General features: G+C 45.6%; 35 protein-coding genes, 3 tRNA genes and 1 pseudogene. 24 read left to right on the top strand and 15 right to left on the bottom strand.

Annotation, left to right across the window (positions count from 1 at the left end; all coding sequences use genetic code 11):
- Nucleotides 1-544 (bottom strand): hypothetical protein (locus J7K41_04470; protein MCD6549927.1); only part of this gene is annotated, 544 nt, incomplete at its 3' end.
- A gap of 83 nt (nt 545-627) precedes the next feature.
- On the opposite strand from J7K41_04470, the gene J7K41_04465 reads away from it, so the two are divergent.
- Entirely contained in the window at nt 628-1,947 is a 1,320-nt protein-coding gene (locus J7K41_04465; protein ID MCD6549926.1) for a DUF530 family protein, read from the top strand.
- 20 nt (nt 1,948-1,967) lie between these two features.
- Entirely contained in the window at nt 1,968-2,351 is a 384-nt protein-coding gene (locus J7K41_04460; GenBank protein MCD6549925.1) for a helix-turn-helix domain-containing protein, read from the top strand.
- Here J7K41_04460 and J7K41_04455 read toward each other — a convergent pair.
- From J7K41_04455 to J7K41_04445, 3 genes are read right to left on the bottom strand one after another with little or no spacing between them, the layout of a single operon-like run.
- Nucleotides 2,331-3,368, bottom strand: coding sequence for a type 2 isopentenyl-diphosphate Delta-isomerase (locus J7K41_04455; protein MCD6549924.1), 1,038 nt, complete (start codon nt 3,366-3,368; stop codon nt 2,331-2,333). The two genes, J7K41_04460 and J7K41_04455, sit on opposite strands and share 21 nt — an antisense overlap.
- Nucleotides 3,369-3,371: 3 nt before the next feature.
- Complete coding sequence (locus tag J7K41_04450) at nt 3,372-4,184, bottom strand: MEMO1 family protein (protein MCD6549923.1); 813 nt, start codon at nt 4,182-4,184, stop codon at nt 3,372-3,374.
- A gap of 12 nt (nt 4,185-4,196) precedes the next feature.
- A complete protein-coding gene (locus J7K41_04445) occupies nt 4,197-4,919 on the bottom strand; it encodes a hypothetical protein (GenBank protein MCD6549922.1) in 723 nt (240 codons plus the stop codon).
- A gap of 78 nt (nt 4,920-4,997) precedes the next feature.
- On the opposite strand from J7K41_04445, the gene J7K41_04440 reads away from it, so the two are divergent.
- The 3 genes from J7K41_04440 (at nt 4,998) to J7K41_04430 (ending at nt 7,107) form a co-directional block, all read left to right on the top strand.
- Nucleotides 4,998-5,183 carry a uracil-DNA glycosylase gene (locus tag J7K41_04440; protein MCD6549921.1) on the top strand — a complete coding sequence of 62 codons (186 nt, stop codon included), beginning with the start codon at nt 4,998-5,000 and terminating at the stop codon, nt 5,181-5,183.
- 476 nt (nt 5,184-5,659) lie between these two features.
- Nucleotides 5,660-5,761 (top strand) — tRNA-Phe (locus J7K41_04435).
- 44 nt (nt 5,762-5,805) lie between these two features.
- Nucleotides 5,806-7,107, top strand: a complete 1,302-nt coding sequence (locus tag J7K41_04430; protein MCD6549920.1) for a transglutaminase domain-containing protein — start codon at nt 5,806-5,808, stop codon at nt 7,105-7,107.
- Here the strand turns inward: J7K41_04430 and J7K41_04425 are convergent.
- Complete coding sequence (locus tag J7K41_04425) at nt 7,080-9,533, bottom strand: hypothetical protein (GenBank protein ID MCD6549919.1); 2,454 nt, start codon at nt 9,531-9,533, stop codon at nt 7,080-7,082. The genes J7K41_04430 and J7K41_04425 overlap by 28 nt on opposite strands.
- 57 nt (nt 9,534-9,590) lie before the next feature.
- Nucleotides 9,591-11,351: a glutamate--tRNA ligase gene (gene gltX, locus J7K41_04420; protein MCD6549918.1), complete on the bottom strand. Its 1,761-nt coding sequence runs from the start codon at nt 11,349-11,351 to the stop codon at nt 9,591-9,593.
- Between the two features lie 121 nt (nt 11,352-11,472).
- On the opposite strand from gltX, the gene J7K41_04415 reads away from it, so the two are divergent.
- From J7K41_04415 to J7K41_04400, 4 genes are all read left to right on the top strand, one after another.
- Nucleotides 11,473-14,667, top strand: coding sequence for a hypothetical protein (locus tag J7K41_04415; protein MCD6549917.1), 3,195 nt, complete (start codon nt 11,473-11,475; stop codon nt 14,665-14,667).
- Between the two features lie 14 nt (nt 14,668-14,681).
- A complete protein-coding gene (locus J7K41_04410) occupies nt 14,682-17,294 on the top strand; it encodes a hypothetical protein (protein ID MCD6549916.1) in 2,613 nt (870 codons plus the stop codon).
- A 65-nt stretch (nt 17,295-17,359) separates the two neighbouring features.
- Nucleotides 17,360-20,245, top strand: coding sequence for a hypothetical protein (locus J7K41_04405; protein ID MCD6549915.1), 2,886 nt, complete (start codon nt 17,360-17,362; stop codon nt 20,243-20,245).
- Between the two features lie 4 nt (nt 20,246-20,249).
- Nucleotides 20,250-21,914 carry a hypothetical protein gene (locus J7K41_04400; GenBank protein MCD6549914.1) on the top strand — a complete coding sequence of 555 codons (1,665 nt, stop codon included), beginning with the start codon at nt 20,250-20,252 and terminating at the stop codon, nt 21,912-21,914.
- Nucleotides 21,915-21,932: 18 nt separating this feature from the next.
- Here the strand turns inward: J7K41_04400 and J7K41_04395 are convergent.
- Together J7K41_04395 and J7K41_04390 are read right to left on the bottom strand one after the other, a co-directional pair.
- Nucleotides 21,933-22,005: transfer RNA gene (locus J7K41_04395), tRNA-Val, on the bottom strand.
- Nucleotides 22,006-22,111: 106 nt separating this feature from the next.
- A complete protein-coding gene (locus J7K41_04390) occupies nt 22,112-22,429 on the bottom strand; it encodes a hypothetical protein (protein MCD6549913.1) in 318 nt (105 codons plus the stop codon).
- A gap of 52 nt (nt 22,430-22,481) precedes the next feature.
- On the opposite strand from J7K41_04390, the gene J7K41_04385 reads away from it, so the two are divergent.
- From J7K41_04385 to J7K41_04375, 3 genes are all read left to right on the top strand, one after another.
- Nucleotides 22,482-23,135 (top strand): endonuclease III domain-containing protein, encoded by a 654-nt coding sequence (locus tag J7K41_04385; protein MCD6549912.1) that lies wholly within the window; start codon nt 22,482-22,484, stop codon nt 23,133-23,135.
- Complete coding sequence (locus J7K41_04380; GenBank protein MCD6549911.1) at nt 23,093-23,437, top strand: DUF424 family protein; 345 nt, start codon at nt 23,093-23,095, stop codon at nt 23,435-23,437. The genes J7K41_04385 and J7K41_04380 overlap by 43 nt, the downstream gene beginning before the upstream one ends.
- Nucleotides 23,438-23,616: 179 nt before the next feature.
- Nucleotides 23,617-27,900 (top strand): hypothetical protein, encoded by a 4,284-nt coding sequence (locus J7K41_04375; GenBank protein MCD6549910.1) that lies wholly within the window; start codon nt 23,617-23,619, stop codon nt 27,898-27,900.
- A 52-nt stretch (nt 27,901-27,952) separates the two neighbouring features.
- Here the strand turns inward: J7K41_04375 and J7K41_04370 are convergent, their stop codons facing one another.
- The 4 genes from J7K41_04370 to J7K41_04355 form a co-directional block, all read right to left on the bottom strand.
- Nucleotides 27,953-28,411, bottom strand: coding sequence for a transcription elongation factor Spt5 (locus tag J7K41_04370; GenBank protein ID MCD6549909.1), 459 nt, complete (start codon nt 28,409-28,411; stop codon nt 27,953-27,955).
- Between the two features lie 11 nt (nt 28,412-28,422).
- Complete coding sequence (locus tag J7K41_04365; GenBank protein ID MCD6549908.1) at nt 28,423-28,605, bottom strand: protein translocase SEC61 complex subunit gamma; 183 nt, start codon at nt 28,603-28,605, stop codon at nt 28,423-28,425.
- A gap of 1 nt (nt 28,606) precedes the next feature.
- Nucleotides 28,607-29,722 carry a cell division protein FtsZ gene (ftsZ, locus tag J7K41_04360; GenBank protein ID MCD6549907.1) on the bottom strand — a complete coding sequence of 372 codons (1,116 nt, stop codon included), beginning with the start codon at nt 29,720-29,722 and terminating at the stop codon, nt 28,607-28,609.
- A gap of 353 nt (nt 29,723-30,075) precedes the next feature.
- Nucleotides 30,076-30,603 carry a hypothetical protein gene (locus J7K41_04355; GenBank protein MCD6549906.1) on the bottom strand — a complete coding sequence of 176 codons (528 nt, stop codon included), beginning with the start codon at nt 30,601-30,603 and terminating at the stop codon, nt 30,076-30,078.
- 276 nt (nt 30,604-30,879) lie between these two features.
- Between J7K41_04355 and J7K41_04350 the strand changes: the two genes are divergently transcribed.
- From J7K41_04350 to J7K41_04335, 4 genes are read left to right on the top strand one after another with little or no spacing between them, the layout of a single operon-like run.
- Nucleotides 30,880-31,830 carry an S-methyl-5-thioribose-1-phosphate isomerase gene (locus tag J7K41_04350; protein MCD6549905.1) on the top strand — a complete coding sequence of 317 codons (951 nt, stop codon included), beginning with the start codon at nt 30,880-30,882 and terminating at the stop codon, nt 31,828-31,830.
- Nucleotides 31,821-33,356: an AMP phosphorylase gene (locus tag J7K41_04345; GenBank protein ID MCD6549904.1), complete on the top strand. Its 1,536-nt coding sequence runs from the start codon at nt 31,821-31,823 to the stop codon at nt 33,354-33,356. Before J7K41_04350 ends, J7K41_04345 begins: the two co-directional genes overlap by 10 nt.
- 19 nt (nt 33,357-33,375) lie before the next feature.
- Nucleotides 33,376-34,830 carry a CCA tRNA nucleotidyltransferase gene (cca, locus tag J7K41_04340; GenBank protein MCD6549903.1) on the top strand — a complete coding sequence of 485 codons (1,455 nt, stop codon included), beginning with the start codon at nt 33,376-33,378 and terminating at the stop codon, nt 34,828-34,830.
- A gap of 9 nt (nt 34,831-34,839) precedes the next feature.
- On the top strand, nt 34,840-35,442 hold the full coding sequence (locus J7K41_04335; protein ID MCD6549902.1) for a hypothetical protein: 603 nt from the start codon (nt 34,840-34,842) through the stop codon (nt 35,440-35,442).
- Between the two features lie 294 nt (nt 35,443-35,736).
- On the opposite strand, the gene queA is transcribed toward J7K41_04335, so the two are convergent.
- Both queA and J7K41_04325 read right to left on the bottom strand, forming a co-directional pair.
- Nucleotides 35,737-36,759, bottom strand: a complete 1,023-nt coding sequence (gene queA / locus J7K41_04330) for a tRNA preQ1(34) S-adenosylmethionine ribosyltransferase-isomerase QueA (GenBank protein MCD6549901.1) — start codon at nt 36,757-36,759, stop codon at nt 35,737-35,739.
- Nucleotides 36,760-36,863: 104 nt separating this feature from the next.
- Nucleotides 36,864-36,935 (bottom strand) — tRNA-Asp (locus tag J7K41_04325).
- A gap of 226 nt (nt 36,936-37,161) precedes the next feature.
- On the opposite strand from J7K41_04325, the gene rpoH reads away from it, so the two are divergent.
- From rpoH to J7K41_04285, 8 genes and pseudogenes are all read left to right on the top strand, one after another.
- The gene (gene rpoH, locus J7K41_04320; GenBank protein ID MCD6549900.1) at nt 37,162-37,389 is read left to right on the top strand and encodes a DNA-directed RNA polymerase subunit H; all 228 of its coding nucleotides are present in this window, start codon (nt 37,162-37,164) and stop codon (nt 37,387-37,389) included.
- 70 nt (nt 37,390-37,459) lie between these two features.
- Nucleotides 37,460-40,735: pseudogene (locus tag J7K41_04315) on the top strand (DNA-directed RNA polymerase subunit B).
- Between the two features lie 10 nt (nt 40,736-40,745).
- Nucleotides 40,746-43,310: a DNA-directed RNA polymerase subunit A' gene (locus J7K41_04310; GenBank protein ID MCD6549899.1), complete on the top strand. Its 2,565-nt coding sequence runs from the start codon at nt 40,746-40,748 to the stop codon at nt 43,308-43,310.
- Nucleotides 43,311-43,331: 21 nt separating this feature from the next.
- The gene (locus J7K41_04305; GenBank protein ID MCD6549898.1) at nt 43,332-44,360 is read left to right on the top strand and encodes a DNA-directed RNA polymerase subunit A''; all 1,029 of its coding nucleotides are present in this window, start codon (nt 43,332-43,334) and stop codon (nt 44,358-44,360) included.
- Nucleotides 44,361-44,441: 81 nt separating this feature from the next.
- Nucleotides 44,442-44,738 carry a 50S ribosomal protein L30e gene (locus J7K41_04300; GenBank protein MCD6549897.1) on the top strand — a complete coding sequence of 99 codons (297 nt, stop codon included), beginning with the start codon at nt 44,442-44,444 and terminating at the stop codon, nt 44,736-44,738.
- Between the two features lie 18 nt (nt 44,739-44,756).
- Nucleotides 44,757-45,188: a NusA-like transcription termination signal-binding factor gene (locus tag J7K41_04295; protein MCD6549896.1), complete on the top strand. Its 432-nt coding sequence runs from the start codon at nt 44,757-44,759 to the stop codon at nt 45,186-45,188.
- A 100-nt stretch (nt 45,189-45,288) separates the two neighbouring features.
- Entirely contained in the window at nt 45,289-45,717 is a 429-nt protein-coding gene (locus tag J7K41_04290) for a 30S ribosomal protein S12 (protein ID MCD6549895.1), read from the top strand.
- 9 nt (nt 45,718-45,726) lie between these two features.
- A complete protein-coding gene (locus J7K41_04285) occupies nt 45,727-46,344 on the top strand; it encodes a 30S ribosomal protein S7 (GenBank protein MCD6549894.1) in 618 nt (205 codons plus the stop codon).
- A gap of 42 nt (nt 46,345-46,386) precedes the next feature.
- On the opposite strand, the gene thpR is transcribed toward J7K41_04285, so the two are convergent.
- Nucleotides 46,387-46,932: an RNA 2',3'-cyclic phosphodiesterase gene (thpR, locus tag J7K41_04280; GenBank protein ID MCD6549893.1), complete on the bottom strand. Its 546-nt coding sequence runs from the start codon at nt 46,930-46,932 to the stop codon at nt 46,387-46,389.
- Nucleotides 46,933-47,647 lie beyond the last annotated feature (715 nt).

The raw sequence follows: 47,647 nt of genomic DNA, 5'->3' as shown, positions 1-47,647 counted from the left end.
TTAGTTCCTGAGAGATGTTAAAATCTAATTTTTCAGACAATTCAGAAACAAGTTTGTTTATGAGTTTAATCTCATCTCTATTAAATCTTTTCTTCAAACTCTTTATCCTCTTTCTTAATCTATAGATCTCTATCTCTTCCCTTACTATCCTATCTATCTTGGTCTCTCCTTCCTCCTTGTATTTTAAGAATTCGGTCTTGGCTCCTCCCCTTTTCTCTTTTTTTGTCTCTCTTATCTCAGTTTTCTTTTCTTCATCCTTAGTCTTTTGCTTAGTAGTCCTTTCAACAGCCATGAATATAAGCAGTTCTCCTTTTTTCCTATGTTCGCTCTTAGGTTCCATTCTCTTAACCATCTTGCCGAAAACATAAAGCGTTTTATACTTGCCTTTAATCATTTTTGTAGATTCAGGATATAACCTGTCATCCAATGTCTCACAATAAGAGTACAGTCTCTCTTTTATCTCATCATCCAAATCGTCAAGTTTTATCTTTTTTAGTTTGCTGAGTGATGGAATTTCTTGCGATTTCATAGTTCTACAAGACATATATAGTATGTTCTATTTTTAAAACTTCTTTCTCAGCAGTATATGAAAAGTGTTATAAACAAGTTCTGACATTATCTATCATTATGTATTCTAACAGGTTGATCGCACAGGCCAACGAATTCATGGACGGCATAACTATCGATTCTGCAAAAGAGAACCTGGATGCTCACATCCGTCAACTTAACGAGTTTAAAGAGAAGATGGTTCGTTACGGGTTTGACGTACCTTATCTGCCGATGATCTCTTTACGTAAACTTGCATCGGAACTGGAACGCGACGACCTTCTGGATATCAAGAAACAGTTCGGTATCCTCAAATACGAAGCGTTCTTAAAGAAGATGACCCTGAGGAGGACACGTGTTGCGTTGGCTTCCCATTATCTACTCAACAGCATTTTCGATGACGAACTTAAACAGCATCTTCCCGTCGATGGGAACTATGTATCGCAACTCCTCAGGTTACCTCTATCTGCAGTGGATGCGTATTACACCGTCAACAAATGGTTGAAAGGCAGAAGACAACCGTATGTTCTGCTCACCTTTGAACAGCGTACGGATCAGGGGGTGAGAAGGGAAACGGTGCGACTGAACATGTTGGGTGAAGACGCCGTCAACCGTGCTAAGACGCAGTACGGTGACAACATTCGGATAATATCCACGAGAAAAGTAGTACCTAAACCTTTGATCACCGACGCATCGGTCCGTGTAGCGTTGGCAACCGCTGTTACATCTTTTGCGTACAACAAAGTCGACCTGCCTGATCCGTCGGAACGTTTGTCCATGTACAACCGGATACTTAGGGAGCACGGATTCGTAGAAGATGTAGTTGTAACCGATGATGAACTTTTCGGGCATGTAGTACCGGTTTTGGTCGAGGAAGGATTTCTTAGAGAGGACCCTGTCGATATGCCTGCTGACAACCCGTTCAGAGAGGACCCTGGAAGATACCGGCTCGACCCGGCAATCGTTCGCGAGATTAATCTCAGGAACCGAATGCGTAAGACGTCTGCAACAGGAACCGCTCTTCGTGCGTTGTCCCTGCCGTTGCTCAAACATTATATTCTTAAGACAGGGTCGGCAAGGGAATCGGACAACGGCGGTATACCTTCGTTAGCCATCAACCCCACCGCCGACCAACTGATCATGTTGGACGAGTACGGTAGGATGGTACATCTCCAAGACCTCGGTAAAACCGTTGCTGAGAAGGTCGCCCATGAAAGTAAGATGCGTGTGCCGGGTTCGTTCGGTCCAGGTTACTTAGGATTACGTTATCCTGAGAAGATCGATTTACTGGCATCACTGTTGGATGTGTCGGTAGACGATATAATGTCCGGTATGGACGTGGTTCACAGTGTGATCGAGGGACGCGGTTCAGAGTTTATTAAACGGTTGAAAGAATCGTAGGCACGCGCAGGGTGTTGGACATGCTCATTCTGAAAGGTGATAGAAAGACGATCATGAACCTGATACGCAGACATCCTCACGAGAGAGAGGTTTTTCTCAAGATTAAACCGAGTGTCTATCTGTTGGCATTCCTACTGAACAACACATCGCTGCGTACGTTGTACGTTACGGAAGGGGTCATGAGAACTATACCGCGATCCGTTGTTAGGTCGCTCAAGAGTATGAATGTCAGGGTTGTAGTTAAAAAGGTACCCCGCGGTCGCCCTTACAAATATCCGACAGAAGTGATACGTCAGGCACTTAAACTCCGGAAGAAGGGTGTCCCAGTAACACAGATAGCGGAGAGGTTGGGTGTCAGTAAACGTACTTTGTACTACTGGTTTTCACATGATAGCGTATCTTAACAATTCAGCCGTTCTTCCGTAAACCATTATCTTGGATTTATCGAGTTGTTTAAGCGTTGCACTACCTGTAAGTAGCATGACGGTTCTGAGCTGTGATTTCCATATCTCGACAAGTTTACCTGGGTCCTTTGCACGGACGAACGGTAACGCCGCACCCGCATACCTTGCACCTAGTGCGATGGCCTTTGCAACATCTATCCCTGAACGTACCCCACCGCTGGCGATCGTGGGAAGGTACCGTGAACACATCAGCACGCTTAACACTGTCGGTATCCCCCATTCTTCAAAACCAGGTACAGAGGCGCGGTTTCTATAGTATTCGATCTTGGTCCAGGACGTACCTCCTGCGCCTCCGGTATCCAGCATCTTAACACCTAACCGTTTAACCCTCTTAGCCACATCATCGCTCAACCCGCTACCCACCTCTTTCACGATAACGGGTACGCTGAGTTCTTTTGCAAGACGTTCTATCGCTTCCTCACCGCCCCTGAATTCTCTGTCACCTTCCGGTTGTATGACCTCCTGTGCAGGGTTGAGATGGATAGCCAACGCATCTGCATCGACCTCTTTCAATGCATCGTCGACCCTCTCGCTCTCCATAGTTATGGCCTGTGCAATACCTATGTTGCCTATCAACGGGATGTCGGGTGCAACATCTCTCACCTTGAACGTGTAACCGAGGTCCGGTTTTTCTATCATTGCACGCATCGACCCGAGACCCATGGCTATCCCATGTTCTTGAGCCGCCTTTGCCAATCTTTTGTTTATGTCCTTTGCACGGTCAAACCCGCCAGTGATCGCTTCGATGATGATCGGTGCTTCCATACGTTTACCGAACATTTCGGTGTGCATGTCGACATCTTCGAGGTTCAGTTCCGGTAACGCGTTATGGATAAAATCTATGTCTTCGAACCCGGTCCTTTTAACATCGAACTCAACGTTCTTTGTCCTAACAAGTTTGATATGGGCATATTTTCTCTTCTCTATCAGACTTCTCCTACCTCTTCTTCCGACCATCCTCTATCCCTCCTTAGGCATGGTTACTGAGGCGTATCCGACAACACTCGAATAATCGCCCGTTACATCACCGGAGTTTGAATGATGCAAAACTATTCCTTTCCCGCAACCGTACACCTTCGCGTACTTCATCAGAACCGCTATCGGACCGTAACCGCATGCCGAAACGTTTTCCCTTCTGAGTGTTTGATACATGCCTTCAATATCTAAAGATGTGATCTTTTCCAAGAATTTTGTATCCTTTTCTTTTTCGACCGGGCCGGGCACGTAATGGGACAGGTCCGAACTCGCTATCACCATGTATCTGTCGTGCTCTTTGCCGACCGTGTTCACGATGCGTTCCGCAAGATGCAATGCTATCGGCATCGTTTGATCCATCATAACGATCGGTACGATCCGAACGTCCGGATTGAACCTCTGGAGAAACGGGAGTTGCACCTCTATTGAATGTTCGTACCTGTGCGCCGTTTCATCAATCCTTATTGTATCATCTACAATCTCTTTGATAAACGCTGTGTCCGGGTCGAGTTTTCCTAACGGTGTGACCCATGTATCCGATGAAACGGCAACCGGCCAACCCATCCCAGTGTGATTCGGGCCTATCAGGATAACCGTTTCCACATCTTCGATGTTTACGGCTGATTTGTATCCGTAGGCAGCGGTCCACCCGGAGTATATGTAACCCGCATGCGGTGAAACGAAACCGAACGTCGGATACTGTCTAACGGTCGCCCTATCTATCATCCTGTCTATCATCCGTAAAAGGTCCTCCCTGTCGAACGGGTAGAACGTTCCTGCGACCGCCGGTTGTCTCATTGAAACGCACCTTTAACTCAGTATAGGATATTTGGCAAGGTACATCTGTGTCTGCATGACTATCATGAAGGGCAGTATTATTACCGAATTGATGAATATTGAGACGTACGCGTTCATAGGTGATCCGAAGATTGTGTCGCAGCACACCTCTGCCAACGAAACCAGTAGCAGACCCAACACCGTCCACAAACCGAAGAACTCGGGTTTTTTGATAACCTGCGATACTGATTCCTTGAGTGCACGTTCCACGGGTAACTCGTCTATGACCATTGCTGCGGGAGCGTAGAAGAAAGGTATCGAGACCAACATGTTCAGTACAGAGGCGATCAGTTCCCTGTGCGGAACCGTGTATGTGATCAGTTGAATGAGAAGAAGTGACAATGTGAACAGTATGTAGAGGAGGAATACGTTCAACGCGGTCGATGAGATACTCTTTAAAACCTCTTTTCTGATGTTCAGAGTTGTACGCTGGGATTTTATGACTATGTTGATGTTAACAATAGCAAAGGATACCAGGTAAAGGGCTGCCAAATAGGCAAGTATCATTATCCCAGCATCGAGCATGGTGATTGCCGGTAAACTGCCTGTCCGAAGGTATATCCCTCCGACAGCCGGATAGGTGGGCAGAGGTATCAGTATCGGTATCATGAATGCTACGAGAAAGGGTAACGAGAACAGCAGGATGAGTCTGAAGTTGCTCTTGTACGAATCTACTGAATATTTCAACAGTTTCATGGTTTAAAAGAAAGAGGTTGATGTTTTAAAAGTTTTGGTCGGTTACAATGGAACTGGAACGATAGACAGGTGAATGCGATGAGATGCAAATGGTTCGATGTGTGTCCTTTGAGAAGGTTCGAAGCAGAGGGTAAAATATCTCTGGAGTGGCGGAGGAGGTATTGCGAAGGAGATTTTACCAGATGTAGACGGTACCAGTTGGAGGAAAAGGGTATCCCGCATTCGGATTATCTTATGCCCGACGGCACCTATCTCAAACGTTGAACCTTTTCTTTCCCGGTCCAAACGAATTTTTGCAGAGATCGTTCAATATCTATCGGAAAATTCGATCTACGCACATCCTATCAGTCGGGTCTTCGTATATCTTCTGCCTAGAGATTTCCTTAACCTCTCCTGTGCGAGTGACAAGATAATCGACCGCATAAACAGGGTATGGACCGCATCCGCAAATAGTGTGGTGGAAGAGATGTGCCATATGTTTACGTATGATATTCTTTAGTTTAGATTACGATTACTCTAAAATCAATACTATACCGATAAGAAATACAAAATACAATTATGATTTTATTCATGCAGTCCTACGGGATACGAGAATAATAAGATGGGGTTCGTAGATAGTTCGGCAGAAAACATAATTCTTCTACATCGAGTTAATCTGAGTTATTTACAGAATTGCACTTTCCGAAAAGATGCACAGAAACTTTTTAATATCTGTTGTTGGGTTAAATATAGAAACTGGTGCCGCGGTAGCTCAGTCTGGGAGAGCACTCGGCTGAAGACCGAGGTGTCGCCGGTTCAAAACGTCCGTTGAATGGCGAAACGTGAAAATCCGGCCCGCGGCATCCGTTTTTCTGTTCTTTCGACTGCGAGCGATGAGGTATGATGGATGGGTTCGGTACCGAAACAGTTTACCCTCACAACGGTCATCCTGATTCTAATCATGACTGTTTCTTACGGAGAACTACTGCCTTCAGAACCTTCAGAGGTAGGATTCGTACGCGCAAGGGTTACCCAAACCTGGACGGTTTCCACCAACACTACATATCCGCCGGACACGCGGATCATACTCACCGTGTACCCGTTGTCTAACACGCTCTCTCAACATGTTTTGAACACGACCTCGAATTATCCGTATAAAGAATCTTTAGACGATTTCGGTAACGTGGTCTACACGTTTAACATCACCCCTCTGGAGAACTCAACGAACGTTACGGTCAGGTTGGTCAGCGATGTGGTGATAAACTATTCGGTGTACAAAATCTACCGCGACCCGTCCCTGTATTACCTTGGTTCGCAACCGTGTGTTTCGAACGGCACCTGTTTCACTAAACCGGGTTCGGAACTCTATCGCATCGCAGACGACATCCGCGGTAACGGTCTGATATCCACTCTGGTAAACTATTCAAATTTTGTGTATTCGAGGATGACCTATGTCAGCAATCATGACCCGCCGGTCAACGCATCGCAGGTCTACGAACGCGGTTACGGCACATGTAGAGATTATGCAGTGCTGTTGATGGCTCTGTTGAACGCCGAAGGGTTGAGAAACAGAATGGTTATCGGTTACGTGTATTCGGAGGATAGATGGATGCCGCATGCATGGGTTGAAGTGTACGATAAAGAGAGCGGTATGTGGATACCCGTTGACCCGACCACGAACGAGGTGTTGTACCTGTCCGCCTATCATATTCGGATAGCGCATCAGCCCGAGCCGGACAGTTTGGCAGATACGGTAATCGTCAAGACAGATACTCCTATGAACGAATCGTTCAACACGAGTTTTCATGTCGATGTGTTTGAGGTTAAGAATTTCGATATCCGTCCAGAGGTTAACCTGAGTTTGGTTCGTCCTAACACGTTGTACCTCACTGTCAGGAACGGTCAGAGTTCGGTCGTCCCACTGTCAATACAAGTAGTACTTCCTTTGGATACGAAGTGGAGCAAAAGACGTATCGTGTTGCTTGAACCGTACTCAACCTTTTATGACAACGCGAGTATCCCCATCGACGGATCCGTTTACGGGATAATCAGTTATAAGATAATATGCACCGGGCTGTCAAAAGAAGGAGTCCTCGTTCTCAGGGCTTCGCGTAACCGTCCTAATTACCTGCCCGTGCTGACCTACGGTGTCATTGTACTGGTTCTGGGTTCGCTGATATACTATACCTTCACAAGGAGGACGTCGTAGAGCCCGATCTCCTTTTTCCTGCTCTGTACGTTTTCTAACACCGTGTCCGAGTAATCCGCGTTGGTCAATGTTTCGAGCCCGACCGTCTTCAGAACCTCTACATTGGAATGTTCGAGTCCGTATTTCTTGGCCAGTAGTTCAAGTTCTCTGTTTATCCATTTACTCCCGGACGGTGGATGAATGCTCCCGGTAGCGATGTAAACATTGCGTCCCCAGGCGCGTTTAAGTTTCATAGCAAACTTGATGATGTATTCCGCCAGGTATTTGGATAGATGGAGGAACCTCGATTCTCCGTAGACAGGTTCGATTATCAGTAAGGGTGATTCGTTGTTGTACGTTTCAAGACGTACCACCACTCTGAAAAGTATCGTGCCGGCGGAGTTTTTGACGGCTATGATACGTTTGTTGTTATCGGCAATGTACGAGAATATACCCTGTGATAGTGACGTCGGAACCTTCCAGTTCTGACATGTGAAAACCGGTTTGACTCCGATATGTATGATCTCTAACGGGTCGGTAAGTGTGACAATTCTGATCTGCGTGGGGATATGTATAATCCTTCTCTGCATCCTCTTCCAAACTTCGGTCAGTTCCTCATAGACTATTCTGTCGAGATGGTTTTTCAATTTACCCCGTTCAATCATTCTCGTTATCTTTTTGTAATCTCCTTCCAAACACGCTCTAACGAACTCCCGCACGCGTTCGGATTGTTCCTGTATGAGAACCGTGACAACACCTTTCATCATGTTCGTGACCGCCCTTCTTTTCTCAGCTTCCAAATATACCGTTTCTTCGTTCCATCCCTCGTTCCAAACCTTGAACCCGTATTTTCCCAACACCTTTCTAACTTCTGCCGAATTCTTATGTTTCACTTTCCATTCATCGAACCTGCCGTTCACAACCTCTTTTACAACCTTCCTCCAATAGACCCGTAGGTCCTGGTCAAAACTGTGGTTCAGTAATAGGAATGCTACAACGGTGTTCCTGTCGAGCCATCTTTCCTTTTGTTTGTAGAATTTGCTCCGTTCGCTGTTGTTCAATCTGAACACCTTCACGAACAGTTCTAACACATGTTTGGCAATGTATTCGTCAAACCGGCTACTTTTCAACGTCTGTCGGTTTATCTTCACACCGTACAACGATAGAACACCTACCCTTTCCAGGAAGGTTATATCTTTGCCTTTCATACTCATGATATCGAAGAACAGATGTTTGTTGGTCTTCAGTATCGCTTTCATTATGAACATGTATTCCTTAATCAGTGAGTAGTTGGTCAGGTTGCGTTTGCTGAGTAGGTTGTCCAAAAGTGTCAGGTCTTCATTCATCACCCCGTATCTGTTCAGTACGAGAAACCAAGGTAACGGTATCCGTTTGTATCTCTTGATCACTTCTCCGTGTCTTTTGCACAACAACATCAGTCTCCCGACCTGCGACTCCCTCACAACCTCGAGTGCCTGTCTGATTCGTTTTATCGTTTCCCTGTCCAATACGTCTGGATGCGCTTCGATGGCTTTTTCGAACTGAGTTACGCTGTTTATCAACAGGAATTCTTTACCAGAATCGATAAACCTTTCCAGAATATCTTCCGGCGGAATACCCGGATTATCAAAGTACACCATCTTTAAACTCGGTCCAATGTATGCTTTGTCGTAGATCAGGTCTAACATCTTCTGCTTGTCTTTGGCCATTCTCATAAGGTCCATGAAACTTATGCAATCATAGATGCCCGGTAGTGTTTCGGATACCCTTATGAGTTTTTTCAGGTTATCGATGGAGAAAGGTATATCCCTGAATACAGAGAGCACGTCTCCGATATACTTATGTCTATCGGAGTCGAGTGCGGATATGATGTCGTAGGCCTTCTCCACCTCTTCCATGTCTGACGTCTTCAACATCTGCGTAACTGTTTGCGCAGCCGCAAATTCGTTACCGAACTTTTTCAGTTCTGCAAGGAACGATGAAGCGTAGAACAGTCCGAGACCGTTCCTTCTCTGAAACTTTAACACTGCTTCGAGTAGCTCGGATAACCATCCGTCCTTTTCAGGAAGTTCGTGGATGTACGAAAGACTCGCCAACCCGTTCTCGAATTTTCTTTCGCTTTCGTTGCGTAGTACCCTTAGCAGGTTGATAAAGGTGCTGGACCTGATATCCTTTCTCTTCTCCAAGAAATAGGTGACCTCTTCAACAGCGCGGAGGAAGTCCGTGTCGTTAAAAACCGACCTAAAACCGTTGATGAGATGCTCTAAACTTTCCTGTTCCATTCTTGTTCTGAGCAGTCCCCTTTGTTTGAGTACCTCTTTCAGATGTTCGATGGATTTTTCTATGTGCACTGTTTTAATATCATCGTGGACAACCTTGTCATAGAACGGTCCGGTTCTTTTCTGTTCCCTTTTATCGCAGATACGTTTCTTTTGTCGTTTCATCATGAAATTTTAATTATTGCAACATATTTATAAATGTAATCCCTTCCACGTTCCGGCGCATCATTCATGGGTGAATACGGCGGTGACCCTACCGTTCTCAACCTTGTCTATCCTTACAAACCCGTACCTTTCAAACTGTACTACCCTGTCTAACGCATCCACTGTTGCGCTTTCCGTGTAACCTTCATCCTCTTTCATACTGTCTTCTACGAACCGCCCTTTATCATCGAACAGTTTGCCCGGGATGTACACCTTGCACGGTAGCGCATCTTCTACGGAAACCCATTGCAGAATCCCGACTCCTTTGACCGGTTCTTTGCCCGCAACGGTTCCTTTAACCTCCTTTTTCTCTTCGTCCATCTCAACTATCTTTACATTGAACAATCCTTTCAATCTGACCGTCCTACCAGGACCCAACCGTTCGTCAGGTATATAGAACCTGTTACCGACGGTCAGTTCACGGACACCCAACGAACCGTTTGTAGGATGGTTGGGTAACGATATTGTCTGCGGTTCTGCATCTTCAACAACGAGCACGACCGGTTCGTTTACAAAGAACCTCCGCGGTGCCACCGGGTCGACGAGTTTACGGTTCTCTGCGAACAACAGGCTCAGGTCTGGTCTGCTTTCAACCGTCGATATCCCGAACCTTAAGACAAACCTCTTTATCGCTTCCGGTTGTATCCCCCTTCTCAACAAACCTTTGACCGTCAACAGACGTGGGTCGTCCCATCCCCAGACCTTGCCCTCTTCGACCAACGGTTTTATCAGACGTTTGCTTACCGGATAACCGGGTATCTCGAGACGCGATATGGTGATCAACGTCGGTCTGGATAACCCTAAAAATTCCATCAGTTTGAAATACGGCTCGTTCCTCAACTCGTACTCCTTACTCCTTATGGGATGTGTTATTCCCAACGTGTCCGGCGAATCCATCACCGCCGATGAAAAGTCGTAGGTGGGCCAGACCCGGTATTTTCTGCCGTGACGGAAATGAGGCGTTTTTTCCGTGTCGATGATCCTGAACAATGTTGGGTCCCGCATCGCCGTATTCTTTGATTTCATGTCACCCTTCATCCGAACTATTGCTTTGCCAGGTCCTATCCTTCCTTCCAGCATATCGTTCCACAGTCGCAGGTTTTCTTCAACAGGTCTTGACCTGCATGAACATTCTATACCTTTCTTACGGTTCTCATGGATCCTGTCTGGGGGACATGTGCAAACGTATCCGTGACCGTCCCTTATCAGTTTCTCGCATAACCTGTACATCAGTTCTATGTAATCTGATGTATATACCTCATCGTCCCATGTTATACCTAGGGATTTCAGGTCCTCCTTTATCGCCGACACGTATTCGCTTCTCTCGGATTCGGGGTTTGTGTCGTCCCATCGAAGAATGCATCTGCCTCTGAACAGGTCGGCTACGAGCCTGTCCAACCACATCGCTTTTGCGTGTCCGATGTGTAAAGCCGCTGCGTTCGGTTCCGGTGGTATCCTCGTTACCACTTTACCCTCCGTCGCGTTCGGTACGGATTCGCGGATCCTTTCTTCCATAGGTTTCTCTGTCTTCTCTACGTATTCGAACCGTTCCATGGCGGATTCGATCTCTTCCCTGCTCATACTGTTTACCCTGTTGACAGTTTGCTCTATCAGTTTCATCAGGGTTTTCATATCCTTCTTAAGTTCCGGGTTTTCCGCAACGACCTTGCCGATGATGGCCTTTGTCCTCGCCTCACCGTAATCGTAAGCGTTTTTCAAAGCATGTTTTAAAATAAGTCGTTCTATCTCGATATCCTTCCTATTTTCGTTCGCACCCTTCATGGATAGGTTAATCGACCATTTTGTTTAAAACGGTATCTTTTTAAAATGAATATGTTTTTATATAAACGTTTGTTGAGGAAATGTGGAGGAATGTTTGTTAAAAAAAGGAGGTGTACTCAAAATGGTTGATACCGGTTTCAAATATGCCGAGGCTGAGACCAAAGGTGAGGAGAAGAGAAATCTTTCTCTGATAGTTCCAACACCTGTCCAACAACAGGCCGAACAACAACAGCAGGCAGAACAGACAATGTACTATAACCTCGAAGATTTGATAAATAATCCAGATTACTGGATAACACAGTTCATAATGGGTAATGCTACATTTAATCCGTCTTTATTAGGATTCAGTGAAGGGTTCCTGCACAAAACTGATATCCATCTTCGTTACAGTTTAGAATCCCCACGCACAGAATCCTTTAAAGCATGGTATCAAGCACTCCGTTTACAACTATATTGGGAAAAGTTCGGTCTCCATGAATTGGAATCTCCGTTAACCCCATTGTCCGGTGGAAATATAACCATAAGCGGAGGGCATAGGATAAGTGCTGCCGATATGCGTCAAGGTATGACAGTTGATTTTTATCTAAAATATTACTGTGACCAAGCATTCTATTCGCTTGTTAAAGATTCAAAGCTTCTCTTTGGGCACGATATCTTTAGACCTGTCTTCATCGAAGAAACAGATGAAGAAGGAAATGTTATTAAGACAAGGTTGGCTGTGGAGTTCATTAACAAAGATAGGGAGGTAGAATTTAGATCTAAATTTACAGAAAGCAAGAATTATAGGGTGCAGATGGTTGCCTTACTCTCTTTGGGTCCTGAAGTTTTGACGAAGATGGATAACATTGCAAAAAAAGACCACGATGTAGAACATTGGTGGTTGTTGGGTTCAGTAGAAAAGATGTATAATGTAGCAAGAAAAGCAGCAGAGGAACATCATAAGACAAATAAAAACTACGATGTTGAGACTCATGTCGAAGCGTTCAGACAGCAGATGGTTCTTTTACATAGGTTGTATGATATGTTGGATGAGAAAGAATGGAGCTTCGGCAATTTTGAATCTTACCTCTACAATAAAGATGACGAACATCATGAGGAAGCTGTGAATCTATTAGTGGAGCTTATTATGAACAATGATTGTTCAATAGAAGATGAGGAACGTTTACAAACATTAATTGAGGAGGGTATAGTTGTTCAAGATGAAAAAGGCAACTATAAATATAACTACGTGCCGCTGGTTAACAGCTTGATGATTAAAGAAGGCCTGACTGATAAAGAAGTTAAAGAGCAGATAGAAAATGTTTGTACCCATCCGTACATTCTTGTTGGAATACTCGGTGCGGTCGGCGGACAGAAAGCTAAAAAGAAGGCTAAAGAGAAGAAGGGTGGTTGGAAAGACGTGAAAAGAAAATTGCAAGAGGCGGGAGTGAGTGAAGAGAGAATTAACGAAATAGGTGAGATGGGTATCGGTGTTATTGGAAGAGATTTCAGTTTACTGATTAAACGTGATGAATATCGTGAGTTCTTGATGAAAGGTCATGATCCGAAAGAAAAAGGTTACGAAGGGCACAAGAAGAAGGTTGACAAAATAATAGAAACTCTGGAAAAAACAGGTTCTAAGTGCGTTTATATTCCTGAGTTCAAATTCTTGGGTACAGTTCCTTGGGTTACACTGGATATGTTGCTGTACGTCGATGAAAAGAAAAGCGGGATAGTCACATCTACTGAAGACTTGGTAGACATAGGTGATTACAACATAAACGTGGATAAGAACGGTAATCCTGTGGAAAACGTATATGCAGAGATTAACTTTGGGTTTGCTGTAGATTATGAACTTAAAAGTAAAGAAAAGAAAAAAAGTGGTACTGTACCTGGGTATAACACATGGTTTACCTATGAAATTGTAAGTCCTGATGGAAAGACTATTGAAGTGGCAGGTGTTTGGACAGGGGAAGATGATGAGAATTTCACACAAAAATTCAACCTCTCTGAGTGGTATCGCGAAGGCGGTCCTGGAACGTACAAAGTGTATGCTACGCCTACAAACAACGGGTATGACAGATGCAGAATCGGTAAGCGTACGTTGGTCGCAACGATAAACCTGAACAAAAGATACCAAACGATGGAAGTGCCTGTTCCTCCAGTGCAACCCGCAATCGGTGAAGGAAGTTCTAAAGTTTTCGAAGCTCATACAGCTACCTATCTTCCAACAGTTACTGACGATATAAAGGCAGCCATGAAAGAACTTACAATTGCCTATGCAAGACGCGATAAGCAAGGTTTTAGAGACGCTGTAAACGCCTTAGGTAACGTAGACCTTGAGGGGACTACATTTAAAGATGCGTGGGAACGTGGGAACGCGGGTGGCCATACTTGGAGTGAAGTTCAAGATGTACTTAATGACTTGATTGACGGGAGGATATCTCTAGACGAAGCGGTTGAGCGATTGTTCGGCGAGGGAGGTTTGTTATCAGATACTATAGGTTACCAGTTGTCTTCGATGATTTGCCAATATGTGCCTGGGAAAACGATAGGTGGCAAATTCAGTTTCGACCTTATGGCTACGTCGGAGTCATTGAAGAAATGGGGTGAAGGGATAGGAATAAATGCCCTCCTCATTACTATCGGTGGAGGTGCTACTACCTATAACAAAGTAGTCATTCTTACTGATGAAGAGTTTAAAGAGATAGCAGATTCGATGAAAGATGAGTTACATGGGGCATACGGTTCTGTACGTGCAGATGTTGTATCTCATGGAGGGTGGAACTATTCTGCGATGTTCTTCTATCGTCAAGTACCTGTTGTAGAATCTAAAGAGGATGAGTTAAGCCTGGAAGTTAAGATGGGTTCCAACTATTCTGTAACGTTAGGTGCTGTAAAGAAGGTGACTGGATGGTTTGGCATAGATGGGTGGATGATACAGTTCTACAGAGATGAGAAAGGGAATTGGTCGCCTATGTTCAGTGGCACAATAGGCGTTGGTTCGCAGTATATCCGCGGATATGGTATGCCGATGATTTGGTACGATCCGGATAAGAAGGAAATATCTGTGCGCGGAGGAGTGGGTATGTTCTGGAGAACCAGGAAAGGAGTTGAAACTGGAATACATCTCTACTCTAATGATTTCAAGGATCCGAAGAAGGTTTCACAGGCAAAGATTATATTCGGTGGTCTGCCGATTCCGGGTGTTTCGAACTGGACGGCAGGGTTAGGGTTCGGTTATGATTTCAACACAGAGAGTTGGAGTTTAGAGTTCATTGTTTCACCACGTAGAGTTTTTAGGAGGAAGAAGTCCCAAGAAACTCCATTACCTTGAAGAGGTGGTTTTGAATGAAAGGGAAAAGGTTTGAATATCTATTCTTTCTTTTCTTTCTAGCCGTAACGGTTGTTAATTCTTCAGACTCCTACGAAGTTAGCACAAGCGTCTATCTTCCAGAGGTATATCTTTATTATTATAATAACCCTGCCTGTTGTGCTGTGGGTGATGATATATATATTCAATCAGACGAATTTACAATGCCATTGCGATATCGGATTTCTACAGATGCGATCGTTTTAAACGGCAGTTTTGAAGAGCATAATATCGAGATGTGTCCGGGCACCGTTCATGTTGAGTATACTCCGGATTCTGTTAACGTGAACATGGAATCTATGAACTTTCCTTATTACTATATACCTGATCCCGAGAATTGTGCAGTTTCCGGTGGTGGTTCTACAATTCGGGCAGTAGTCGATGCTGATACGCATGTTTTTTTTGATGGGACGTGTCCGGGGCCGGTAAGGTTTTGGTCTATATATCATGATTCATGTAATGTAGGGGGTCGATTCTCTTCTGATTTCTCAGATGTACAGGCACGGTATTTCACTCAGACAGATGACCCTACCAAAGGGTTTACTGGAAAAGGTAAGTTGGGGCTGTTTCTGTATGTTCCTTTCAACCTTCGTCTTATCGATGAGAATACGGGTAGTGAAATTGAAAACATTGATACCTATCTGGACCTGTTGAATAACGATTTTACTTTTAATTCTTCTGATGATGGAAAAACATACAAGATCAAAGCATCGTATTCAGAACTTCGAGCGTTGTATGCAGGAGAAGCTATGGGTTCGGGAGTAGGTAATTGTGGGGATGGATATTTCGTTGTTGAGTTCTGTAATGACCCTTCCAGAGGCGGCTATTCTAGTTCATGTGAAAACTGGTATTTCAAGAAAGATCTGTCACATAATATTCATGCTACCGAAGAGTTTCATATCACGATTCGTGACCTGCATATCAACGTGCAGGTTCCTGGTGTGAGTGTGGCTGATCCGAGTTTTGACACGTCTGGATGTATTCATGATATTAATGTGACCGTTATCAATAACGGTGGTGCGGATGCGGTTGTAACGGATGTGACCGTCTCGCCCTCATCACTGGATGTTACTGTGGTATCTGCATCCTGTGACGGTGCAAACTGCGACGGGTTTACATATTCAACATCACCCGTGCGTATACCTGTTCCAGCGGGGACCAGAGTTACCATAACAACAGATGTTTGCAAAAGCGGGTTTGGTGAGGTTGATACTGTTACTCTACATGTCACTTATCAGAACGAAAGCGTTGTCTGTAGCGATGGTGAAAACGGCACTGTAGATGTATCCATTCATGTGGAAAACCTCCCGGATTACATTATTACTAATGTATCTGCGCCTTCTGTTGGTGGAAATTGGACTCAGATACATTACTATACGAGAAACATAGGGAATGGAAACGCCTCTAACTGGTCGATCACGCGGATAACTCTGGAAAGTGTGTCACCATCTGATGCTTGGGTTGATGTCACGCCTCTGCTTCCCTATGACCAGGAAGTCCCTCCACTTGCATCAGGTGAATTTTACTCAGGAGTTGTGATAAACGTTACATGCTACGCTAATGAAAGTGAATGGGTGGATGCAACCTTCCGAATATGCGCAGATGCGAACAATAATGTTACTGAGAGCAACGAACTTAACAATTGTAAGCCGATATCTGTTAGATGTCATGCGCGTTCGGTACCGCACCGCGACATATGGCCGGAATGTCCCACACCTCCCTGGGAAGAACCAGGATACCTTGGAGAATGTTATGTGAATCATTCTTATCTCTTGCACATACCTGTGCATTACGGTGATACGTGCGTTGAGAACGAAAGCACGTTACGCGTTATGCTGTTTAAAGACAATTTTTCAAACCTTGTAGATGACCAAAATTTCACGTTGCCGGCATTACCGAGTTGTGATCCATTGTTCGTGTGCGAAGAAGGACGCGGCTGGTTAACCTCTAGTTTGATGCCGAACCAAATATATTGTACAAACGCATCTTCTACATGCGGCAGCTGCACAACTCCAACCAGAACACTGGATGGTGCGTTCCCGCCGTTACAGGTATGGAACGGATCTGTTTACAATTTCACCCCGACGGAGGAAGGGTTATATATATTAAAGATTACTGCCGATGCGACCGATAACGTTTCTGAAGAGAACGAAGGTAATAATGAGAAGTTATGTTTCTACAGTTGTAATCTGTGTGCCCCCGGATCCGGACAACCCGACCTTGTACCGTCGTGTGAGAACGTGAGCGTTTCGCTCGGCGAGACAGTTACCGTGCATATCAACACCTCGAACATCGGCGATGCGATAGCGAACGAATCGGTCACTACTGTTATAATAGACAGTGACAAGATAGAGTTTAACATAGGCAGGCTGAACCCATTATACACGGATGTTGTGTGGCCGGGTGGAGAACGCCCGCCGGATTGGTATCAGGTGGACACCTTTGATTACAAATGCGAAATACCCGGTACTTACATATACAACGTTACTGCGGATGCTACAGGTAAGATTGTAGAATCGAACGAGACGAACAACGAAGCAATCTGTTATATCAGATGCCTGTCAGAACTGATCTGCGAGGATTATCTGTAACTGTTGCGCAGTTCCTTCGGTTACTGTAACGTTTCATCACTTTTGTTTTGGAAGGTGTTTTAACGATGGCGGTTGTCCAGAGAACTAAGGAGAGGGAATCTGTGTTCATGAAGGCGCTTCTTCTAACCAGCGATGTTGAAGAACTGGAACATCTCGCAGAAGCACGGGAACGCGCGCTCGTCGAAGACGAGCGCGCGGCGCGTCGGAGAACCGAGTTACGTAACAGGATCATCTTTTTTCTTACAGAGTACGGTAACCTTGACAAAACAACACTGTCCAACCTTAACAACATGAGCGACAGGGAACTGGTTACCACCTTCCATAAAACGTTAGATGCCATACGCCCAGTTCTTCTCGAGGTACCGGAGGTTCCGAGTCCTGAGCAGAGTTATGAAACACAGGAGTTCACTCACGCCGAATCGGATTATTCTGCTGTTGAGACCAAATCACAACCGGCCGATCAGATGTACAGAGAGACAACCACAGAACTCTCAAAAGGGTACGACGTGTATAACACTGTGATTAACGGAGTCACTACAAAAGAACTTGTCATGAAGAAGTTGAACATGATCGATTCGTCATTGATACTGTCTGAAAGATATGAGAAGGCGTTGCATAACCTTGGGTTATCTGACGAAGATATTAAAGACCTGCGTAACAGGTATCTGTTCAAAGAGCATTTCGATGAAAAGGGAGTGATCGTTCTACCTGTGATCCGTGTTCGCAAGGCAGGTGACGGGGTATTGATCGACGCGGTGCCTTTCCTCGTTCGTGTGACTACAGAGGAAGAAGGGATAACCGTACGTGTAGCCGACCCTTACACAGGGGAACGTGTCAAACGTGTTGTAGATAAAAGTGCAAAGATTAGAGGAAGGGAAGTGTTTCCCAAGACGCTTGAGCAGTATACGTTTTCTCAGGATGTTTCCGATAACACGATTTACAGTGCGGTTTACGACCTGTTGAAGGAGGGCAAGTTACCCCGCGGATTCTATGCGTTACCGAACGGGATACATCTGGAGAAGGAAGGCGAGTTATGGATGGACGACCTGTTGGCAGGCGGTGCGATCGTTGTAGGTGCAGGTTTGATGCTTACGGGTGTCGGCGGACCTGTCGGTGCAATCCTCATTTACAGCGGTAACGCTTATTTCGCGGCCGAGTCTGCGGCAGAACTGGCTCATCAGGGTAAGATGGGGGTTTTTGACCTATCGTCTGCGGAAACACAGGTTGCTTTGGGTTCTTTCCTGCTTTCTGCATCCTTTGCGGGTCGTGCAGGTGCGACAGGGTTTAAACTGTTATCCAAATCGGGTACACTGGCAGGGAAGGTTGCTTTAGGCACTAAGTTTATCGGCGGTGCAACGAGTATCGCAGGGATGGGGTCAGTATACATCGGAGGTACCGAGATGAATGCCAGGATGTACGGTGAACTCTCCGCTCAGGATCAATCGGTATTTTTGCCGGTGCTCTTCCAAGGTCTTCTCATCGCTTCCACTACCGCAGGAGTTTACGGTGAAGGTAAGATGATGTACAGGACATATTCCCAGATACGAGAAACAAACATCGAATACATGGCTTCTTCCGGAAAAGTGAAATGGTACAAAGATAATGAGAAGTTGAACGAAGACGTGGTTAAAGCGTTTGAAAACAAAGGATTTGATAGAAACACCAAGGTTACATGTGTACAGTTTGACAAGAGGAGGTTGAGTATGATAAACAACACGTTCGATGAAAAGGTCGGTGATGCAGCACTCACTCAAGAGAAGAAGATGGTTAACTACGTCGCTGCACAACTCAAAAAGGCAGGGTACGTTGTTTCTGTTGGCGGTAAAGGCGGTGATGAGATATACCTTGTTACCAACGCACCTAAGACAGAGGTTGAGAAGGTGATCAACGAAGCCAACAGTTTGATGAAACGTGCCGAAAGAACTTTATATGAACCTGCAATAAATAAAGGGTGTATGACAGAATCAACGGTTGACAAGATAACAGGTGCGGATTACACTATTACTGTGTCCAATGTAGGAGAACTTGAGAGTAAAGGTGTGGTAGGCGTGCTTGCAGAGGCAGAGTCACCCAATTATGAAACCTTCAAACCTAAACTGTTCAACGTTGAACCGCTCGAAGAACTTAAGAACATGGAAGTGGATATGACCGGTAAAAAATCAGGCAATGTCCGGCGTTTTATAATGAAAGAAGTGAAGGCAGGTAAGAAGGTGTACCACATTGAGATACGTTACAGGGTCGCTCGAATTTCTGAGGGTAAAGTTGTCAAAAGTGTTTTGATGGAAGCGGCCGGACATCACAGCGGTAAAGCGAGCGCTCCTCTTGAGAAGGACGTGGTGAAGTTTACTGCTTACAACAACGTAGGTCACGATATAGGTGATGATGTCATTGAAGTCAATCGGAAGACGTTGGCACTCTCACTTCCGAAGGGTTCGAGTTTCTATGTGAAAGGTACTTCAGAAGTTATTGTGGCTTTGCCCGAAGATGCGGACGTAAACCAGTTCCTTAACCGATGGTCTGAGAATATCGGTAAGGTAGTCAAAGGTGTAGAGTTTAATCCGAAAATCGTTCAGATAGCTTCTCCGGAAGCGTTAGAATCGCAGGTCAGTAACAAAGAGATAGGGTTCTACAGGTCGGTTGTCTGGCGCGATATTCAGTCGCCTGAGATCAACGCCGTAAGGTCGGAGATTCGCAGGATGGGTTTTGACCTGGATAATATTCCTGAAAACCTCAGGATGTCTGAGATGCAGTACATCACCAATCCGGAAGGTATGAGCCTTTTGGAAGCGATGGATAGGATCGACCCAGAACTTTTGGAAAAGATCAGTGTCCCGGGCAGGAGTTGGCCTGAGATACTCTCGGCTTACGGGTTGCCTAACGATATGTACGTTACACCTTTAGGCGTGGTGAGCGGAGAAGTTATCTATCATTCGACAAAGATGAAGAGGTGAAAAGATGGACGCGGTAGCCAGCAAGAAAAAGGCTGAAAAGAAAGGAAGGACAGGGTCTGAACAGCGCAAAGGACCTTTGATGATCCCTCTCACAGATTATAACCCTTGGGTTACTGCGATTCAGAAGATTGTCGGTAACCCTGAACTTGCGGTCAGATGTCTCGCTGAGATAAACCGGTCCGTTTCCGCGTTTATGACGCGGCTGAAAGATTATCCCGCACCCGATGAAGTTTTGCTACGGTTAGCGGAGCAACTGGAGGACAGGTTTGCAGAAATACTCCCTAAGACAACGCGGGAGTCGAGACGTAAACTCGTCTCTCTAACATTCAACCTTGTGTACAACAGGGTTCTCGATACCCGTAACGATGTAATCGATAGGCTGACCGGTCTTCGCGAAGAGTTGAAAGAGCATAGCGATGATGAGAATTTGAAGAAGAAGTTGGGTGAGGTAGCCAGAAAGTTTATGTACATCGAGACGCTCAGTTTCCTGTTGTACGACCCTGACCGTGTCAAGGTTAACAGATTGACTAAACGCGTTACCATCCTGCCTGAATACGACGAAGAGGATGTAGGTTACGACCCGATTTTCAATGTGAAACATCCGCCTGTAGCACCGCCTATAGATATCAATGTAGCAGGTGAAGACACGCGCGGATGGGAGGTTGTGATCACGGACAAATCCGGGATGTCTTTAAGAAGGATGAAAAAACGGTGGAAACAGTTTACAGAATCCGGTCGGACGCCGGAAGAATATCTGACTTATCTCATGGATGAACTTATCGACGGACTTGTCTATCTGAATTCCTATGCGTTTCACGAATCACCAGAAGAATACATAGAAGGCGAACATCCGTTATACTCTTATCTGACCGGGGAAGAGATGGTTGCTTACACGTTGTTAGGTATGCCTATGAAGGTTGCTGCATTGAAGATCCTTCTAGAATATCAGGAGTACGGATGGGGATTCTCGCAACCGTTGTTAGGACTGTATTTCAAAGACGGTACTCGCGAAGGGTTGCGTGATGCGAGGAAGTGGTTGATAAAACTTACGAAAGAGGTCGGTGACGTCGGTAATGCTGAAAAGTTTGCTGCATTGATGGTCAGAAGATATTTCAAACGATGTATCGAACTGTATGTAGAACTCTACAAAATCCTACCACCGAAACAGAGACATATGGACCCCTATCATTGGCCCAGAAATTATTCGGATTTTATAAGGGATGGTTTGGGTAAAAACCTGATAGAATACAGGAGATACCTGGCGGCTCTTGACCTGGTCACGAAGTTTTACGAACTTAAATGGTTGGTTAGAAGTGTTGTGTCGGACGTTGCAGGAGATAGGAGGGAGGCGGGCGAAGAAGTCCCGAAAATCGATTGGAAGAACATTGATCTATGGCCAAAACAGTTGTTCGAGTTTGTAGAAACCTTCACCGATGAAGAATATAAGGAATGGTTGCCGTTCGTATGGAAGATGTTCAAAGCGGCCTACCGTAGGGTATATGTCATAGATAAACCGTGGAAAAAGAAACGCAAAGTCCAGAGCAGCGGAACCGAAGATAAAAGGGAGGAAGTCAGACGGTCGTTGTACAGGGTTCGTAAACCGAGATGGGTACGGATACTTGAGAAGTACACAAAAGAGTTCGTTGAACAGCATACGCCTAAGGAATGAGATGTTGTGACTGAATGATGGGCCCGCCCGGATTCGAACCGGGGACCTCCCGCCTGTCAAGCGGACGTCATAACCACTAGACCACGGGCCCGATAAAAAGTTTGATAAATTCTCCCACTTTTATTTTAAAAATCTTTGCTATCAAATCGCGTAGATCATCCCTAACCTTAACCTGACGTAAGAGCGGTTCTTACACCCTATCTCTTTTTAGGTTTGCCTAAGGGGTTCCTGAAAAACGATAACGGCGATTTCGGTTCCTCCAGTTCTACGTTTTTCATAGCTATCTTTATATCCCTGTCTATCTTCTCATACTCCTTCTGGAGTTGTACTATCTCGATAGCCTTCTCGGATATGGGAACCTCTGCGACTACAGTCGGAATATTCGTACTTCTCCTTACCTTTGTTGATCCGGTCGTTTTCTTTTTCACCTTCCTTTTCTTCGTGCTTTTTCTCGTCTTTTTGACGGTCTTTGCATTCTTCTTTTTTGATGTTTTTTTCCTGGACCTGCTTGCCATGTTTTTATATACAACTGAAAGGTATTTAATACTTTTTAAGAAAGGTGTTTACATGCGCAGACGTATCTCGATTACAGACGTGTTTCGCCTGTTACTGGACCGTTTCGGACCGCAGCATTGGTGGCCCGGTGACACCGAGTTTGAAATAATCGTCGGTGCGGTTCTCACACAGAATACGAATTGGGCCAATGTTGAAAAGGCGATAACCAACCTTAAGACGCACGGTTGCCTCGACCCGATCAGGTTGTACAGGGCAAGAAAGGGTACGGTTGCGCGTCTCATCCGGTCGGCCGGTTATTATAACCAAAAAGCCGAACGGTTGAAAACGGTTACGCGATGGTATCTCCAGTTGGATAGGTCCAAACCTACCGAAGTTCTTCGTGAAGAACTGTTGAATATAAAAGGTGTCGGTCCAGAGACCGCTGATTCGATCCTTCTCTACGCTTTACATAGACCTGTGTTCGTTATCGATGCCTACACGCGAAGGATGTGCGAACGTCACGGTGTCAGTTTTAAATCTTATGAAGAATACAGGGAATGGTTCGAGAAGGCGTTCTCGCAACTCGCCGATGATGAGAAGGTGTACGTGTTCAACGAGTTTCATGCTCTCATAGTTAAACTGGGTAAAACCTACTGTAAACGAAATAAACCGAGGTGTGATGAATGTCCGTTGCACGGGTTTATGTTAAGGAACACAGAACTTTGAAAGGTATCGTGTTGGCAATGTGTGATGAGGGTCTGATAGGTTCTGTTTTGCGTGACGGTGAAATCGTTATCGACCTCGATACATACAGAACGTTTTACACAGGCGAACTTGTCGACATGTCCGAGGCGGTGTCCAGATTGAGGAGATTGTTGGAATCGAGGTCATTGTTATCTGTGAACGCGGTGGGTGAAAATTCTATCGAGGTGTTGCGGCGGGCGGGCGTGCGCGTTGTCATTCCGACCCGTTTCCGTATACCGCACGTACAACTGTTCACGCCCGCCACGCCGCACACAACACTGTGATGTATAACCGTACGAATCCGACATTGATTTCAGCATCGAATCCGATATCGAATCCAATACACACGATTACCAGTAACCTTTTTATTTGATTACACATAAATTATGTGATAACCACAAAACTCATCGGTCGGCTGTTGCGATCGGTCAACTGTTGCAAACATGTTTTGAGGATGGTTTCGATGGACGCGTCGATGTACAAGACAAAATATAAGTCGTGGTTAAAACGTGCTTCGTGCAGGGTTGTTAGACCTATCTCTAAGATCTTGGTTGCGAGCGTTTTGCTTACATCTGTACCCGTTCTCGGAAGTTCTAATGCTACCGGTGTTAACGGTCGGGTGAGAGAGCAGAGCGGGTATCGTGAAGTAGGGCAAGACGAAGGTGGACAAAGGTATAAAAATTATTATGTATCATATTTCAAACGGGTGGTACCCTTGGGTTCGGAATCGTTGAAGAAAAAGGTTTCTATCACCAATCAAGATATTCAGGCATGGAAAAAGAAGAAGGGATACAAAGGACGGTTGACTGTTGACCGATGGATTGAGTATCTTGAGGACAAAGGTGTCCGACTGAGCGAAGAGCAGAAACAGGGTTTAACGGTCTTTTATAACAACGAGTTGGATGAGGATTGGACTAAACCTTACAAAAAGTATAAGAACAGGTCGTTAGCGGTTCTCAAGCTCATTCAGGATAACGGACTGGATAATGCACTCAAATATTTTGAATCCGCGGGTCGACAGGTGTCCAAGGAGAGATCAAAACTTGGTGAGATAACACCGCAACCCGTGGGCAGTATGGTTTTCAACATCGATGAGACCGTAGACTCCCTATTCCCGCAACTTAATGAGGATGAACGCGGACGCATCGTCGGACAGGTCCGTTTACTCGACGGAATGCTGCTGGATGTAGGGATGTCCCCGAAACAGCGGGCACTCGTTGAAGCGGATTACCTCGCTCTTCTGACATTTTTACCTTACAAAGACCTTAAAAGTGTGGCTTCCGAAAAGTTTGAGGAAGAGAAGGGATACATAGGTCTGTTTCAACAGTTAACCGAGTTGGAGAAGTATCATCACGGGAATGCTGTTCTACTGATGTCCGAACTGCTGAACACTGCAACCCCTTTGGGTACCGAGGAGGGAGGACTTAATAACTGGTATACCTACCGCGACAATGGGATGATCCTCATAGATACAGAATACTTGAAGAACCGAAGGATGGAAGAATACGATAACGCCAGGACCGAACCCGATGAGAATAAATGGGTGATATCCCCATGGGTTTTAAACGTTACCGAGATTATTAACCCTTCTGTGCGTAGAGAGTTTCTGTTTAACACCATACCTTTTCTTATTGCCGATGCGCACGGAAGTTTGGAAGAGATACGTCTAACCATTTACGGTTCAAGTTACGAATATACTTCTATATCCAACTATGAAGATGTTGTTGACCTTTCCACGGTGGCTATCAGTTCTGAGAGCACGGACTATCGGGACGGCGAAACAGTGTACCAACACTTCTTAAACCAGATATCAGGGTACGATTGGGCAACCAAATATCAGGGTGTCTACGGTAAACATAAGCTCATAGAGGTTGTGTCAACTGTGCTTACCGATGTTGCGGACAGGATGGCTCAGGGCGAATCGTTCGATGATGCGCTGGATAATTCCCTAAGTTCTTTCGTACGGAAGGGCGAAATGACGGAGAATGAAAAATCCGTTTTCTACAATCTGATAGATAGTATGGTTGACAACTGCGATTTTAGCGATGCAGAGAACGAAACTACAAAAATGGCTGAGAACGTAAACTATCTTATCGGCCAATGGGGTAACGCGTTGCAGATATCAGAGGAGTTTCTGAGACAATATACGAAGGTTTACGGATTGGTGGGTATGGACGACCTGTTCATCTTAGCATCAGGAGGTCTTACACCGGAGTCTGTGAAGATGATGAAGACGTTCTACGGACTTTCCGCACCGCTCCTTTTCTCCATCGACCCGAGACCTCCCCTGGAGACGTTGTGCGACGCTTACGATATAACCTATCAGCTTGCGAATAAGAATGTTAAAGAGGTGCAGGAGTTTATACAGCAACTCAAAAACAAACAACTCGTATACTTCGGTAGCGAGAATGTAAGGTCGACATCCGACGGTTATCTGGTTCTGGACCTCAAACGCAGATACGTGTACATGATCACTGCTGTGCCGTCGGTATCCTATCCGAGCCAACGTGTCACGCAGGTGCAATCACCCGCAGATTACAAGTTAACTGAGGGGGGTGTACAGAGGTTGCCTGTTTACATCAAATACCCACAGGAACAGGAAGTTGCTCAACCCCATTATTATCACACAATAACCGTTGATGAGGAAGGTAACCTGTTGATCGACGGGCAACCTGCAACGGTTGTTCCGGGGGAGGTTCCGGTACCGGATAACGAATCGATATATTCGAAAAATGCTACAGTAATCGTGTTCTTTCCGAAGGTTGAGAAAGAGGACGGCGGATACGTGTTACGGTTCGATGAAGCAGGACCCGTTGAACTGAATTATAACAATACTGCAAGAAAGGCTAAAGAGAAACAGCTTCGTATACAGCCGACACTGTCCGCCAACGAAACATCTACAAGTTTGTTAAAGGTCGGAATAACCGAAGTGAAGGAGGAGGGGGAGGTAACCAGTCGCACCCTTGATATCGAAGGGAGCGGTAATCTGGGCTTTGTCGCCGATTACGGACCAGGTTGGTACAAAGGGAACATAGAATGGAGGGGTAGGTCTGTAACTACTGAAGAAGAGCAGACTACTTTGAGGAATGCTTACGCCGGTGCCGACCTTTTTGCCAGAAATCCGGAATGGTCTTTGATGCGAGGATGGTTGAAAACCCATCTTTATCAAACATCAGTTACCCAGGATATGACTACAACCGTTCATAATACATTCTATTCATGGTTCGATTGGTTGAACATGAGTGCTCAGGAGTATTCCATATACTACGGGTACGACCGATGGAGGAGACGGTTGGACCTTCAGTATAATCCGTTCTACGGACGGGGTTTGTTGTTCGGTACCGTGCATCAGGCGGGGATAGGTTTGTTGAGGTATTACCCAGAGTCCTATGGCGGTATGCGGTTTGAACGGTTCGCTCTCGATACCCAGCTTCCTTTGTATAATATGTGGTACGGAGCACCCGGGTTGAGGTTATGGGGCGGACGATGGATCTCTCAGTACCCGTCTGATAACCGTGTGCCTGCTCACAACTTTGTCCAGGTTGCAGGTAGTATGGGGAATCTGTCTGTTTACGGTGCTTATGGCGAAGATTATACGAAGGGTATTAAAGAAGGATACCCTGCAGGCGAGAAAGAAGGTCTGAGCACTCAATGGGGTGCCGGGTTCAACTATACTGTTGATGATAAAGGTGTAAGAGTGGAGGCGGCCGGGTTTGACGGTTTGTACGGTGGCGGCGGCGATGTGCGATGGGAGAACGGTAGAATGAGATACTACATGTTTACTAACGATGGAGTTGATAGATGGTTGACCGGCGGGAGTTTGAGGATGGACCGTGCGTTGTACTTAGCAGGATACCTTCATAAAACGGAAGGGTACCAGGCAATCAAAGGTTATGCTAGCGCGGGCAGGATGGCAGGAGAGGTCTACCGTAGTGTTACCGGAACTTCCGAGAGAAACAGAGCGGCCGTTACCTTCATGGTGGACAGGGATAACGGTATGGTTGTCGGGGCATACTACGAAGATTACGTTACATCTACGACTGCTGAAAAAAGAGGTTACGTGAACCTGTCATGGTTGCGTACGATGAGGTTGTCGAAAGGGTTGTACGTGGATGCGGGCGGTCTGGGTCTCGGCATGGCTGACAGGTACGGTGAAAAGATGCCTTTCATCCTTGCACAGTTAAACGTTCATCATCCTTTCTTTATAAACCGAGCGGTGACACAGTTCAGGTATTCGCCGACATATCAAGGAATAGCATTGTGGTTCGATACTGTTCCGCATTGGTCCCAGGCAGGGATAGCTTTTGAACGATGGGGTATGTACAACGAACTTGATATGTGGAGGTTGAGTTTGGGATGGTACAACCTTGGACTTTATTATCCAAGTTTGATGATCAGTCATACTTATAACGTGGGAACATCCAGAGAAACAGAAGCCCAAGTCGCCAGTACGTTATACCGTGATGAAAAGGTTAATGTTTGGGCGTTCGTTGAGGATAGGTACACTACCTATATCAATGAGGATAACAACCGGAACTGGTTCCTGGTAGGCGTCGGGGCTGGCGGCACGCTCAACATCTTCGGACTGCGCGGAAACTTCTATGCACGCGGCGGATGGTATTCAGAACGGAAACACTTCGGAGACACGACAGAATGGGGGACCGGTGTACAGTGCAGTTTCAGCATACATCTCGGCGGTACCACTCCTGCATCTCCAGTAAGTCCGATCGAATCCTCTGGCGAGTAAAAGTTATAGGTTCGAAAAACAAGAAAAAAGCACAACAAAGAAAAAGCACGGATTATTCTTCTTCGGCCGATTCTGCTTTCTCTATCAGTTTTACCGTGTTAGCCTTGATGGTTACAGGTATAGGCACTGCTGCTTCGGTGAGTTCAACGGTAAGTTCTTCCTTGGTTTTGTCAACCTTGATAACCTTTGCACGTTCGCCTTTGAACGGTCCGCCTATGATTTCTATGATGTCCCCTTTGTGGATACTCATGACCTTCGGTTTGGATGCTTCGATCATCGGGTCAAGCTCTTTGAGCGTGATCTCTTTACTGAGTAACCCTCTGATGTGCGGTAAACCGTAACTGGCTTTCCTGACTGTTTCGTGATCCTCGGCTTCAACGATGATGTACCCTTTCAGATTGTCAAACGCAAGAACAGCGTAAACAGGAAGGTTATCCTTCTTCGCTTTTTTGTATATCAGGTCTGCAATGATCCTCTCCTGACCGGTTGTTACACGAAGGGCTAGCAACATGAATAAACACCTCACAGATTGAGCAGTTGGAACAAGAAGTTTATCACCGTACCTATTATGCCTATGATTATCATACCCAACCCGCTGACTTTCAGGATCTGTTTGTACTCCTGCATGGACGGTTTGTCAAACATGTAAAAGATTCTCTTCGATTGTTTTATGAACCCGACTACTCTGTCTATCATGTGTATCACCTCAATCGACTATGTCCAGGTCCAGGTCTACGATTCCTGATTCGGAGATCTCATCCAACGAATATTTGGGTGGTTTGACACCCGCGATCACCACCAACACACGTAACGCGGACTTGTGCATCTCCTTCTCCACGCGCGCACCCCATATGATGTGCGAGTTCGGACTGATCCGTTTGGATACCTCGCTTACCATCAGTTCTGCCTCTTTCAATGTCATGTCTTCCCCGCCGATCACGTTTACCAGAGCACGTGATGCGTTGTTAATGTCCGCATCCACCAACGGCGAGTTCAACGCGGTTTCGATCGCTATCATAGCACGTTCGTTCGGCTTCGCGTCTATCGACGCTTCGCCGACACCTATCACCGCGCACCCTGCGTCCTCGAGAATGGTGCGCAGGTCAGCGAAATCCAGGTTAACGAGACCCGGTTTGGTGATGAGTTCGGCTATCCCTTTGACAGCGCCGACAAGGACTTCATCCGACACTTTGAACGCGGTGTTCAGCGGAAGGTCCGGAGCTATGGTCAACAGTTTATCGTTCGGGATTACGATCGTTGTGTCCGCAACCTTCTCAAGTTTTTCCAGTCCGGATAACGCATTCTGCATACGTGTCCTTCCTTCAGAAGTGAACGGTAACGTTACAACTGCCACGGTTAACGCACCCATCTGTTTAACCGCTTCCGCGATCACAGGAAGACTACCGGTTCCGGTACCGCCGCCTAAACCGCAGGTGAGAAACACCATGTTTGCGTCTCTGACCGCATCCAACACTTCGTTTATCGATTCCTTTGCCGCCTTCTCCCCGATCTCAGGATTACTGCCTGCACCCATACCCCTGGTCAACTGTTTACCTATCAGTATCTTTCTATCGGCACGTGTGCGGAGAAGATGCTGAACATCCGTGTTCACGGCTATCGTCTTAACACCCTCTATACCTACCTCAAACATCCGTGTGATCGTGTTGCATCCACCGCCGCCGCTGCCTATCACGTAAATCTTCGGTTTCGACTCTTCTATAAACTTGAGTAGTTCTTCGTCCTCTTTTGAAAGGATCATCGCATCCGGAAGTTGATTAACGAGTTCCCTAATCTTGTCCTCTTCCACAGAATAACCCCTCATTAATTTTTTGTTTTATTTTGCATCATAGCATTTAAAAATATTCCGATAAAATTTTCACACTCACCTTTATTTTCCCATTGTTTCTATTACGTATCTCCCTAACTTCCTTCACCTTCATATCTTGACATTCTTACTTCCATCTTCTTCTCTTTATACCTTATTTCTGCTTCTTACTTCTTATCCTATAATAAATAACACCTCACTCAAAGTTCAAACAGATTATAAAAATTGTTCACTAAGACACTTCTTCCACGCTTAATAACCTAAATTATTTTTGAGTATGGATATTTTTGAGATGAAAAATGAAGGCGCACAACTCATAGATAATTTATAAAAAGGAAAAAAGACGATAATTATTTTTCAGTTTTTTCTCCTTTCTTCTTAGAAAGAAGAATTATTTTGGGCTCCTCTTCTTCTACCTTGATTTCTCCGGGAAGTTTAAGCATTTTAGACCCTTCTTTTCCTTCAAACTTTTTAGGAAGTTTAATTATATTAGTAGGTTTCTTAGGAAGTTTTTGTTCAATCCATTCAGACCATTCTTTAGGTATATCACGCTTCTTAGGAATCTTCTCAAGGATCCCTCCCCTACGTTTTTTCTCCAACATCTGCATCATTTTCGATTTTGTTTCAGGTGGCAGTGGCATAGTCTCAATAATCTCTTCTGGAGGTATTTTATCAAGAAGAGCCTCTAGCCAAGCCCTTCTAACACTTGAAGGCAACTTCATTATATACTCTGCGTCAGTCCTTGCCTTCATTACCGCTGCAATATAACTCCTTTCCTCTTGCGATAATGAGTTCAAGATTTCCATTGCTTTTTTCAGTTCAGGTGTCTTCTCAATCATTTCTTTAACTTCAGGATTTTTTTCTTGTACTGTCGGCATGCAAATCACCACTTATATTTTTGGAGCAATCTTTATAAATATATGGGTATAAGCAAAACCTTCTGTGCAATTGTGAATAAATCTGATTAACTCTGTGTGACGAATTAGGTTTTATACCAAACTATCTACCTAACCTCATCTTCTTATTCTCATATATCCTTTTTCTTATGTTCATTCCCTTTCTTTCTCTTTTCCAACTCTCCATACTCTATCCCGTCTGCACTCCCGTGCGAAAAGAAGGTAAGTTTAAATCTGTTACGTTCTTATTGAGAAGATGTGAGATTCCTGAGCAAACGTGCGAAACGGTTGGCGGAAGACATCCGTGCCATTAGGATTCAGGGTGCGCACAGGGTTGCTAAGTACGGTATAATCGCTTTCGTTTACGAGATGAACGTGTATGCACGACGTTCACGCGATCCTGATGAACTGTTGACCCGTGCGCGTAGTGTTGCGGACATGTTAAAAGGGTTACGTCCGACAGAACCGATGCTGATCAACTATCTGGACGATATACTTTACGACATCAACAATCTTGCCGAACAGAAGAGGTTGAGTTCATCCGTGCTACGCGGTTATCTTGCCAGAAAACTTAAAACGATCCTCAAACAGATGGACGGCGCCCGCGCGCGGTTAGCGCGCGCGGGCAGCCGTCTTATAAAGTCAGGTGATAGAATCCTCGTTCATTGTCACTCTACGTCCGTGATGTTGACTTTGAAGACAGCGTGGAATTCTGGGAAACGGTTTGAAGTGGTGGCTACCGAGACGCGTCCCCTCTATCAAGGGCATAGAACCGTCCGCGACCTCTTATCTTACGGGATACCCACCACGTTGATCGTTGACAGCGGTGTCGGAACGGTCATAGACGAAATAGATAAGGTGTTCGTCGGCGGTGATGCGGTAGGGTTAAACGGTCAACTGGCTAACAAGATAGGCACAAAAACGATTGCCGAACTGGCCTACCGTCGCGGGATACCGTTCTATTCGTGTGTTGAACTGTACAAGTTGGACAGACGTCCCGACATACCTATCGAATACCGTGACCCTAGGGAGGTGCTGGCCCATATCCCTAAAGGTCTCAAGGTTTTGAACCCTGCTTTTGACATAACTCCTGCAAAACACATATCAGGGTTTGTCACAGAGCAAGGCGTGTTAAAACCGAGGGAATACGTGCGCACTGCGGAGAAAGTTATAAAAATGTTTGATAAGAGGATGTTACCATGTCCGTGAAGTTTGTAGTCCATCCGATAACTCTGAAGGCAAAATGTTTTGACATAGTTTCAGGTAGTAAGATAGTCGTGCTAAACCAGGACGATGCTCTCGAGAACGATATACACCCTTCTTCACGTGTTAAGGTTTCTTACAAAGATAAAGATGTTATAGCGATGGTCGACCTGTCCACAGACCTTGTTAAACGGGGTGAGATCGGTCTGTTTGAAGAGATCTCAACCGAACTGGGTGTACGGGACGGTTCGAAAATAACCGTTCAGATAGCACCGCGTCCCAAATCCATAGAGTACATAAAAAGGAAGATGGACGGTTCGCCGTTGGAACGCGATGAGATAAAACTTATCATCGATGAACTGATGGAGAACTCCCTGTCACCTGTTGAGATGGCTGCTTTTATAACCGCGGTCTATATTAGGGGTCTGAACTACGATGAGGTTGTTTATCTGACCGATGCGATCGTTGAATCGGGTGAACAACTCAATCTTAACAAGAGGCCCATCCTCGATAAACATTGTATAGGCGGTGTGGCAAACAACAGAACTACGATGTTGGTCGTGCCGATCATAGCGGCAGCCGGAATGTATATACCGAAGACATCATCGCGTTCGATCACGTCCGCTGCGGGTACAGCCGATACGATGGAGGTGCTGGCACCTGTTACGTTGTCCATCGATGAGGTTAGGGACGTTGTACTTAAGACCAAAGGATGTATCGTATGGGGAGGTGGTATGAACATCGCCGCTGCAGATGATAAGCTTATACATATCCGCAGACCTTTGTCCTTGGACCCGCGCGGCGCACTGTTGGCAAGTATATTGGCTAAGAAGAAGAGTGTTGGTGCCACCCATGTGATCATAGACATACCTGTGGGCAGGGGCGCTAAACTTCAGAGTGTCACTGAAGCGCAATCGTTGGCTGACGATTTCATAGCCATCGGTAAACGGATAAACATGAAGATCGAAAGTTTGATCACCGACGGTAGCGATCCGATCGGTGTCGGGATCGGTCCTGCTTTGGAATGCAAGGACGTGTTGGAGATCCTCGACGGCGCCGGACCGATGGATCTGCGGGAGAAAGGGTTGATACTAGCCGGCAGGTTGCTCGAGCTGTCCGGCGCCGTCGAACCCGGGCGAGGCCGCGCAGTGGCCGAGCATATCCTGGAAAGCGGTAAAGCTATGAAGAAGTTTAGGGAGATTATCGAAGCACAGGGCGGTGACCCCAACGTTAAGATCGATGATCTGCCGATCGGTGATAAGGTGTATTCGGTGGTGGCAGAAAAGTCCGGGAGGATCAGTCACGTTGACAACAGAAAACTGTCTATGATAGCCCGTGCTGCCGGTTCACCGTTCGATAAAGGTGCGGGTATAATACTCTACTGCGAACACGGTGATAAAGTACGGAAAGGCGATAAACTGTTCGACATCGTTGCTGAGAGCGAGGCAAAACTCGATTTCGCAATCAAAACCATGGAGGAGTACAATCCGATAGAACTTGAGAAGATCGTTATACAGACCATCCGCAAGTGAAGTAACTTATTTTTGGGTGATGATCTCGGGAGGATGTCCTATGACCCGTAAGAAGAAGGTCCGAGGGATAAAAGAGGAGATGAGTAAACCGGTAACCGGGCGGTCTACCGATGAGGATGTTATGCGTATATTGGATCAGGTGATAAGGCGGATTAAACCGAGCAAACGGGAGTTGGCATCGGAACAGAAGGTGCTGAGCGAAGTCATGGAACGTTTGAAACAGGCCACTCCTTCAGACGTTGAAGTTGTACTGGTCGGTTCGGTTGCTAAAGGTACGCAGTTGAAAGGTCGTCGCGAGTTCGACGTCTTCATGCTGTTTCCGAAGTCGTATTCCAGGGAACGGTTAGTCGATGTAGGGTTGACTTCTGCTAAAGAAGCTTTTAAGGATGCCGAGTTCCATCTTGCCTATGCGGAACATCCGTATCTTTCGGTAAAGTTTAAAGGGTTTGATATAGATGTGGTCCCTGCTTACCGGATATCTTCTCCGGAGGAACGTGCCACCGCGGTTGATAGGTCGCCTCTCCACACCGCTTATGTGAACAACCATCTTACCGAGAAACAGAAGGATGATGTCCGGCTGCTTAAACAGTTTATGAAGGCCCATGACATCTACGGTGCAGAGGTTAGAGTGGAGGGGTTTTCGGGGTATCTGTGCGAACTCCTGATCATCAGGTACGGCTCGTTCCTGGACACGCTTAAACATGCGTCTTCCTGGAAGATCCCGACCGTGATAGATATAGAAAACTATTACGGTGATAAGAATAGAACTCCTGTTGATTTGACCAAGGTGTTCGATGCACCGTTGATAGTTATCGACCCCACAGATAAGAAACGTAACGTCGCTGCTGTTGTGTCGACAACCTCTATGAGCATATTCATCCTTGCTTCCCGTATGTTCCTGAAAAGGCCGAGTTTGAATTTCTTTTTCAAGAGACGTTCTCCGGTTTCACCCGCCAACCTTTACAGACGGATCAAACAACGCGGTACCCGGTTGCTCGTCATCGAATTTCCTGCTCCTGACGTCGTTGAAGACACGCTCTGGCCGCAGTTCAGAAAACTCGTACGACAGTTGAACCGTTTCCTTAGGGACAACGAGTTCGACATGTTCGGGTACTACTATTGGACAGATATGAATAGATGTCTGATCATGTTCGAACTGGTTAACGATGTCCTGCCGATGATTAAGAAGGTGAGAGGACCGTCAGTGGTTCTTGAAAAACCGACCTACGATTTTATGGACAAACACAAGAACGCTCTCGACCTTCACGTGGAACACGATAGGATAGTCGCAATAGACCGGAGAATGTTTACTGACGCCAAAGATGCAGTATCCTATTTCTTCCGTACGGCCAAGTTGCCCTCCCATTTCTCTGATGTGGCGAAGAAATACCGGTTTCTGCCGGCGAGATCCCTGGTATCTAAACGTTACATCAGTGCGAGCATAGAGTATTTTACACGTACGATAAAATGGTAGGTGGAGTGTATGGATTATTCGGTATTTACGGATCAGTTGAATTCTCTCATAAGTTCTGATTACGGTGCGCTTGCCTTTGACATAATCGTTCTGACCGTTGCGATGTTGCTTATCTGGTACCTGTATCGAAAGGTCGCTAAAAAGGATATGTTTGCTGTCGACCTCGATAAGTATACCGGAAGATACGCAACGTTGAAAAAGTTCGGCGCTCTCATCGCGTACGTGGTCAAATACATGGTCCTGTTCCCTATATACACATTTCTGATGTTTGCTATTCTTGCGATGAGTTTCTTCATGCTTTCGCCTCAGTACAACATCACATCTTCTCTCTTTTTCTCGATAGTGATCATATCGGTAGTCCGGATCCTTGCGTACATAAACGAAGATGCTGCTCAGGAACTTGCCAAGATGTTACCGTTCTCGCTGGTGTTGAGCCTGCTTCTTAACCCGTCTTTGATCTCCTACCGTTTGCCGACAACTGCAGAAACGGTTAACGCGTTTTCATCGATCTCTCAGTACTTTGTGTTCATAATAGGGCTTGAACTAGTCTTGCGTGTGGGGTCTTTCATACTGAGCCTTGGCCGCGGTAAAAACGATGAATCACAGAATTAACCTCTGTCAAAACATCATTTGCATCATTAAAAATTTACACTTTGAGTAATTCTTATGTTAACTAAGTTTCTCCTGATACTTCAAGTTGATACTTCAAGTTTAAATACTGCGGGACTGTGGAGTTGGTAGATAGAGGTTATTTTGTCTTTTATAGATTTATCTTACCTGTTTGGTTTTGTTGAGTTTTCCCATGCATGCGTTCAGTATTTAGCACGTTTTCTTTTTTAGGAGAGGTGAATAATTTCGGAATGGCACGGCGGTCGATTTTTGTTCACATTCAGTTTGAAACAGCGCCTAATATTTCTTTATGAACATCGCATCGCCGAAGGAATAGAACCTGTATCTTTTGGATATCGCTTCTTCGTAAACACGTTTCCAATCGTCCCCGATGATGGCTGCCACGAGCAGAATAAGCGTTGACCCGGGCAGATGAAAATTGGTGATCAGACCATCAAACTTCAGTTTGAACCTGTATCCCGGATATATGAATAGGTCGGTCTCCCCGTTGTACGGATGAACGATACCGTTTTGGTCGGTAGCCGTCTCGAGTGCACGGAGGGTTGTTGTACCTACTAAAATCAAGCGACCGCACCGCCGGTTCACGGCGCGCGCGGTCGCTTCATCAACAACAACCCTTTCGGAATGCATCTTATGTTTCGTGTAATCGTTTTCTGTTATCGGTTGAAATGTGCCTATCCCAACATGTAAACACACTTCTGCGAACTCTACACCTTTTTCTTTTAACCGTGCGATCAACTCCTTAGAGAAATGTAACCCTGCTGTCGGTGCGGCTATGCTACCTTCTTTTTTGGCAAACACCGTCTGGTACCGTTTCCTATCGTAATCGTAGTTCTTTATGTACCCTGGCAATGTGTAATCACCATGTTTTTCTATAATCTCTTTTACCTTCTCATCGGAATAATTGAATTCGATAATAAAACGTTCGCCTTCAATACCTGATTCAACTATTCTTCCGACCAGCCCCTCTTGGAACAACAGTTCTGTGCCTATGTTCGGGTTTTTACAACGAACGAACACATCGTATCGTCTGTTTCCTAAAGGTGCTACGATAGTTATGGCCGCTCTGCCACCGGTGGCTTTTCTTCCAACGAGCCTTGTCTTCAGGACTTTGGTGTTGTTCACTACGACCATGTCACCTTTTTCCAAGTATTCAGTAATGTCTCTGAAGGTTCGGTGTTCGATCTCTCTTTCATTAACGTGGTAGACAAGCAATCGTGATTCTTCTCTAAGATGGCTTGGTTGTTGTGCTATTAATTCTTTTGGCAGATTGTACATGTAATCATTTAGGGAGGACATGTTTTCTTATTTGAGAATCTTCAGATATAAAAACATAATCCAGCACTTCGAACGATCGAAAAATTCTCTTACGGCTCTGTTTCAAGTAAGAAGATATTTAAAGACGCCCCGGCCGGGATTTGAACCCGGGTCGCCGGCTCGACAGGCCGAAATGCTAACCGCTACACCACCGGGGCACACAGTTACCTCGAACGTACGCAGAAGATAGATTATAACTGTTGCAACAGAAAATTTTTAAATGTTTCTAGATATAAAGTTATAGACCAGCGTTTTTAAGGTTAGAATGTTTTATCTGCCAGGTGATATGCCGTGACCCATAAAGATCCCGATAAAAGGAAGTCTTCTAAAAAGGAATCAAAGAATAATAAGGGGAAGAGTAAAACCTCTAAAAAGAAAGGACCAGTGAAGGAGTTCCACCATGTTCTGGTGCCGATTCACGAATTGTTGAGTAAGGAAGAAGCTGAAAAGGTTATTAAGAAGTACGGTGATAAGAATCTGTTCCCGAAGATAAAGAAGAACGACCCGGCACTGGCGTTGTTCGGTATCAAAGCCAAGCCCGGCGATATTATAAAGATAACGAGAAATGATCCCACCGGTAGGCACGTAGTTTACCGTGTAGTGAGAAAATAATCTGTGGATTATCTCTCATATGAAAATTTAAGTTTTAAAAACCTAAAAAAAAGGTGATACCTTGGGCCTGATGGAATTGTATTTTAAAGAACATGGTTTAGTGACCCAACATTTAGATTCTTACAATCTATTTGTGGAAAAGGGAATCCAACGGATCGTTAACGAAGTGGGGATCGTAAACACAAACGTTGAAGGGTTTCAACTTAAGTTCGGAGATGTAAGGATCGAGCGGCCGATGGTCGTAGAAGCGGACGGTTCACGACGTAAAATTATGCCGATGGAAGCGAGAATAAGGAATCTGACTTACGCATCGCCCATATTCATGGAAATCATCCCGGTTTTCAACGGTGTAGAACGTCGCACGTACTCGGAAGTGTTCATAGGCGAATTACCAGTGATGGTCAAATCGAAATTGTGTTACCTGGACAGTATGACCGAAAGCGAACTGATCGAAGCCGGTGAAGATCCTTACGACCCCGGCGGTTACTTTATCATCAACGGTAGCGAGAAGGTCCTTGTCGGGATAGAGGACCTGGCACCTAACCGTATCATGGTGACCAAGGAATCTGCCGATAAGACGACTGTTGCTAAAGTGTTTTCGACACGGAACGGGTTCAGGGCGCGATGCGCTTTCGAATTGAAACGTGACGGATCGTTGATGGTGGATTTTCCGGGATTACCGAGAGAAGTGAACCTGATGGTGCTTCTTAAGGCTCTCGGGTTCAACAGTGATCAAGAGATCATAGATGCGTTCTCGGACCATTACCTGATCAGAAACACGGTCCTCTTTAACCTTGAGATGTGCGAACCTAAGGACACTGCAGAAGCTTTGGAATATCTTGGTAAACGTGTTGCACCCGGTCAACCTGAAACCTATCGCGAAAACCGTTTGAACATGTTGTTGGATACCTATCTGCTTCCCCATATAGGTACTACGAGCGAACACAGGAAAAGTAAGGCATGGTACCTTATAGAGATGGCTGAGAAAACCGTATTCGTTGAACACGGAGTGTTACCGCCCGATGATAAAGATCATTATGCTAACAAACGGATCAAATTGAGCGGTACATTGATGGAAGAGTTGTTCAGGTACGCGTTCCAGTTTCTTGTTAAAGACATGGTTTACCAGGCGAGCAGAGCGGAGGCCCGCGGGAGACGGTTGGTAGTTCAGAACCTTGTGCGACCTGACGCGTTTACCGACAGGATCAGGTATGCCATGGCAACGGGTAACTGGATTGCCGGTCAAACGGGCGTGTCACAGCTTTTGGATAGGTTGAGTTTCCTATCTTCAATGTCTCATCTGAGAAGGGTGATCTCGCCTTTGAGCAAACGTCATCCCCATTTCAAGGCGCGCGACCTCCACGGTACACACTGGGGTAAATTGTGTCCAAATGAAAGTCCGGAAGGACCGAGTTGCGGTCTTGTAAAGAATCTGGCATTACTCGCTAACATTACGGTCGGTGAGGAGGAAGAGTCCGTTGAAACGACGTTACGTTCGTTAGGTGTTAAATTCTGAAGAAGGTGATGGTTCGTGGGTAAAGCTGCGGTGTATCTTAACGGAAAACTCATCGGGTTTCATGAGGATCCGGAAGCGTTGTGTCGCGAACTCCGTGCCAAACGGAGGAGAAACGAGATCTCTCCAGAGATAAATATCTACTATGATAAGACGTTGGGTATCGTCCATGTAAACAGTGATCGGGGCCGTGCACGTCGTCCCTACATAGTCGTTGAAGACGGTAAAAGCAGGCTCACACCCGAGATAAAGGAAAAGGTTGAAGCGGGCGATATAACATGGCAGGACCTGATAGCCAACGGTATCATAGAATACCTCGACGCTGAAGAGGAAGAGGAAGCGTACATAGCTTTATCCGAAGACGAGTTAACCAAAGAGCATACACATCTGGAATTCGATCCGGTCACGATTGCCAGTGTAGTGGTGAACGTACTTCCTTATCCGAACCATAATCTGTCTGTTCGTAACACCATGGCTTGTTCGATGGCTAAACAATCGTTAGGCATATATGCTACCAATTACAATCTAAGGACCGATTCATTGGCACATATCATGTTCTACCCGCAACAGCCTTTGGTTCAGACACGCGCATACAAAGCCCTGGGATTTAAAGAGCATGCTGCGGGCGAGAACTTCGTGGTTGCGATATTGAGTTACTCGGGATACAACATGGAAGATGCGTTGATCATCAACCGTAATGCTATCGACCGAGGTCTCGCCAGAACCGTTTATTATAAGACCTACACGACCGAGGAACGAAGGTATCCCGGCGGTCAGAAGGACAAGTTCTGTATCCCTACTCCTAACACAGCCGGATACCGTGAAGAGGAGGCTTACAGGTATCTGGATGATGACGGCATCATATCACCAGAGATCTCTGTCAAAGGCGGTGATGTTCTGGTGGGTAAGGTTTCGCCGCCCCGTTTCTTGGAAGAGGTTTCTGTTTTCGGTATTATCGAAGAGAAAAAGCGTGAGAACTCCCTTGTTCTACCCTCTGGTGAGAAGGGCATAGTCGATTCAGTAATCGTTACTGATACGTTGGGCGGTGACAGAATGGTGAAGGTGCGGGTCAGAACAGTGATGCCTCCAGAGATCGGTGACAAATTCGCGTCCCGTCACGGTCAGAAAGGTGTGATCGGTCTGATCCTTCCTCAGGAGGATATGCCGTTTACCAAGGAAGGTATCGTGCCAGACATCATACTGAATCCGCATGCTATACCTTCCCGTATGACCGCGGGTCATCTTTTGGATATGCTTGGCGGTAAGGCAGCCGCGTTTGCTGCACAGTTCATGGACGGCACAGCGTTTGAAGGGCAGGACAAGGAGGATTACGGAGACATACTCGAGAAACACGGTTATCACAGGTACGGTAAGGAAACGATGTACGACGGTATCACCGGTAAGAAGATGAAGGCGGACGTGTTCGTAGGTATCGTTTATTATCAACGGCTCAGACATCTCGTTGCTACCAAGATCCACGCACGATCCCGCGGGCCGGTTCAGTTGCTTACTCATCAACCTACCGAAGGCCGTGCACGTGAAGGTGGGTTACGGTTCGGTGAAATGGAACGTGACTGTTTGATCGGTTTCGGTGCATCGATGCTTATCAAGGAACGTCTCCTTGAAGAAAGCGATAAGACGAATATACTCGTGTGTAATAAATGCGGTGCTCGTGCGGTCTACGATTATGCTGAGAGAAGGGCTTATTGTCCGTTGTGCGGTAGCACAGATGTACATGCAGTTGAAGTGAGTTATGCTTTCAAACTTCTGTTGGATGAGATCCAGGCATTGGGAATACTACCCAGGTTGAGGTTGAAGAGTAAAGGTGAATGAGGGGGATAATATGGTTGTTGGAGAAACCGAGATGGTTATAGATTCGATAAAATTTTCGTTGTTGTCACCTGCTATGATCAGGAAGATGTCTGCTGTTAAGATAACTGTTCCGGATACTTACAACGAGGACGGGTATCCGATAGAAGGCGGACTGGTAGACCTCAGGTTGGGTGTGATCGATCCTGGGTTAAAATGTAGGACATGCGGGGGCAGGATGGGAGAATGTATGGGCCATTTCGGTCACATAGAGCTCGTCAGACCTGTTGTTCACCCTTCTTTTGCTAAAACGATACTTTATGTTCTCAGGTCCACATGTCCCAAATGCAAACGCGTACTCGTCAGCGAGAAGGAACTTGAGAAACTTCGTCGGGATATTGAAGAGGAGGGTAAGAAAGGTACCGAAACAACGATGATCAAACCTAAACTTAAAAAAATGGATACCTGTCCGCATTGCGGTGCCAAACTTCCCAACATCACTTTGCTCAAACCTTACACGTTCTACTACGATAAACGTGTCATGTTGCCGAGCGAGATTCGGGAATGGTTGGAAGAGATACCCAACGAAGACCTCAGAATTCTGGGGTTTGACCCGGTCTATGCACGACCTGAATGGATGGTATTGACCGTGTTACCCGTTCCTCCTGTTACGATGCGTCCTTCGATCACTTTAGAGACCGGTGAACGTAGTGAAGACGACCTTACACATAAACTCGTGGACATCATGCGTATCAATCACCGGTTGGAAGCGAACATCAATGCCGGTGCACCGGAACTGATCATCGAAGACCTATGGGAACTTCTTCAGTATCATGTGGCAACGTATTTTGATAACGAGTTGAGTAACGTGCCCCCTGCAAGACATAGGAGCGGTCGCGCGCTTAAGACGTTGTCCCAAAGGTTGAAGGGTAAAGAGGGTAGGTTCAGGTACAATCTGTCCGGTAAACGCGTGAATTTCTCTGCGCGAACGGTTGTTTCGCCAGACCCCAACATAAGCATAGACGAAGTAGGCGTACCCTACGAAGTTGCTGAAGAGTTAACGGTTCCGATAGCGGTTACCACATGGAACAAAGAACAGTGTAAACGGTATGTGTTGTCCGACAGTTATCCACGTGCCCTGTACATTATCACTCCAGAAGGTCGTAGGATAAGGGTGAAAGAAAATCTGAAGGAAGAACTGGCTGAACGGTTGACTGAAGGTTACACGATAGAACGTCAGTTGATCGACGGTGACATCGTTCTGTTCAACAGACAACCGTCGTTACACAGGATATCGATGATGTGTCACAGGGTCCGTGTGTTACCTGGTAAGACGTTCAGACTTAATCCTGCTGTTTGTCCACCGTACAACGCGGATTTTGACGGCGATGAGATGAACCTTCATGCTATACAGACCGTTGAGGCGCGTGTGGAAGCGGATGTGTTGATGACTGTTCATGATCAGATCATCTCACCGCGTCACGGACATGCTATCATCGCACCTAATGAGGACCATATATCTGCCGCTTATTACACAACACTCGATGAGACGGTGTTTACTAGGAGCGAGTTTGCAGACCTCCTCGGTAGGATAGGTATTACAAAGATGCCTCCGCCGGACAGGAAGGAAGGGTATTCAGGAAAGTTCCTGGCATCCCTACTGATCCCTAAGGAGATATCGTTCAAGGAGAGAACGAAGTTCTATCCTGCTCCGCAGGGCGAGGTTGAAGTTGTTGACGGGATGCTCGTTAAAGGTGCTTTGGAAAGCAAAACGTACGCGAGTGTGCTTGTCGAATCGATCTTCCATACCCTCGGGAGCGAAGCTGCTAAGACGTTCATCGATTTGTCGACACGTGCATTCTTAGACGTTCTATCCTATCAGGGATTGACCATCTCACTGGAAGAGTACCATCTACCTAAAGAGGTTCGAGAGAAATGTAACAAGATTATCGATGAAGGGATTAGAAAGATCGATGCAGTGATACTTCAGTATCAAAACAAAACGCTTAAACGCGCGCCCGGTATGACGTTGCGCGAGACTTTGGAGGATAACATATTACGTATCAACGCCGAAACGAGGAATAAGTTGGGTGATGTGCTTGCAAAGGCTCTAGGTGAAGAGAATCCGGCAGTGGTGTTCGCTAAGATCGGTGCAAGGGGTAGTATGATCAACGTGATACAGATGACCGGTGCTGTAGGTCAACAGTCCGTCCGCGGTAAACGTTTGACGCGCGGGTATTACAAACGTACGCTACCTCACTTCAAACGCGGTAACATAGGCGCCCAGGCGAGAGGGTTCATCAGAAATAATTTTATACACGGGTTGAACCCGATCGAATACTTCTTCGGATGTATGGGAGGTAGGGAATCTCTGGTCAATACGGCTATCCGAACCGGTAGGTCAGGTTATATGCAACGTCGGTTGATCCATGGTCTCCAAGACCTGATCGTTGAGAACGACCTTACCGTCCGTGATGCAGCGGGTAACATTGTTCAGTTCATATACGGTGGCGATGGTAAGGATCCGATGTATGCGAGTGCTAAGGTGCATATCGAGATGGGTCCGCGAAAGGATGATACCGAGACATCGTCCGTCTAAATGTTTTTGTGGGTGGTTGTGATGAGAAAAAAGGATATGATCGCTTACGGTGAAGCCGTAGGAACTGTGGCTGCTCAAAGTCTGGGCGAACCGGGTACTCAGATGACGTTGCGAACGTTCCATTATGCGGGTGTGGCTGAACAGGTGCCGACAGGTTTACCAAGGGTTATAGAAATCGTCGATGCGCGTAAAAAACCTAAGAAGGGGTTGATGAACGTCTATCTGAAGAAACCCTATTCTACGGATGAGAAAAAGGCAAGCAAAATCGCAGAGAAACTCGAACAAACAGTTCTTAAAGATATTGCAAGTATAAGAGAGGATTTTGAAAATAAAAGGATACTTGTCAGGTTTAAGGAGGATGAGGTTGCCATCCGTAAAATCGATATAGATGAAGTTAAAAAATCTATCAAGAAGATCGGTGGTGTGCGGATCAGGTCGAAGAATGATAAGGTGGTTGTCAAACTGAACAAGGAAAATCCAACCTATAAGGAACTCCGGACATTATCCATAAAACTGCATAACCTGTTTGTTAAAGGGATAAAGGGTATCGAAAAGGCGTTGGTCGTCAAGGAAGGTAACGAATACTTTATCAGGACAACCGGTACCAACCTCGCAGAAGTGATAAAATGCGATGAAGTGGATAGTTCGCGTACCATCACCAATGATATTCATGAGATGAATAAAGTGTTCGGGATAGAAGCAGCCAGAAATCTTATAATTAAGGAACTTAAACAGGTCATGGATATGCAAGGTCTGGCGTTGGATGTGCGACACGTTATGTTGATTGCCGATGCGATGACTCAGGACGGTACTATACTGCCGGTAGGTCGTCACGGGTTAAGCGGTAGAAAGGCCGGTGTACTAGCGCGTGCTGCGTTCGAGGAAACGATTAAACATCTTGTCAATGCGGCAGTGGCAGGCGCTGAGGATAAGTTGAAGGGTGTTACAGAAAATATCATCGTTGGTCAAACAGTTCCCATAGGTACTGGACGTGTCAAACTCAAACTTAACTATCCGATGTTGGTTCAGGAAAAGACCGATGAACCGTAATGTTTAAAATGAGCTGTTATGTTAAATAACAGAATTGTTGTTGCAAGTATCGAATCGTCGGAATTTGAAAGGTGAAGTCGTATGGATATCGTAAAAGCAATTCGCATGGCTGTCGATACAGGTAAAGTAGAGTTCGGTAGCAGAAAGGCGTTGAAACATGCTATGCACGGGGATTGTAAACTTATAATCATCGCTAAAAACTGTCCGAAGGATATAAGGAATGATATAGAATACTACTCAAGGTTGTCGGGTGTGAAAACGGTTGTGTTCGACGGTGATAACGACGAACTTGCCGAAGCATGCGGTAAACCGTTCAATATCAGTACGTTAACGATACTCGACCCGGGCGACTCCGAGATCCTTAACATCTACAAATAGAACTTTCAATGTGGTTCTATGGCCGTGCAATTGACCGCTGACGAACTGAGGAGCATGTCTCTTTTTGAAAGTTTGACCGGTGCTCTTGCTAAGGATTGCGTGTTTATAGATAACAAGGTTGTTTTTATAGTTAGAAAAGGGGAACTCGGTAAGGCGATCGGTAGAAAAGGCGCCAACATAAACCGTGTGAGAACAGCGTTCAGGAACAAGAAGGTTATCGTTATCGAAGATGCGGATTCCATCGAAGAATTCATAAGGAATATGTTTCCTAAAATAGAGATTCTTAACATTACCCTCCACGATAGGCCTAACATACCAATGGCCTATGTGACGGTGCGCTCAGAAGACAGGGGTGCTGTGATAGGTCGGAACGGCGAGAAGATTAAAACACTGCGTAAAGTGTTGATCAGAAGGTTCGGATACGATATGAAGATACTGTCCAAAGGGTGAGAAGACGGACAATGTTCGGCGATAGGTTTTTAAATAATCTGTCGTATAAATAATCTCCACTTGTGTTTAAATAAAACTGTCTTTTCGGAAGGTGATCCGTTTGGGTAAAGGAGAGTTTGCAGGGTTGGATCTGTTGCGACGTAGGAAAAGGTTCAGAAGTCTCAGTAAACGATGGAAACGTAAAGCGCTTAAACTGTGGAAGAAGTACGATGCTTTGGAAGGTGCGCCTCAGGGTAAGGGTATAGTGTTGGAGAAACGTGTGTTAGAACAGAAACAACCGCACTCGGGTTTGATCAAATGCGTTAAAGTCCAACTGATCAAGAACGGTAAAGTAGTTACCGCTCATGTGCCGCGTGATAAAGCAATAAATTATATCGATGAACACGATGAAGTCATCATAGAAGGATTGGGCGGTTCGCAGCGCGGACAGATGGGTTCCATACCAGGTGTCAGGTACAAAGTTATCAAGGTAAACGGTGTGGACCTCCAGATGCTGAGGAAGGGTAAGAAAGAGAAACCTAGAAGATAAACGGGGTGAATGCAGATGTCCGACCCTAAACTGTTCGGTAAATATGATTTCGATAACATTGAGGTTACTGATCTCTCCATCAAACCGTATATCAATCTGACACCCGTATACATACCTCATTCCCACGGTAGACACGGTAAAAAACGGTTCGAAAAGGTTAACGTGAACATCGTTGAACGGTTGGTTAACAAACTGATGCGTGGTGGAACCGGTGAGAAGCTGGGCGGTAAGGTTATACGAACGCACGGTAAGTTGCAGGGTAAGAAGGCAAGGGTTATAAGAATTGTTGAAGAGGCCTTCGACATCGTCCATAAACGGACAAAGCAGAACCCGATCCAGTTGCTCGTTCGTGCGATAGAGAATTCTGCGCCACGGGAAGATTTTACCAGAGTGGCTATGGGCGGTGTATCATATCAGGTAGCGGTTGACATCTCTCCTTCGAGAAGGGTTGATGTGGCGTTGCGTAACATTGCGTTGGCGGCTATCATGGGATCCTTTGATAAAAAGAGAACGTTGGCAGAGGCTCTGGCGGATGAGATAATATACACAGCAGCCGGAGACGTGCAGAAATCCTATGCTATAAAGAAACGTGACGAGATCGAACGGATGGCTCGAAGCGCCAGATAATCTGTTTTTCTTTTCAGCGCTTCAAAATTTTTTCTCTTTTTTTTACAACCGGGTATCTTTTAACAACGGGAAGTTTCTGACTTCTCGGTATATCGGTCCGTTACGCGTTAACGTGCTCTGCATGAGAGAGAACGAGTCAACGATGAACCTGCCGAATACGGTTTCGCTGTACTTCTCCAAAAGGTCCGTAATGTTAACCTTTGATTTCACCCGTGCTATCGTGAGATGCGGTGAGAACGGTCTGTCAGGTTTGAAACCCAGCGGTCTCAGGACGTTTTCGACCTTGTGCGCGAGCGAGGTTATATCTTCGCTTCTTTCAACACCCAACCATATAACACGGATATAGTTCGGAGATGGAAATACACCGATGCCTTTTACAACAATGTCAAACGGTTCTTGAGTAACCTTTTCCAATGCATCGATGATTCTGTTCACTTTATCCTCATCCACCTCGCCCAAGAATTCAAGCGTATAATGAAGGTTCCCTCTCGATACAGGACGGATACGGTCCTTCGGTAACTCCTGGATGATTTTCACGATGTTTTCCTTAACGTCTTCGGGTACATTTACCGCTACGAACAGTCTCATGATGTTTTCCACCCCTTATGCATCCTTATTGCATGTTGGGATTATTAAACATTCCCATCGTTCATCTACAGAAGAGCGGACAGTTGTTCGGTGAGATAGACGGTCTTCGCCGTGATCACAACGTTTCTTGCCCTCTTTCAACGGAAAATAATTTCGGGATAGTGCGACCGATTCAGTGAGAGAGGACCTATGAACTTAATTGATGGTAAGTAGTCTCCCCTTATCAAATATCTTCCCAACCGTTTTCTATATCTAAATCAAATACTGGCCTAAAACAGTAACTATGACTTTATCATTTATTATCATTTTTGACATACAGGTCTTCTGTGGTATATATTTAGAACATACAAATATTTGAAATTTTTCGGTTTTATTGCTTTGGAGAGTTACTGGAGTAACCTAAATTTTATAAAGAAGATGACGAAAAAATGAAAAGGTATTGGTTAGTATTCTAGGAGCATGGGAAATAATTGAAAAAAGCTTAAAGGAAAAATTGGAGAAAGGGATTCAGAGATGATAAGGAATATTGTTTTAGCTTATTTATCTGAAAAAGGTTATTTGAAAAAGAAAGGGTGAGTGAAAATGACAAAGGAAAACCTTGAGGAGTTGATCGGAAAATTGGGCGGGGAAATAACTGTAGGGAGGTAGTGAAGTAAAATGATGATCGATATTGATTATAAAAATGGAATTAAAATCCTTTTGGATGAGTATAAGG

It is taken from the genome of Candidatus Micrarchaeota archaeon (genome assembly GCA_021163225.1).
Taxonomy (GTDB): Archaea; Micrarchaeota; Micrarchaeia; order Anstonellales; family JAGGXE01; genus JAGGXE01.
Note: the sequence above shows the minus strand (reverse complement) of the source record. Positions and strands in the feature narration are given on the sequence as shown.

Coding starts and splice junctions, on each gene's coding strand:
- J7K41_04455 (MCD6549924.1), bottom strand. CDS start 3,368: ATGGTCGGAAGAAGAGGTAGGAGAAGTCTGATAGAGAAGAGAAAATAT.
- J7K41_04300 (MCD6549897.1), top strand. CDS start 44,442: ATGGATATCGTAAAAGCAATTCGCATGGCTGTCGATACAGGTAAAGTA.
- ftsZ (MCD6549907.1), bottom strand. CDS start 29,722: ATGAGGGGTTATTCTGTGGAAGAGGACAAGATTAGGGAACTCGTTAAT.
- J7K41_04355 (MCD6549906.1), bottom strand. CDS start 30,603: ATGCCGACAGTACAAGAAAAAAATCCTGAAGTTAAAGAAATGATTGAG.
- J7K41_04465 (MCD6549926.1), top strand. CDS start 628: ATGTATTCTAACAGGTTGATCGCACAGGCCAACGAATTCATGGACGGC.
- J7K41_04375 (MCD6549910.1), top strand. CDS start 23,617: ATGGACGCGTCGATGTACAAGACAAAATATAAGTCGTGGTTAAAACGT.
- J7K41_04410 (MCD6549916.1), top strand. CDS start 14,682: ATGAAAGGGAAAAGGTTTGAATATCTATTCTTTCTTTTCTTTCTAGCC.
- J7K41_04305 (MCD6549898.1), top strand. CDS start 43,332: ATGAGAAAAAAGGATATGATCGCTTACGGTGAAGCCGTAGGAACTGTG.
- J7K41_04380 (MCD6549911.1), top strand. CDS start 23,093: ATGTCCGTTGCACGGGTTTATGTTAAGGAACACAGAACTTTGAAAGGT.
- J7K41_04390 (MCD6549913.1), bottom strand. CDS start 22,429: ATGGCAAGCAGGTCCAGGAAAAAAACATCAAAAAAGAAGAATGCAAAG.
- J7K41_04415 (MCD6549917.1), top strand. CDS start 11,473: ATGGTTGATACCGGTTTCAAATATGCCGAGGCTGAGACCAAAGGTGAG.
- J7K41_04295 (MCD6549896.1), top strand. CDS start 44,757: ATGGCCGTGCAATTGACCGCTGACGAACTGAGGAGCATGTCTCTTTTT.
- J7K41_04310 (MCD6549899.1), top strand. CDS start 40,746: ATGGTTGTTGGAGAAACCGAGATGGTTATAGATTCGATAAAATTTTCG.
- cca (MCD6549903.1), top strand. CDS start 33,376: ATGATCTCGGGAGGATGTCCTATGACCCGTAAGAAGAAGGTCCGAGGG.
- J7K41_04400 (MCD6549914.1), top strand. CDS start 20,250: ATGGACGCGGTAGCCAGCAAGAAAAAGGCTGAAAAGAAAGGAAGGACA.
- J7K41_04405 (MCD6549915.1), top strand. CDS start 17,360: ATGGCGGTTGTCCAGAGAACTAAGGAGAGGGAATCTGTGTTCATGAAG.
- J7K41_04285 (MCD6549894.1), top strand. CDS start 45,727: ATGCAGATGTCCGACCCTAAACTGTTCGGTAAATATGATTTCGATAAC.
- J7K41_04425 (MCD6549919.1), bottom strand. CDS start 9,533: ATGATGAAACGACAAAAGAAACGTATCTGCGATAAAAGGGAACAGAAA.
- gltX (MCD6549918.1), bottom strand. CDS start 11,351: ATGAAGGGTGCGAACGAAAATAGGAAGGATATCGAGATAGAACGACTT.
- J7K41_04370 (MCD6549909.1), bottom strand. CDS start 28,411: ATGTTGCTAGCCCTTCGTGTAACAACCGGTCAGGAGAGGATCATTGCA.
- J7K41_04385 (MCD6549912.1), top strand. CDS start 22,482: ATGCGCAGACGTATCTCGATTACAGACGTGTTTCGCCTGTTACTGGAC.
- J7K41_04445 (MCD6549922.1), bottom strand. CDS start 4,919: ATGAAACTGTTGAAATATTCAGTAGATTCGTACAAGAGCAACTTCAGA.
- J7K41_04430 (MCD6549920.1), top strand. CDS start 5,806: ATGGGTTCGGTACCGAAACAGTTTACCCTCACAACGGTCATCCTGATT.
- J7K41_04335 (MCD6549902.1), top strand. CDS start 34,840: ATGGATTATTCGGTATTTACGGATCAGTTGAATTCTCTCATAAGTTCT.
- J7K41_04440 (MCD6549921.1), top strand. CDS start 4,998: ATGAGATGCAAATGGTTCGATGTGTGTCCTTTGAGAAGGTTCGAAGCA.
- J7K41_04450 (MCD6549923.1), bottom strand. CDS start 4,184: ATGAGACAACCGGCGGTCGCAGGAACGTTCTACCCGTTCGACAGGGAG.
- queA (MCD6549901.1), bottom strand. CDS start 36,759: ATGTCCTCCCTAAATGATTACATGTACAATCTGCCAAAAGAATTAATA.
- thpR (MCD6549893.1), bottom strand. CDS start 46,932: ATGAGACTGTTCGTAGCGGTAAATGTACCCGAAGACGTTAAGGAAAAC.
- J7K41_04460 (MCD6549925.1), top strand. CDS start 1,968: ATGCTCATTCTGAAAGGTGATAGAAAGACGATCATGAACCTGATACGC.
- J7K41_04345 (MCD6549904.1), top strand. CDS start 31,821: ATGTCCGTGAAGTTTGTAGTCCATCCGATAACTCTGAAGGCAAAATGT.